General features: G+C 71.4%; 57 protein-coding genes (1 of these 57 cut by a window edge). 25 read left to right on the top strand and 32 right to left on the bottom strand.

Features of this window, described 5'->3' with window-relative positions; genetic code table 11:
• Positions 1-135: the start of a 23S rRNA (adenine(2030)-N(6))-methyltransferase RlmJ gene (locus BHU06_RS16900; RefSeq protein ID WP_070400386.1), read on the bottom strand. It extends 780 nt beyond the left edge of the window; only the first 135 of its 915 coding nucleotides appear in the window; it begins with the start codon at positions 133-135; its stop codon lies off the left edge, out of view.
• 176 nt (positions 136-311) lie between these two features.
• Between BHU06_RS16900 and rplM the strand changes: the two genes are divergently transcribed.
• The 5 genes from rplM to erpA all read left to right on the top strand — a co-directional run bounded on the left by rplM (position 312) and on the right by erpA (position 2,828).
• Positions 312-743, top strand: coding sequence for a 50S ribosomal protein L13 (rplM, locus tag BHU06_RS16895; protein WP_070400385.1), 432 nt, complete (start codon positions 312-314; stop codon positions 741-743).
• A 10-nt stretch (positions 744-753) separates the two neighbouring features.
• Positions 754-1,146, top strand: coding sequence for a 30S ribosomal protein S9 (rpsI, locus tag BHU06_RS16890; RefSeq protein WP_070400384.1), 393 nt, complete (start codon positions 754-756; stop codon positions 1,144-1,146).
• A gap of 101 nt (positions 1,147-1,247) precedes the next feature.
• On the top strand, positions 1,248-1,952 hold the full coding sequence (locus BHU06_RS16885; RefSeq protein WP_070400383.1) for a DUF6776 family protein: 705 nt from the start codon (positions 1,248-1,250) through the stop codon (positions 1,950-1,952).
• 27 nt (positions 1,953-1,979) lie between these two features.
• The gene (locus tag BHU06_RS16880) at positions 1,980-2,381 is read left to right on the top strand and encodes a polymer-forming cytoskeletal protein (protein ID WP_070400382.1); all 402 of its coding nucleotides are present in this window, start codon (positions 1,980-1,982) and stop codon (positions 2,379-2,381) included.
• An 81-nt stretch (positions 2,382-2,462) separates the two neighbouring features.
• A complete protein-coding gene (gene erpA / locus BHU06_RS16875; protein WP_070400381.1) occupies positions 2,463-2,828 on the top strand; it encodes an iron-sulfur cluster insertion protein ErpA in 366 nt (121 codons plus the stop codon).
• A gap of 83 nt (positions 2,829-2,911) precedes the next feature.
• Here the strand turns inward: erpA and BHU06_RS16870 are convergent, their stop codons facing one another.
• Positions 2,912-4,324 carry a M23 family metallopeptidase gene (locus BHU06_RS16870; protein ID WP_070400380.1) on the bottom strand — a complete coding sequence of 471 codons (1,413 nt, stop codon included), beginning with the start codon at positions 4,322-4,324 and terminating at the stop codon, positions 2,912-2,914.
• 207 nt (positions 4,325-4,531) lie between these two features.
• On the opposite strand from BHU06_RS16870, the gene tyrS reads away from it, so the two are divergent.
• Positions 4,532-5,794, top strand: a complete 1,263-nt coding sequence (gene tyrS / locus BHU06_RS16865; protein WP_070400379.1) for a tyrosine--tRNA ligase — start codon at positions 4,532-4,534, stop codon at positions 5,792-5,794.
• Between the two features lie 59 nt (positions 5,795-5,853).
• On the opposite strand, the gene BHU06_RS16860 is transcribed toward tyrS, so the two are convergent.
• From BHU06_RS16860 to BHU06_RS16845, 4 genes are all read right to left on the bottom strand, one after another.
• Positions 5,854-6,540, bottom strand: coding sequence for an ankyrin repeat domain-containing protein (locus BHU06_RS16860; RefSeq protein WP_070400378.1), 687 nt, complete (start codon positions 6,538-6,540; stop codon positions 5,854-5,856).
• The gene (locus tag BHU06_RS16855) at positions 6,537-7,037 is read right to left on the bottom strand and encodes a heme-binding protein (protein ID WP_070400377.1); all 501 of its coding nucleotides are present in this window, start codon (positions 7,035-7,037) and stop codon (positions 6,537-6,539) included. Before BHU06_RS16855 ends, BHU06_RS16860 begins: the two co-directional genes overlap by 4 nt.
• A 107-nt stretch (positions 7,038-7,144) precedes the next feature.
• Positions 7,145-7,783, bottom strand: coding sequence for a response regulator transcription factor (locus BHU06_RS16850; RefSeq protein WP_070400376.1), 639 nt, complete (start codon positions 7,781-7,783; stop codon positions 7,145-7,147).
• Complete coding sequence (locus BHU06_RS16845; protein ID WP_254668194.1) at positions 7,780-9,225, bottom strand: ATP-binding protein; 1,446 nt, start codon at positions 9,223-9,225, stop codon at positions 7,780-7,782. The genes BHU06_RS16850 and BHU06_RS16845 overlap by 4 nt, the downstream gene beginning before the upstream one ends.
• A 68-nt stretch (positions 9,226-9,293) precedes the next feature.
• Here BHU06_RS16845 and BHU06_RS16840 point away from each other — a divergent pair, with 68 nt between their 5' ends.
• The 3 genes from BHU06_RS16840 to BHU06_RS16830 are packed head-to-tail and all read left to right on the top strand — an operon-like array spanning position 9,294 to position 12,503.
• The gene (locus BHU06_RS16840; protein ID WP_070400374.1) at positions 9,294-10,229 is read left to right on the top strand and encodes a cation diffusion facilitator family transporter; all 936 of its coding nucleotides are present in this window, start codon (positions 9,294-9,296) and stop codon (positions 10,227-10,229) included.
• The gene (gene dtd, locus BHU06_RS16835; RefSeq protein WP_070400373.1) at positions 10,226-10,669 is read left to right on the top strand and encodes a D-aminoacyl-tRNA deacylase; all 444 of its coding nucleotides are present in this window, start codon (positions 10,226-10,228) and stop codon (positions 10,667-10,669) included. Before BHU06_RS16840 ends, dtd begins: the two co-directional genes overlap by 4 nt.
• Before the next feature lie 37 nt (positions 10,670-10,706).
• Positions 10,707-12,503, top strand: a complete 1,797-nt coding sequence (locus tag BHU06_RS16830) for a DUF4153 domain-containing protein (RefSeq protein WP_070400372.1) — start codon at positions 10,707-10,709, stop codon at positions 12,501-12,503.
• A 31-nt stretch (positions 12,504-12,534) separates the two neighbouring features.
• Here the strand turns inward: BHU06_RS16830 and BHU06_RS16825 are convergent, their stop codons facing one another.
• From BHU06_RS16825 to BHU06_RS16810, 4 genes are all read right to left on the bottom strand, one after another.
• Positions 12,535-12,864, bottom strand: coding sequence for a YegP family protein (locus BHU06_RS16825; RefSeq protein ID WP_070400371.1), 330 nt, complete (start codon positions 12,862-12,864; stop codon positions 12,535-12,537).
• A gap of 89 nt (positions 12,865-12,953) precedes the next feature.
• Positions 12,954-13,436, bottom strand: a complete 483-nt coding sequence (gene ybeY, locus BHU06_RS16820; RefSeq protein WP_070400370.1) for an rRNA maturation RNase YbeY — start codon at positions 13,434-13,436, stop codon at positions 12,954-12,956.
• Positions 13,436-13,870 (bottom strand): MliC family protein, encoded by a 435-nt coding sequence (locus BHU06_RS16815; protein ID WP_070400369.1) that lies wholly within the window; start codon positions 13,868-13,870, stop codon positions 13,436-13,438. The genes ybeY and BHU06_RS16815 overlap by 1 nt, the downstream gene beginning before the upstream one ends.
• Before the next feature lie 28 nt (positions 13,871-13,898).
• Positions 13,899-14,873, bottom strand: a complete 975-nt coding sequence (locus tag BHU06_RS16810) for a PhoH family protein (protein ID WP_070400368.1) — start codon at positions 14,871-14,873, stop codon at positions 13,899-13,901.
• Between the two features lie 108 nt (positions 14,874-14,981).
• Here BHU06_RS16810 and ruvA point away from each other — a divergent pair, with 108 nt between their 5' ends.
• Genes ruvA through BHU06_RS16795 form a run of 3 tightly spaced genes read left to right on the top strand, consistent with a single transcriptional unit; the run spans position 14,982 to position 17,736 of the window.
• Positions 14,982-15,557 carry a Holliday junction branch migration protein RuvA gene (ruvA, locus tag BHU06_RS16805; protein ID WP_070400367.1) on the top strand — a complete coding sequence of 192 codons (576 nt, stop codon included), beginning with the start codon at positions 14,982-14,984 and terminating at the stop codon, positions 15,555-15,557.
• On the top strand, positions 15,558-16,616 hold the full coding sequence (gene ruvB / locus BHU06_RS16800) for a Holliday junction branch migration DNA helicase RuvB (RefSeq protein ID WP_070400366.1): 1,059 nt from the start codon (positions 15,558-15,560) through the stop codon (positions 16,614-16,616). It abuts the gene before it with no gap.
• A gap of 19 nt (positions 16,617-16,635) precedes the next feature.
• The gene (locus BHU06_RS16795; RefSeq protein WP_070400365.1) at positions 16,636-17,736 is read left to right on the top strand and encodes an SPOR domain-containing protein; all 1,101 of its coding nucleotides are present in this window, start codon (positions 16,636-16,638) and stop codon (positions 17,734-17,736) included.
• A gap of 15 nt (positions 17,737-17,751) precedes the next feature.
• Here the strand turns inward: BHU06_RS16795 and BHU06_RS16790 are convergent, their stop codons facing one another.
• Both BHU06_RS16790 and BHU06_RS16785 read right to left on the bottom strand, forming a co-directional pair.
• A complete protein-coding gene (locus tag BHU06_RS16790; RefSeq protein WP_070400364.1) occupies positions 17,752-18,897 on the bottom strand; it encodes a DSD1 family PLP-dependent enzyme in 1,146 nt (381 codons plus the stop codon).
• On the bottom strand, positions 18,881-19,531 hold the full coding sequence (locus BHU06_RS16785) for a histidine phosphatase family protein (protein WP_070400363.1): 651 nt from the start codon (positions 19,529-19,531) through the stop codon (positions 18,881-18,883). The genes BHU06_RS16790 and BHU06_RS16785 overlap by 17 nt, the downstream gene beginning before the upstream one ends.
• Positions 19,532-19,596: 65 nt before the next feature.
• Here BHU06_RS16785 and BHU06_RS16780 point away from each other — a divergent pair, with 65 nt between their 5' ends.
• Positions 19,597-21,954, top strand: coding sequence for a PAS domain-containing sensor histidine kinase (locus BHU06_RS16780; protein ID WP_175442876.1), 2,358 nt, complete (start codon positions 19,597-19,599; stop codon positions 21,952-21,954).
• A 6-nt stretch (positions 21,955-21,960) separates the two neighbouring features.
• Here BHU06_RS16780 and BHU06_RS16775 read toward each other — a convergent pair whose 3' ends face one another.
• The 4 genes from BHU06_RS16775 to BHU06_RS16760 all read right to left on the bottom strand — a co-directional run bounded on the left by BHU06_RS16775 (position 21,961) and on the right by BHU06_RS16760 (position 24,882).
• Complete coding sequence (locus BHU06_RS16775) at positions 21,961-22,623, bottom strand: DUF4136 domain-containing protein (RefSeq protein ID WP_070400361.1); 663 nt, start codon at positions 22,621-22,623, stop codon at positions 21,961-21,963.
• Positions 22,624-22,676: 53 nt separating this feature from the next.
• Positions 22,677-23,600, bottom strand: coding sequence for a tRNA 2-thiocytidine(32) synthetase TtcA (ttcA, locus tag BHU06_RS16770; RefSeq protein WP_070400360.1), 924 nt, complete (start codon positions 23,598-23,600; stop codon positions 22,677-22,679).
• A gap of 123 nt (positions 23,601-23,723) precedes the next feature.
• Positions 23,724-24,098, bottom strand: a complete 375-nt coding sequence (locus BHU06_RS16765) for a dihydroneopterin aldolase (protein ID WP_070400359.1) — start codon at positions 24,096-24,098, stop codon at positions 23,724-23,726.
• Between the two features lie 7 nt (positions 24,099-24,105).
• Entirely contained in the window at positions 24,106-24,882 is a 777-nt protein-coding gene (locus BHU06_RS16760; protein ID WP_070400358.1) for an SDR family oxidoreductase, read from the bottom strand.
• Here BHU06_RS16760 and BHU06_RS16755 point away from each other — a divergent pair.
• Genes BHU06_RS16755 through BHU06_RS16735 form a run of 5 tightly spaced genes read left to right on the top strand, consistent with a single transcriptional unit; the run spans position 24,881 to position 28,032 of the window.
• Complete coding sequence (locus BHU06_RS16755) at positions 24,881-26,023, top strand: class I SAM-dependent methyltransferase (protein ID WP_070400357.1); 1,143 nt, start codon at positions 24,881-24,883, stop codon at positions 26,021-26,023. The two genes, BHU06_RS16760 and BHU06_RS16755, sit on opposite strands and share 2 nt — an antisense overlap.
• Before the next feature lie 2 nt (positions 26,024-26,025).
• On the top strand, positions 26,026-26,220 hold the full coding sequence (locus tag BHU06_RS16750) for a DUF2905 family protein (RefSeq protein ID WP_070400356.1): 195 nt from the start codon (positions 26,026-26,028) through the stop codon (positions 26,218-26,220).
• A 44-nt stretch (positions 26,221-26,264) separates the two neighbouring features.
• Entirely contained in the window at positions 26,265-26,714 is a 450-nt protein-coding gene (trxC, locus tag BHU06_RS16745) for a thioredoxin TrxC (protein WP_070400355.1), read from the top strand.
• Between the two features lie 26 nt (positions 26,715-26,740).
• On the top strand, positions 26,741-27,724 hold the full coding sequence (gene glk, locus BHU06_RS16740; protein WP_070400354.1) for a glucokinase: 984 nt from the start codon (positions 26,741-26,743) through the stop codon (positions 27,722-27,724).
• Between the two features lie 53 nt (positions 27,725-27,777).
• Entirely contained in the window at positions 27,778-28,032 is a 255-nt protein-coding gene (locus tag BHU06_RS16735) for a hypothetical protein (RefSeq protein WP_070400353.1), read from the top strand.
• 31 nt (positions 28,033-28,063) lie between these two features.
• Here the strand turns inward: BHU06_RS16735 and BHU06_RS16730 are convergent, their stop codons facing one another.
• From BHU06_RS16730 to BHU06_RS16685, 10 genes are all read right to left on the bottom strand, one after another.
• Positions 28,064-28,492, bottom strand: a complete 429-nt coding sequence (locus BHU06_RS16730; RefSeq protein WP_070400352.1) for a hypothetical protein — start codon at positions 28,490-28,492, stop codon at positions 28,064-28,066.
• 111 nt (positions 28,493-28,603) lie between these two features.
• Positions 28,604-29,515 carry a mechanosensitive ion channel family protein gene (locus BHU06_RS16725; protein ID WP_070400351.1) on the bottom strand — a complete coding sequence of 304 codons (912 nt, stop codon included), beginning with the start codon at positions 29,513-29,515 and terminating at the stop codon, positions 28,604-28,606.
• On the bottom strand, positions 29,512-30,906 hold the full coding sequence (locus BHU06_RS16720; protein WP_070400350.1) for a trehalose-6-phosphate synthase: 1,395 nt from the start codon (positions 30,904-30,906) through the stop codon (positions 29,512-29,514). Before BHU06_RS16720 ends, BHU06_RS16725 begins: the two co-directional genes overlap by 4 nt.
• A complete protein-coding gene (locus BHU06_RS16715) occupies positions 30,903-32,729 on the bottom strand; it encodes a glycoside hydrolase family 15 protein (RefSeq protein WP_083293284.1) in 1,827 nt (608 codons plus the stop codon). The genes BHU06_RS16720 and BHU06_RS16715 overlap by 4 nt, the downstream gene beginning before the upstream one ends.
• The gene (gene otsB, locus BHU06_RS16710) at positions 32,726-33,460 is read right to left on the bottom strand and encodes a trehalose-phosphatase (RefSeq protein ID WP_070400349.1); all 735 of its coding nucleotides are present in this window, start codon (positions 33,458-33,460) and stop codon (positions 32,726-32,728) included. Before otsB ends, BHU06_RS16715 begins: the two co-directional genes overlap by 4 nt.
• A gap of 101 nt (positions 33,461-33,561) precedes the next feature.
• A complete protein-coding gene (locus BHU06_RS16705; protein WP_070400348.1) occupies positions 33,562-34,752 on the bottom strand; it encodes a hypothetical protein in 1,191 nt (396 codons plus the stop codon).
• Between the two features lie 58 nt (positions 34,753-34,810).
• Positions 34,811-35,509, bottom strand: coding sequence for a glutathione S-transferase family protein (locus BHU06_RS16700; protein ID WP_070400347.1), 699 nt, complete (start codon positions 35,507-35,509; stop codon positions 34,811-34,813).
• 110 nt (positions 35,510-35,619) lie between these two features.
• Entirely contained in the window at positions 35,620-35,931 is a 312-nt protein-coding gene (locus BHU06_RS16695) for a metal-sensitive transcriptional regulator (RefSeq protein WP_070400346.1), read from the bottom strand.
• Positions 35,932-36,033: 102 nt separating this feature from the next.
• Positions 36,034-36,987: a complex I NDUFA9 subunit family protein gene (locus tag BHU06_RS16690; protein WP_070400345.1), complete on the bottom strand. Its 954-nt coding sequence runs from the start codon at positions 36,985-36,987 to the stop codon at positions 36,034-36,036.
• 26 nt (positions 36,988-37,013) lie between these two features.
• The gene (locus BHU06_RS16685; RefSeq protein ID WP_175442875.1) at positions 37,014-39,038 is read right to left on the bottom strand and encodes a lytic transglycosylase domain-containing protein; all 2,025 of its coding nucleotides are present in this window, start codon (positions 39,036-39,038) and stop codon (positions 37,014-37,016) included.
• Between the two features lie 27 nt (positions 39,039-39,065).
• Between BHU06_RS16685 and BHU06_RS16680 the strand changes: the two genes are divergently transcribed.
• Complete coding sequence (locus BHU06_RS16680; protein ID WP_239478251.1) at positions 39,066-39,716, top strand: 5-formyltetrahydrofolate cyclo-ligase; 651 nt, start codon at positions 39,066-39,068, stop codon at positions 39,714-39,716.
• 6 nt (positions 39,717-39,722) lie between these two features.
• Here the strand turns inward: BHU06_RS16680 and BHU06_RS16675 are convergent, their stop codons facing one another.
• Both BHU06_RS16675 and BHU06_RS16670 read right to left on the bottom strand, forming a co-directional pair.
• Entirely contained in the window at positions 39,723-40,631 is a 909-nt protein-coding gene (locus BHU06_RS16675; RefSeq protein ID WP_070400344.1) for a DMT family transporter, read from the bottom strand.
• A 73-nt stretch (positions 40,632-40,704) separates the two neighbouring features.
• Positions 40,705-41,730 (bottom strand): LysR substrate-binding domain-containing protein, encoded by a 1,026-nt coding sequence (locus BHU06_RS16670; protein ID WP_070400343.1) that lies wholly within the window; start codon positions 41,728-41,730, stop codon positions 40,705-40,707.
• A gap of 115 nt (positions 41,731-41,845) precedes the next feature.
• Between BHU06_RS16670 and BHU06_RS16665 the strand changes: the two genes are divergently transcribed.
• Positions 41,846-42,307, top strand: a complete 462-nt coding sequence (locus BHU06_RS16665) for a DUF2917 domain-containing protein (protein WP_070400342.1) — start codon at positions 41,846-41,848, stop codon at positions 42,305-42,307.
• Here BHU06_RS16665 and BHU06_RS16660 read toward each other — a convergent pair.
• Positions 42,293-42,664 (bottom strand): TfoX/Sxy family protein, encoded by a 372-nt coding sequence (locus BHU06_RS16660; RefSeq protein ID WP_070400341.1) that lies wholly within the window; start codon positions 42,662-42,664, stop codon positions 42,293-42,295. The two genes, BHU06_RS16665 and BHU06_RS16660, sit on opposite strands and share 15 nt — an antisense overlap.
• A 34-nt stretch (positions 42,665-42,698) precedes the next feature.
• Between BHU06_RS16660 and BHU06_RS16655 the strand changes: the two genes are divergently transcribed.
• The 3 genes from BHU06_RS16655 to BHU06_RS16645 all read left to right on the top strand — a co-directional run bounded on the left by BHU06_RS16655 (position 42,699) and on the right by BHU06_RS16645 (position 45,882).
• Complete coding sequence (locus BHU06_RS16655) at positions 42,699-43,310, top strand: TetR/AcrR family transcriptional regulator (protein ID WP_070400340.1); 612 nt, start codon at positions 42,699-42,701, stop codon at positions 43,308-43,310.
• A gap of 85 nt (positions 43,311-43,395) precedes the next feature.
• Positions 43,396-44,376 carry an MBL fold metallo-hydrolase gene (locus BHU06_RS16650; protein ID WP_070400339.1) on the top strand — a complete coding sequence of 327 codons (981 nt, stop codon included), beginning with the start codon at positions 43,396-43,398 and terminating at the stop codon, positions 44,374-44,376.
• A gap of 255 nt (positions 44,377-44,631) precedes the next feature.
• Complete coding sequence (locus BHU06_RS16645) at positions 44,632-45,882, top strand: SLC13 family permease (protein ID WP_070400338.1); 1,251 nt, start codon at positions 44,632-44,634, stop codon at positions 45,880-45,882.
• A gap of 18 nt (positions 45,883-45,900) precedes the next feature.
• On the opposite strand, the gene BHU06_RS16640 is transcribed toward BHU06_RS16645, so the two are convergent.
• The gene (locus BHU06_RS16640) at positions 45,901-46,809 is read right to left on the bottom strand and encodes a DUF6279 family lipoprotein (protein ID WP_083293283.1); all 909 of its coding nucleotides are present in this window, start codon (positions 46,807-46,809) and stop codon (positions 45,901-45,903) included.
• Here BHU06_RS16640 and glmU point away from each other — a divergent pair.
• Complete coding sequence (gene glmU, locus BHU06_RS16635; protein WP_070400337.1) at positions 46,808-48,217, top strand: bifunctional UDP-N-acetylglucosamine diphosphorylase/glucosamine-1-phosphate N-acetyltransferase GlmU; 1,410 nt, start codon at positions 46,808-46,810, stop codon at positions 48,215-48,217. The genes BHU06_RS16640 and glmU overlap by 2 nt on opposite strands.
• Before the next feature lies 1 nt (position 48,218).
• Here the strand turns inward: glmU and BHU06_RS16630 are convergent, their stop codons facing one another.
• Together BHU06_RS16630 and BHU06_RS16625 are read right to left on the bottom strand one after the other, a co-directional pair.
• The gene (locus BHU06_RS16630; RefSeq protein ID WP_070400336.1) at positions 48,219-48,965 is read right to left on the bottom strand and encodes a DUF2726 domain-containing protein; all 747 of its coding nucleotides are present in this window, start codon (positions 48,963-48,965) and stop codon (positions 48,219-48,221) included.
• Positions 48,966-49,115: 150 nt separating this feature from the next.
• Positions 49,116-49,607, bottom strand: coding sequence for an Lrp/AsnC family transcriptional regulator (locus BHU06_RS16625; RefSeq protein WP_070400335.1), 492 nt, complete (start codon positions 49,605-49,607; stop codon positions 49,116-49,118).
• 136 nt (positions 49,608-49,743) lie between these two features.
• Here BHU06_RS16625 and glmS point away from each other — a divergent pair, with 136 nt between their 5' ends.
• Positions 49,744-51,612 (top strand): glutamine--fructose-6-phosphate transaminase (isomerizing), encoded by a 1,869-nt coding sequence (gene glmS / locus BHU06_RS16620; RefSeq protein ID WP_070400334.1) that lies wholly within the window; start codon positions 49,744-49,746, stop codon positions 51,610-51,612.
• Positions 51,613-52,192: the final 580 nt, after the last annotated feature.

Raw genomic sequence — 52,192 nt, 5'->3', positions numbered from 1 at the left:
CGCGCCTGCGTGGGTGTCGACCAGGGTGATGGCCGGCTCCTTGAGCTGCAGGTGGCGCAGGGTGGCGATCAGCACCATGTGCTTGAGCACATCGGCGTGGTTGCCGGCGTGGAAGGCGTGGCGGTAGGAGAACATGGGCCGGCGATGGTAGCGCCGGATTTGCCGCCCCGGCGCCGATTTCGTACAATGGCGGGCTTCGCAGCGTTTTCCTGTGGCCCCGCGGCGAAGTTCAAACCTCCACCTAAGAGGGTTCCACCAGAGAACCGCCGACCGTGGAAAAGGGCCGCCAAACCCTCGCTATCAGGTTCAACATGACCAAAACGTTCAGCGCCAAGCCCGCTGACGTGAAGCACGAGTGGTTTGTGATTGACGCGACCGACAAGGTCCTCGGACGAGTTGCCAGTGAAGTGGCTCTCCGACTGCGCGGCAAGCACAAGGCCATCTACACGCCTCACGTCGACACGGGTGACTACATCGTCATCATCAACGCAGCCAAGCTGCGCGTGACCGGCACCAAGTCCACCGACAAGATGTACTACCGCCACTCGGGCTTCCCGGGCGGTATCTACGCGACCAACTTCCGCGACATGCAGGCCAAGCACCCCGGCCGCGCGCTCGAGAAGGCCGTCAAGGGCATGCTGCCCAAGGGTCCTCTGGGCTACGCCATGATCAAGAAGCTCAAGGTCTACGGCGGCGCGGAGCACCCGCACACCGCTCAGCAGCCGCAAACGCTGGACATCTAAGGAGCCCTGAATGATTGGTGAATGGAACAATGGCACCGGCCGTCGCAAATCCAGCGTCGCCCGCGTGTTCCTCAAGAAGGGCAGCGGCAAGATCACGGTCAACGGCAAGGAGATCCAGCAGTTCTTCGGCCGCGAGACCTCGATCATGATCGCCAAGCAGCCGCTCGTGCTGACCGACAACGTCGAGACCTTCGACATCCAGGTCAACGTGCACGGTGGCGGTGAGTCGGGCCAGGCCGGCGCGGTGCGCCACGGCATCACCCGCGCACTGATCGACTACGACGCGAGCCTCAAGCCCGCGCTGTCGCAAGCCGGCTTCGTGACCCGCGACGCCCGCGAGGTGGAACGCAAGAAGGTCGGCCTGCGCTCCGCGCGGCGCCGCAAGCAGTTCAGCAAGCGCTGATCGCCTTCGCGAAACGCCCCCAGAAACCGCCTGCAAGTCCGCTTGGGGCGGTTTCTGCTTTCTGGGGCCCGCTTTCTTTTGCTTGCAGTTGAGAGGTTTGCATGCGATTGCGCTTCGGACGTAGACGCTGGTCGGCAGGCGCCCCGCGCATGTCGATCCGCAGCGCCTTGCCCTGGCCGCTGCGCTGGCTCGGGGCCGCCGTCATGCTGGGCCTGTGCGCGGCGCTGGCGCTGTGGGCCTTCGAATTCGGCAAGGACATCGCCGGCCTGGACCGCAACGCGCGCGATGAGCTGGAGCGCCTGCGCACCGAGGTGGTGGGCCTGCGCGAGGAACTGGCTTCGCGCAGCGCGGTGGACCACACCGCCGAGAGCCGCCTGACCATCGAGCGCGCCCTGCAAGACCAGCTGCGCGTACAGATCCGCCAGCTGGAGGCGGACAACCAGAGCCTGCGCAACGACCTCGGGTTCTTCGAGCGCCTCATCCCGGCGGGTGGTGACGCGCTCGCCATCCGTGGCCTGCAGGCCGAACGCCTGTCGGCCACACAGTGGCGTTGGCAGGTTCTGATGATCCAGGCCGCGCGCAACGCGCCAGACTTCAAGGGTGCGCTCGAGATCGTCTTCACCGGCACGCTGGCCGGCAAGCCCTGGTCCGCGAAGCACGCCCCCGCACCGCAACCGGTGCTCGTCAAAGGCTATCTGCGGCAGGAAGGCGTTGTTGATCTGCCCGCGCAGGCCGTTGTAAAAACCGTGACCGCCAAGCTCCTCCAGGGCAGCGCGGTGCGGTCGGTTCAGACCTTCGATCCCTGATCGAGGGTTGTCGACAGGAGATCACGCATGTTCGCCAAACCCAAGCAGCCCCCGATCAAGAGCCTGATCGCTCAGGGCACCCGCATCCAGGGCGACCTGCTGTTCGCCGAAGGGCTTCGCATCGACGGCGAGGTCGTGGGCAATGTGCGGGCGGCGGCGGACGGCGCCAGCCTGCTGATCGTGAGCGAGGTGGCCTCGGTGCAAGGCTCGATCGAGGCCGACCACGTCATCATCAATGGCCATGTCAAAGGCCCGGTGCTGGCCCGCCAGCTGCTGGAGCTGCAGCCCAAGGCGCGCATCGAGGGCGATGTGTCCTACCGAGCGATCGAGATGCACCAGGGCGCCACCATCGAAGGCCAGCTGCGCCCCATGGCCAGCGACGGCGCCGAGGAAAAGCCCACACTGAAACTGGCGGCAAACCACCGCTGAATGGGCATACCCGAGCGGCGTACCGTACCATTCGCGGTATCGCTGGCCTTTCCAGGCCTGCTCCCTACGAGAGGAATCCCCATGAGTGCCGTGGCCGAGAACATCCAGACCGACATGCCCGCGCCGCTGGTCTTCACCGACAGCGCCGCCGCCAAGGTGGCCGAACTGGTGGCCGAAGAGGGCAATCCCGACCTGAAGCTGCGCGTCTTCGTGCAAGGCGGCGGCTGCTCGGGCTTCCAGTACGGCTTCACCTTCGACGAGGTCGTCAACGAAGACGACACCTCCATGAGCAAGAACGGCGTGACCCTGCTGATCGACGCCATGAGCTACCAGTACCTGGTGGGCGCCGAGATCGACTACAAGGAAGACCTGCAAGGCGCCCAGTTCGTGATCAAGAACCCCAACGCCAGCACCACCTGCGGCTGCGGTTCGAGCTTCAGCGTCTGAAGCGAGCCGGTTCGCCGGCCATGAAAAAAGGGAGCCATCGGCTCCCTTTTTTTCTGGGCGGGACCTTGCGGGTCCCTCCGGGCTCAGCGGCCTTCGTCGGTGCTGGCCAGGGCCTGCTGCAGGCGGCCGGCGGCGGCGAGTTCCTGCCGCTGGGCCTGGGCGACCTGGTTGAAGGCGCCGCGCAGGTTCTCGGGCAGCTTGATGGCCTCGCTCTGGCGGGCGATCACCAGCGGGTCGCGGTGCTCGCCGTTGTCGCGGAACTCGAAGTGCAGGTGCGGGCCTGTGGACATGCCGGTGGTGCCGACGTTGCCGATGAACTCGCCCTGGCTCACGCGCTGGCCGGTGCGCACGCCGATGCGGCTCAGGTGCGCGAAGACCGTCACCTGGTTGTTGCGGTGGCGCACGTAGATGACGTTGCCATAGCCGCGCTGCACCCCGGCGAACTCGATCACGCCGTCGGCCACCGTGCGCACCGGCGTGCCGGTGGGGGCGGCGTAGTCCACGCCCAGGTGGGCGCGCTGGCGGCCGAGCACCGGGTGGAAGCGCATGCCATAGCCGCTGCTGACGCGCGAGAACTCCAGTGGCGAGGACAGGAAGTAGCGGCGCTTGCTGTCGCCGTTGAAGCCGTAGTAGCCGCCTTTGACGCCGGGCGCCTCGAACCACACCGCCTCGTGCGGGCGGCCGTCGTTGACGAACACCGCCGACAGGATGCGGCCGGTCTTCATCGGCTCGCCTTCGGCGCTCAGGGTTTCATAGACGACCTGGAAGCGGTCGCCCTTGCGCAGGTCGCGGCGGAAATCGATGTCGCTGGCGAACATCTCGGCGAGCTGCACGGCCACCGCGTCGGGGATGCCCGCGGCGTCGGTGGAGGCGAACAGGGAGCTGCGGATTTCGCCACTGGCCAGGCGCGACGCGGCCTCCAGGGTGCCGGGTTCGAGTCGGGCGCTCAGGCCGTCGCTGCCCCGCTCGACCACCAGGCGCAGAAAGCCACGATCGTTCTTCGGATCGGGCCAACGGGCGGTGAGGCGCTGCAGCACCTGCTGCGGGGTGGCCTCGGCGTGCACCAGGCGGCTCTGGCGCGAGGCCAGCAGCTGGCGCGCCAGGGGGTTGCGGGCCAGAAAGGCCTGGGCCTCGCCGTCGTTCACGCCCAGGCGCAGCAGCAGCGACTGGGGGGTGTCGTCGTTGCGCGTGGTGTCGCTGCGGTACAGGGTCCAGGGCTGGGGGCTGGCGAGCACCGGACGGGCCTCGGGGGGCAGGTCGGCGCTGGCGGGAATGGCGGTGTACAGGGGGGTGGCGGTCACCGGCAGGGCTTCCACCACCTGGCGCACCGGCAGGTCGGCGGCGTCGGGCGCCAGCGGCGCGATGCCGAAGGCGGTGACCCCGGTGCCGAGGAGGAGGACGCCGATGCCCCCCATGACGCGACGGGGGTGCTGGGCAATCGATTCAGCGATCTGTTGGCCCCATTGGGCCGCGGCGTTCAGGGTCTGGCGTATCAAGGTCGGTCATCCATGAAAGGGCCGGTGGGGGCGCAGGGCCTCACACCGGCATCCAGGGAGTGAGCGGGCAGCGACGCGAGAAGTTCACGCCACAGGCCGGGCTTTACGTTGGTGCGGGAGCTCGTGCAAAAAGCACGCCAACTAAAATCCGACGATAGCCGGCAAGTGTAGCGGGCTGGCGATCCGTCCCTATCGGAAGAAACACGTATGAATAACGGCTTATCTATTCCCACCTTGCCGGACAGCCCCACCAGCGGCGGCGAGGCCCTGACGGACGGCGTACGACACGCCCTGGCGGTCACCCGCCGGGGCTGCGAAGAATTGATCCCCGAGGCGGATTGGGCGCAAAAATTGTCACGTTCCGAGCGCACCGGCACGCCGCTGCGCATCAAGCTCGGCTTGGACCCGACGGCGCCCGACATCCACATCGGCCACACCGTGGTGCTCAACAAGATGCGCCAGCTCCAGGACCTGGGGCATACAGTCATTTTTCTTATCGGCGACTTCACCAGCCTGATCGGCGACCCCTCGGGGCGCAACAGCACGCGCCCGCCGCTCACGCCCGAGCAGATCAAGGCCAACGCCGAGACCTACTACAAGCAGGCCAGCCTGGTGCTGGACCCGGCGAAGACGGAGATCCGCTACAACAGCGAATGGAGCCTGCCGCTGGGCTCCATGGGCATGATCCAGCTCGCGGCCAAGTACACCGTGGCGCGCATGATGGAGCGCAACGACTTCCACCAGCGCTTCACCGCCGGCACGCCGATCAGCGTGCACGAGTTCCTCTACCCGCTGATGCAGGGCTACGACTCGGTGGCGCTCAAGAGCGACCTCGAGCTCGGTGGCACCGACCAGAAGTTCAACCTGCTCATGGGCCGCCACCTGCAGGCCGAGTACGGTCAGGAGCCGCAGTGCATCCTGACCATGCCGCTGCTGGAGGGGCTGGACGGCGTGGACAAGATGTCCAAGAGCAAGAACAACTACATCGGCATCACCGAGGACGCCAACACCATGTTCGCCAAGGTGCTGAGCATCTCCGATGAGCTGATGTGGCGCTGGTACACCCTGCTGTCCTTCCAGTCGATGGAGGCGATCGAGGCGCTCAAGCGCGAGGTGGCGGGCGGCCGCAACCCCAAGGACGCGAAGGTGATGCTGGCCAAGGAGATCACGGCGCGTTTCCACAGCGCGGCGGCGGCCGAGGCGGCCGAGCAGGACTTCATCAACCGCTCCAAGGGCGGCGTGCCGGACGAGATTCCCGAGGTGTCGCTGACGGGCGCGCCGCTGGGCATCGCGGCCCTGCTCAAGTCGGCCGGCCTGGCGCCGTCGAGCAGCGAGGCCAACCGCCTCATCGACGGTGGTGGCGTGCGCGTGGACGGCTCGGTGCTGAGCGACAAGGGCCTGAAGCTCGCCGCCGGGACCTACGTGGTGCAGGTCGGCAAGCGCAAGTTCGCGCGCGTGACGCTGGGCTGATCCGATCCGGCGCCGGGCCGCGCCCTGCAAGGGGCGGCCGGCGCAGCCTGGGGGCGCGCTCAGCGCGCCCCGGCCTTTTCCAGCATCGCCACCATGGCCGCGTGGCCGCGCGAGCGGGCCAGCGCCAGCGGCGTGTGGCCGCTGCGGTCGGTCAGTTGCAGGTTGGCGCCGGCGTCGATCAGCGCCTGCAGCGTGGCCTGGTGGCGCGGGCCGCCGTCGCCCAGCACGACGGACTCGATGGCGGCCGTCCAGTGCAGGTTGTTCACGTGGTCCAGCGGCGCACCAGCGGCGATGAGCTGGCGCACCACGCCTTCATGGCCCAGGTGGGCCGCCGCGATCAGCGCGGTGCCGTCGTAGCGGCTGGTCACCAGCTTCGCGCTCGCGCCGCCGGCCAGCAGCAGGCGCAGGGTATCTTCGTCGTCGGCCACGGCGGCGATGGTGACGGCGTCGTAGCGCCCGTGTTCCAGGGCCGCATGGTTGGCGCCGGCCTGCAGCAGCGCCCGCACCGCCTCGCGCTGGCGCGCGAAGGTGGCCACGTGCAGTGGCGTGCGGCCGGCGCCGTCGGTGGCCTCGATGGCCGCGCCCGACTTCAGCAGCCGCGCGATGGCGGCCACATCGCCGCGCTGCGCCGCGGCGTGCAGGCCCTGGTAGGCCGCGACCTCGCCGGGCGAGGGCGGCACCTGGGCCCGCGCGGCGCCCGCGAACGCGGTGGCCAGCGCCAGCGACAGCAGCGCGCGCCGCTTCATTGCAGGGCCGCTTTCACCTGCTCCAGCGCGGCCATGGCGCACTGCTCGTCCAGGTGGCCGCCGGGCGCGCCGCCCACACCGACGGCGCCGATCACGTCGTTGCCCGCGCGCACCGGCACGCCGCCGCCGAGCAGCAGGTAGCCGGGGATGTCCTTCAGGTTGGCCGCGGCCGGGTTCTTCTGCGAGGCCTCCATCATGGCCAGCGTGGTGTTGCGCGCGGAGGCCGAGGTGTAGGCCTTCAGGCGGCTGGCTTCCAGGGTGTGCGGGCCGGCGTTGTCGGCGCGCTGCATGGCGCGCACATTGCCGGCGCGGTCCACCACGGTGGCGGTGACGGCATAGCCGCTGGCGCTGCAGGCGGCCACGGTGGCGGCGGCGATCTGGTTGGCCAGCGCCAGCGAGACGTTGCGCTCGCTGAGGACGGCGCCGCTCTGGGCTTGGGCGAGGGCGCTGGCGCCGATCAGGGCGAGGGCCAGGGCGGTGCGGATGGGGGTGTTCATGAAGCGGGTCTCCGTGACGGCGTTGCGGTTCGATCAACCGTGCCCGCACTGTAGGAAGCGCCCGCCGCGCGCACCATTCGCGCGGCTACGGGCGCGGCTGCGTAGAACTACGCGGTGCCCGTCTCGTTCACCAGGGCCGCGTAGCCCCGCACCAGCTGGGCGAGCGAGTCCACGCCCAGCTTCTCGAACACGTGGGCGCGGTGCGTTTCCACCGTGCGCGGCGACAGCTCGAGCGCGCGCGCGATGGCCTTGTTGCTCAGGCCCTCGACGATGAGCGCGAGCACCTCGCGTTCGCGCGGCGAGAGCTGCTGCCAGCGCTCGCGCGCGGCGCGGTCGGTTTGCGCGCGCTGGCGCAGCTGAACGTGCTGGCGCACGGCCTGCTGCAGGGCCTCGATCAGGGCCTCGTCGTCCACCGGCTTTTCCAGGAACTCGGCCGCGCCGGCCTTGAAGGCGCGCCGGCACATGTCCACCGTGCCGTGGCCGGTGAGCATGATCACGGGCTGGTCCACGCCCTGCGCCACCAGCGTGTCGAGCACGCCCAGGCCGCTGATGCCGGGCATGCGCACGTCGAGCACGATGGCGCCGATGCCGTCGCGCTCGAAGCCGGCGAGGAAGGCGCGCGGATCGGCCCAGGCCACCACGCGCAGGCCCACGGTGCCGATCAGCAGCGCGAGGCTGTCGCGCACCGCGTCGTCGTCGTCGATCAGGTGCACGGTGGGGGAGAGCGCGTCGCTGGCGGTGTTCATGGCGGGGTCCCGGTGTCGAGCGGCAGGTGCAGCGAGAACAGCGCGCCACCGCCGGGCGCGGCGCCCGCGCCCAGGCGGCCGCCCTGCGCCTGCGCCAGCGATTCGCTCAGCGTCAGGCCCAGGCCCAGGCCGCCCTCGCGGGTGCTGAAGAAGGGTTCGAACAGGCGCGACAGCACCTCGGGCGGCAGGCCCGGGCCGGTGTCGGCCACGTCGAGCACGGCCTGCCCGCCCTCGCGCCGCACGGCCAGGCGCAACTCGCGCGGGCCGCCGGCCTGGCGGTCCATGGCCTGCAGGGCGTTGGCGATCAGGTTGTGCACGATCTGATCGATGGCGATCGGATCGGCCCGCACCACCGCCGGGTCGCTGACCAGCCAGCGCACGGCCACGCCGCGCCGGTCGATCTCGGGCTGCAGCAGGTGCAGGGCTTCGCGCACGCAGGCGCCGAGGTCCAGCGCGCGCTGTTCGGCCGCGCCGGCCGGCGGCTCCAGGCCGCGCCGCAGCCGGGCCAGCACCTCGGCCGCGCGGCGCGCCTGCGCGCCGGCGCGGCCCATGGCCTCGCGCGCGGTGTCCAGCGCGGGCGGCTCGTCGGCCAGCAGGCGCTGCGCGGCCTGGGTGCTGGCCAGCACGGCGGTCAGGGGCTGGTTCAGTTCGTGCGCCAGGCCGGCCGCGAATTCGCCCATGGCGTTGAGCCGGCCGAGTTGGCCCAGGCGCAGCAGGGCCTCGGCGCGCTGGCGGGCCTCGCGCAGGCGCAGCGCGTGCGCCAGGGCGGCCAGCCCCGCCAGCACGGCGAGCGCCCAGGCGCCCATGCCGAGCCAGGGCAGTTCGCCCCAGCCGACCCAGCGCGTGGCCACGGCGTGGAAGGGTTGGCTCTCGGCCGCCACCACCTTGTCGAAGTCAAAGCGCCAGCCCTGGGTGAGCGGCTGGCCGGCCTGCAGGGTGTGCGACTGGCCGTTCCAGCGCAGCGCCACCCGCACCGGGCTGCGCGCGCGGTCCATGGGCCAGTCGGCCTCGGGTACCAGGCCGTCGAGCGCGATGACCAGCGAATAGGCGCCGCCGCCCGCGGCGCCCAGCACCAGCGTGTAGCGGCCCGCGCCCAGGTCGCCGTCGGCCATGGCCCCGCGGCCGCTGGTGCGCGAGGCCGCCTCGGCGTGCGCCAGCGCCGGCTGCAGCCAGGCCTCGTCCGGCGCGCGCGCGATCACGCTCAGCAGGCGGGGGTAGATCGCGCTCAGGCGCGGCAGGGCCTCGGCCCGTTCGGGCTCCAGCAGGGCCAGGGTGGCGAGCACCGCGTCGTGCTGCACCACCTGCTGGCTCAGCAGCCGGTGCACGATGCGCGCGTCGGTCTCGAAGGCCGCGCGCTGCGCCTCCAGGCCGCGCTGGGCGATGAACCACGCCCCCAGCAGCGACAGGGCCAGGCCTGCCGCGATCCAATTCAGCCGGGACATCCACGCGCTTCGCATGGCGGCGATTCTGCAACGTCCGCCGAACCAGGGTTCAGCGGGCCTGGGCCACAATGCCGCGCGTGATCACCCCGCTGCTCGACCGACTCACGCCGCGCCGCCTGCTGCAGGCCTCGATCGCCGTGGCCCTGCTCACCATCGCACTGAAGACGGCCGCCTGGTGGCTCACCGGCTCGGTCGGCCTGCTGTCCGACGCGCTCGAGTCCCTGGTCAACCTGGCGGGCGCGAGCTTCGGCCTGCTCATGGTCACCATCGCCGCGCGCCCGGCCGACGCCGAGCACCCCTACGGCCACCACAAGGCCGAGTACTTTTCTTCCGGCTTCGAGGGGGTGCTCATCATCGCGGCCGCGGCCGGCATCGTCTGGGCCGCGGTGGGGCGCCTGCTGCAGCCCCAGCCGCTGGAGCAACTGGGCCTGGGCCTGTGGCTGTCGGTCATCAGTTCGGTGTTCAACGGGGTGCTGGCCTGGGTGATGCTGCGCGCCTCGCGCGTGCACCGCTCGGTCGCGCTCGAAGGCGACGCGCGCCACCTGTTCACGGACGTCTGGACCTCGGTCGGCGTGGTGCTGGGCATCGGCCTGGTGGCCATCACCGGCTGGCTCTGGCTCGACCCCGTGCTGGCCATCCTGGTGGCACTCAACATCCTGCGCGAGGGCCTGCACCTCATCAAGGACGCCGCGCAGGGCCTGATGGACGAAGCGCTCGACCCCGAGCTGCAGTCCAGCATCGAGCGCGTGCTGGCGGGCTTTGCCCAGGGGCAGCCGCTGGTGCGCTTCGACCACGTCACCACGCGCAAGGCCGGCCAGCGCCGCTTCGCCGACCTGCACATGCACCTGCCCGCTGCCTGGCCGCTGGGCCGCGCGGCGGCGCTGCGCGGCGAGGTGGAGCAGGCGCTGATGCAGGCCGTGCCCGGCCTGCGCGCCAGCATCCAGCTGCTGCCCACCGGCGTGGAAGCGCTGGCTGTCAAAGAATCCGAGGAGACCCGCCAGTGATCGCCCTGCTGCAACGCGTGAGCCAGGCCCGTGTCGACATCGCCGGCGAGACCGTGGGCGCCATCGGCCCCGGCCTGCTGGCGCTGGTCTGCGCCGAGCCCACCGACACACCGGCCGTGGGCCTGAAGCTGCTCAGCAAGGTCCTCAAGCTGCGCGTCTTCGCCGACGGCGCCGGCAAGATGAACCTCAGCCTGCAGGACGTGGGCGGCGGCCTGCTCATCGTCAGCCAGTTCACCCTGGCGGCCGACACCTCGGGCGGCAACCGCCCGGGCTTCACCAACGCCGCGCCGCCCGCGCTCGGCGAATCGCTCTACGATGCCTTCGTGGCCGCCGCGCGCGCCGCGCATCCCCAGGTGGCCACCGGCCGCTTCGGCGCCGACATGCAGGTGCACCTGGTGAACGATGGTCCGGTGACGATCCCGATGCGCCTGACGGCCTGAGCGTGCGCCGGTGCCCGGGCGCTTTCAGGAGAACCGCTTGAACACCCCCGCCGCCCCCGAATCCGAGGCCCGCGCCCACCTGCTGGTGGGCGCCCTGCAGGCCGCACTGGCCTACACCCTGTACGAGACCGCGCGCCGCGGCGCCTGGCCAGCCACCGAGGCCGCGGCCTTCATGCCGCTGTTCCTGCTGATGGCGCTGGCGCCGCTGGGCTTCTACCTCGCCAGCGCGGCCCCGCTGCAGCGCCGCGTGGCGATCGCGCTCGGCGTGGGCGCGCTGGCCCTGGCCATCGGCGCCTACCACGGGCTCACCGTGGGCGGGCTGGCCGAGCGCGCGCGCGAGCAGGGGCCTTTGCGCGAGGAAGACTACCTGCGCCCCACCTTCGTGCTGGGTCTGGCGCTCATGGTCGCGGTGCCCGCCGCCGCCGTGGCGCGCGAGGGCCGCGTGCGCTACGAGCCCTGGTTCGACGCCTTGCTGCACAACACCCTGCTGCTGGCGCAGGGCGGGCTGGTCACCGGCCTGTTCTGGCTGGTGATGTTCAGCGCGGCAGCGCTGTTCCGGCTGGTGCGCCTGCCCTTCCTGGGCGAACTCATCGAACGCGGCGCGTTCTGGATTCCCGCCACCGCGCTGGTGTTCTCCTACGGCGTGTCGCTGGCGGTCACGCAGCGCACCGTGGCGCGCTTCCTGTTCGAGCGGCTCACGCAGCTGTGCGGATGGATCTACCCGTTGGCGGGCGCGCTGGGCGTGGCCTTCGTGGCGAGCTGGCTGGTGCAGGGCGTCGAGCCCCTGTTGCAGACGCGGCGCGCGGCCTTCCTGCTGCTGTGGTTCGCGGTGCTGTGCGTTCTGCTGGTCAACGCCAGCTCGCGCGGCGGGCTGGATGCGCCGCGCTACCCGCGCTGGCTGCGCCGCGCCCTGTCGACCGGCCTGTTGGTGCTGCTGCCCATGGTGGCGGTGGCGCTGTACGCGCTGGGCCTGCGCATCGGCCAGTACGGCTGGACGGTGGACCGGCTCTGGGGGTTGTTCGTGGCGATCGTGGTGGCGGTTTTCGCGCTGGGCTACGCGCTCAACGCCGTGGCCGAGTGGCTGGGCCGTGCCGAGCGCTGCCTGGTGCCCGCCACCAACGCCGTGGCCGCGGCGGTGGTGGTGCTGGGCATCCTGGCGCTGCTGGGCGGCGCCATCGACCCGCGCCGCGTGAGCGTGAACGACCAGCTGCAGCGCCTGGCGCGGGGCACCAGCGACGAGCAGGACCCGATCCGCTACCTCGCGCGCGAGGGCGGTGTGTTCGGCCGGCGCGCCCTGCAGGCCCTGGCCGCCGACGACCCGGTGTTCGGCGGCGTGCCCGCCGCGCGCCAGGCGCTGGCGCGCGACGCCCTGAGCGACCCGAAGACGCGGCGCGAGCGCCTGGCCGAGCGGCTGCGCGCCCTGCCGGTGTTCCCGCCGGGCGCCACGGCGCCGCCGGCGCTGCTGGAGGCCCTGGCGCGCGACGGCGGCTTGCCGGGTGCCTGCGAGGCCCAGACCTGCCTCATCTGGCGCCTGCCGCCCGAGGTGTTGGGCGATGGGGCCTATGCGCTGCTCGCGCGCCAGGCGCCGGGCGCGCGTGACGCGGGCGGCGCGCGCATCTGGCGGGTCGACGAGCACGGGCGGTGGGCCGTGCGCGGCCACCTGCCCGGCCAGGGCCTGGACACGAACTGCGCGCCGCAGGCCGGCCACCAGGCCCTGTTCGACGCCGTGCGCGAGGGCCGGGTGGAGCTGCTGGTGCCGCCCGGGCGCGACCTGGGCGTCGGCGACCTGCGCTTTCCGGTGCAGCGCTGGAACGGCGCGCGCGACTGCGGCTGAGCCACCGTTCGCGCGCGCCCGTCGCGCGGGATCAGGGCTCGCGCACGTCCTTGCTGGGGCCGTTGGCCTTCACCGAGTCGATGCCGTTCTGGCGCGCGGCCTCGGAGGAGTACATCTGGCTGGTGCCGATGACCTGGCCGTTCGAGGCCTTCAGGTTGAAGTAGGGGCTGCCGTCGCTGGCCGTCTTGAGCTCGTAGCGCTCGCTCAGCGGCGAGTTCTTCTGCACCGACTCGATGCCGCCCTGGGCCGAGGGCTTGGCCTCGTACTGTTCGCTGCGCAGGATCACCTGCGCGTTGCCCGCCTTGAGCACGAAGGAATACTGACCTTTGCCGTTCTTCGTGAGTTCGTACCAGCCTGCCATGGACGCTCCTCGGTTGGGGTGGATGACCAGCCCATGCTAGCGAGCGGGCGAGGCGGCCGGGCGCCTCGCCCCGGCGTTTTGCTGGGGATTTACCCGGGCTTGCGGGGGCGGCGCGATCGGGCGTAGGGATCGGGTTGGCCCAGCGCGGCCAGCACCTCGGTCTCGCGCGCCTCCATGGCCTCGGCGTCGGCCTCGCTGGTTTCGTGGTCCCAGCCCTGGGCGTGCAGGGCGCCGTGCACCAGCAGGTGCGCGTAGTGCTCGGCCAGGGGCTTCTTCATCTGTTTCGCTTCGGCCGCCACCACCGGCGCGCACAGCACCAGGTCGGCCATCACCAGGGGCTCCTGGGCGTAGTCGAAGGTGAGCACGTTGGTGGCGTAGTCGCGGCCGCGGTAGTCGCGGTTGAGGGCCTGGCCCTCCTCGGCGTCGACGATGCGCACGGTGAGTTCGGCGTCGCCATCGAGCGCGCGGCGCAGGCAGCGCGCCACGAAGGCGCGCGGCAGCGCGGCGCGGTGCTCGGCCACGCCGTCGAAGCGCGCGAACTGCAGCGACAGGGTGAGCGCGGGCAGGGCCATCAGCTGGCCACCTTGCCGGCCTTGAGGGAGGGGAGCGAGCGGCAGTTGGCCAGCAGCGTGCGCTCCTGCGCCGTGTGGTCGGCCGCCAGGAAGCTCAGGAAACCTTCCTCGCCCTTGGTGTTCCAGCGCAGGCTGTGCTGTTCGTCCAGCGCGATGTAGCGCACACCCGAAGCGCTGGGCCGGCTCTTGAGCAGCGCCGTGCGGCCCTGGTGGTGCAGCGCCGCGAAGCTGTCGCCATGGCCGAATTCCAGATAGGCCACCTCGATCTCGGCGCCGCCCTCGCAGCGGTAGCGCACGGTCTCGCTGCTGTAGCCTGGGCCCTGGATGCTGCCCTGGGTGGCGGGCGCCGAGGGGTGCTGGTGCAGCGCGCAGCCGCCGGCCAGCAGGGCGGCGGCGAGCGGGGCGGCGAGGGTGAGCGGTCTGGTCGGTGGCATGCGGGTCCTCCCTGAGGGTTGGCGCGGGTCAGCCGGCGCGGCGCCGGCGGGCCGGTTCGGCCTCTTCGCGCGACGGGCTGCGGGCCTCGTAAGCGTCGACGATGCGCGCCACCAGGGGATGGCGCACCACGTCGGCGCTGGTCAGGCGCGTGAAGCCGATGCCTGGCACGCGCTTGAGCACGCGCTCGGCGTCGATCAGGCCGCTGAGCTGGGTGCGCGGCAGGTCGATCTGGCTCACGTCGCCGGTGACCACGGCCTTGCTGCCGAAGCCGATGCGGGTGAGGAACATCTTCATCTGCTCGGGCGTGGTGTTCTGCGCCTCGTCCAGGATGACGAAGGCGTGGTTGAGCGTGCGCCCGCGCATGAAGGCCAGCGGCGCGATTTCGATCTGCTGGCGCTCGAAGGCTTTCTGCACGCGGTCGAAGCCCATCAGGTCGTACAGGGCGTCGTACAGCGGGCGCAGGTAGGGGTCCACCTTCTGGCCCAGGTCGCCGGGCAGGAAGCCCAGCTTCTCGCCCGCTTCCACGGCCGGGCGGGTGAGCACGATGCGCTGCACCGCGCTGCGTTCCAGCGCGTCCACCGCGCAGGCCACCGCCAGGTAGGTCTTGCCGGTGCCCGCGGGGCCGATGCCGAAGGTGATGTCGTGCGCGGCCATGTTCTCCAGGTAGCCCGCCTGGTTGGGCGTGCGCCCGCGCACCTCGCCGCGGCGCGTCTGCAGGCTCAGCGCGCCCTCGCCGGGGTCTTCCAGCGCGGTGTTGCCGTTGAGCATGAGCTGCACCTGCTCGGCCGGGATCGGGCCGCGTGCCATCTCGTACAGGGCCTGCAGCACTTCCATGGCGCGCTGCGCCTTGGCCTTGGGGCCTTCGACGCGGAACTGCTCGAAGCGGTGCGCCACCTTGACCTGCAGCGCGGACTCGATGGCGCGGATGTGGGCGTCAAGCGGCCCGCACAGGTGGGCCATGCGGGTGTTGTCCGGTGGGCTGAAGGTATGTCTGAGAATCAAGCCGATAATCCTGAGGAAAAAGATGGCCCCCAACCCTGGCTTCGCCAGGCCCCTCTGAGGGGCGCGGTCGTTCCCGGGGCGACCCGGCGAACGACCAAAAGGACACCGATGATAGGCAAGTTGAGCGGCACGCTGCTGGAGAAGAACCCGCCCCAGATCCTGCTGGACTGCCATGGCGTGGGCTACGAGGTGGACGTGCCCATGAGCACCTTCTACCACCTGCCCGCCAGCGGCGAGCGGGTCTCGCTGCTGACGCACTTCGTGGTGCGCGAGGACGCGCAAATCCTCTACGGCTTCGCCACCGCGCCCGAGCGCGACGCCTTTCGCCAACTCATCAAGATCAGCGGCGTGGGCCCGCGCACCGCGCTGGCGGTGCTTTCGGGCCTGTCGGTGAACGACCTGGCCCAGGCCGTGAGCACGCAGGAGACCGGGCGCATCGTCAAGGTGCCCGGCATCGGCAAGAAGACGGCCGAGCGGCTGCTGCTGGAGCTCAAGGGCAAGCTCGGCGTGGACCTGGGCCTGCCCGCGGGCGCCACGCGCAGCGACGCCCAGGCCGACATCCAGCAGGCCCTCATGGCCCTGGGCTACAACGAAAAGGACGCCGCCGCCGCGCTCAAGGCCCTGCCGGCCGAGGTGGGCGTGGCCGAGGGCATCAAGCTGGCGCTGAAGGCGCTGGCCAAATAAATGAGCATCCAGACCGACGACTTCGCCCCCGCGCCGCGCGTGATCTCGCCGCTGGCGGGTTCGCCCAAGGAAGAGGCGATCGAGCGCGCGCTGCGGCCCAAGCTGCTCGACGAGTACGTGGGCCAGATGAAGGTGCGCGAGCAGCTGGAGATCTTCATCGGCGCCGCCAAGAAACGCGCCGAGGCGCTGGACCACGTGCTGCTGTTCGGCCCGCCCGGCCTGGGCAAGACCACGCTGTCGCACATCATCGCGCAGGAGCTCGGCGTGAATCTGCGCCAGACCAGCGGGCCGGTGCTCGAAAAGCCCAAGGACCTGGCGGCGCTGCTGACCAACCTCGAGCCCAACGACGTGCTCTTCATCGACGAGATCCACCGCCTCTCGCCGGTGGTGGAGGAGATCCTCTACCCCGCGCTGGAGGACTACCAGATCGACATCATGATCGGCGAGGGCCCGGCGGCGCGCAGCATCAAGCTCGACCTGCAGCCCTTCACGCTGGTGGGCGCCACCACGCGCGCGGGCATGCTCACCAACCCGCTGCGCGACCGCTTCGGCATCGTCGCGCGGCTGGAGTTCTACTCGGCCGAGGAGCTGGCGCGCATCGTGCGGCGCAGCGCCGGGCTGCTCAGCGCGCCCATCGACGAGGACGGCGCCTTCGAGATCGCGCGCCGCTCGCGCGGCACGCCGCGCATCGCCAACCGCCTGCTGCGCCGCGTGCGCGACTACGCCGATGTGAAGGGCAGCGGCCGCATCAGCCAGGACATCGCCGAGCGCGCCCTGGCCATGCTCGACGTCGACCCGCAGGGCTTCGACCTGATGGACCGCAAGCTGCTGGAGGCCGTGATCCACCGCTTCGACGGCGGGCCCGTGGGCCTGGACAACATCGCCGCCAGCATCGGCGAGGAGCGCGACACCATCGAGGACGTGATCGAGCCCTACCTGATCCAGCAGGGCTACCTGCAGCGCACGCCGCGCGGACGCACGGCCACGCTGGCGGCCTACCGCCACCTGGGCGTGAACCCGCCGCGCACCGAGGGCGGCCTGTTCGGCGCCGCCGACTGAGCCGCCCGCCCACCCCGCCATGTCCAGCGCGCCGACCCCCGCTCCCCCGGACACCGCGGCGCTGGCCAGCGCCACCGAGGCGCTGTACCGCGCGGCGCTGGGCCCGGGCCGCACGGCCGACTACCTGCCGGTGTTCGCGCGCTTCGACGAGCGCGGTCTGGCGGGCACGCACTGGAACCACGCGGCGGCCTGGCTGAACCTGAACTGGCTGCTGTACCGGCGGCTGTGGCGCCAGGCCCTGCTGTACGCCCTGGCCCTGGCCGTTGCGCTGGGCCTGTGGTGGTGGGCGCGGGGTTTCATGGCGGTCTGGCCGGCGGGCGTGCGCTGGGGCCTGCTGGCCTCGATCGGCGTGCTGGCGGTGGTGGTGCCTGGCTGGTGGGGCACGGCCTGGCTGCACGCCGACGTGCGCCGGCGCATGACCGAGGCCGTGCGCCGCGCGCGCACGGTGCAGGAGGCCTGCGGCCTGTTGCAGCGCGGTGGGCCGGGGCGCTGGGCCTGGGTGCTGGCGCTGCTGGCCCAGGTGGCGTTGCTGGGCACGCTGGGGCTGCGCACGGGCGGTGGCCCCGTGGCGGCCGCGCCCGAGCCGGTGCTGGCGCCGCGGGCGGTGGCCGAGGCCCCGGCTCCCCCGCCCGCCCCCGTGGCGGCGCCCGCGCCGCCGCCGTCCACCGAGGGCGTGGTCGAGCCCGTGTCGCCGGTGTCCCCCGCCGTCTCCCCCGGCGGGGCGGTGGTGGTGGGCGCGGTGACCTCGGAGGCGCCCACACCGGCCCCGGCCCTGGCGAAGCCCGCCGTGGCCGAGTCGACGCCCGCACCGGCGGCGCGCGCTGCCGCGCCGCCGGCCCCCGGCGCGAGCGGCGACAGCGCCGGCACCACCGACGCGCCGCGCCCTCGCTGGCACGGCCACGGCGTGAACGTGGGCATCTTTGGCGACCCGGCCAACGCCGAGCGCGCGGCCACGCGGCTGCGCCAGGCCGGCCTGCCGGTGCGCAGCGACCCGGTGGAGTCGGCGCGCGGCCCGCTCACGCGCGTGCGCGTCGGCCCGTTCCAGACGCGCGAGCAGGCCGAGGCCGCGGCCGAGACCGTGCGCAACCTGGGCCTGGAGGCCCGCGTGTTCGGCCCCTGAGGGCGCGCCGGTCGCTCAGTCCAGCGCGCCGCGCGCGTCCACCCGCAGCACGCGCTCCACGCGGCCCGTGAGCAGGCCGCCGCGCACGCCGATCAGGTGGTCGTGCAGGTTCACGGTGGGGTCGCAGTGGCCCGGCACCAGCCAGACCGTTTCGCCCAGCGCGGGCAGGGCCGGGCCACGCAGCACGCCGTGCTCGTCGCCGCCGTTGGCGAACGCCAGTCCCTCGGGCAGCCAGACGCGCGGCAGGCCGCTGTCGATGGCATGGCTCTTGTGGCCGGCGTCGACCACGGCGCGCCCCCCGGGCCGGCTCATCACCTGCGCCTTGACGAACAGCGCGTGCTCGAAGGCCGGCGCGCTCTCGTCGGCGGTGTTGGCGGCGTAGTCGGCGTCCATGAAGAGGTAGGAGCCGGCCTGCAGCTCGCCCCACTGGCCGCTGGCCGCCTCGTGCACGAAGGTGCCGGTGCCCGCGCCCGTGACCAGCGGCACCGCCAGGCCCGCGCCCTCGATGAGCGCGCGCGTGTGCGCCACGGCCTCGGCGGCGTGGGCCACGGTGGCGCGGCGCTGCTCGGGCGTGCGCTGGTGCTGCGCCGCGCCGTGGTAGGCCTGCAGGCCGGCGAAGCGCAGCACGGCGTGCGAGGCGACGGCCCGCGCCAGTGCCACGGCCGGCTCGCCCGGCGCCGCGCCGCAGCGGCCATGGCCCACGTCGATTTCCACCAGCACATCGATCGAGCCCGGTGCCTGCACGCCGGCCTCGGCCAGGGCGCGCGCCAGGCGCTCGATGCCGAGGGCGCTGTCGACCGCCAGGGCGAAGCGCGTGCCGCCCGCGCGCACGGCGCGCGCCAGCCGCGCCAGCTTGGCCGGGTCCACCACCTCGTTGGTGATGGTGATGTCGGTGACGCCGGCGGCGGCCAGCGCGAGCGCCTCGCCGGTTTTCTGCACGCACACGCCCACGGCGCCGTGCGCCATCTGCAACTTCGCCAGCTCGGCGCACTTGTGCATCTTGGCGTGCGGGCGCAGCCGCAGGCCGCGCGCCCGGCACCAGTCGGCCAGCCGATGCAGGTTGCGCTCCATGGCGTCCAGGTCGATCACCAGCGCGGGCGTGTCGATGGCGGCCACGCCCTGGCCGACCAGGCCGTGGAAACGCTCAGGCGCTGCGCTCATCCAGCACCCCTTCGTCGTCGTTCACCTGCAGGTGGCCCACATCGCCCCAGCCCACCAGGGCCAGGCCTTCGGGCGACCACAGCAGGCGGTTGATGGCGCAGTTGGCGAGTTGCCAGCTGCGCGGGGCCTGCAGCTCCAGGCGGGTGGCGGCGCGGTAGAGCACGTCCAGCACGCCGCCGTGCGCGACCAGCAGGATCTGCTCGCCCGGATGGCGCGCGGCCAGTTCCAGGGCCGCGCCCACCACGCGCTCGCGCAGCGCCAGCAGGGTTTCGCCACCGGGCGGCGCGAAGTCGGGCATGCGCTTGCGCCAGGCCAGGGTTTCGGTGGGGTAGCGCAGCTCCAGTTCGTCCCAGGTGTGGCCTTCGAAGCGCCCGAAGCCACGCTCGCGCAGGCCGATGTGCGCGTGCACCGGCAGGGTGCGCGTCTCGGCCACCGCCTGGGCGGTGTCGCGCGCGCGCTTGAGGTCGCTGCTGTAGATGGCGGCGATGGGCTCGTCGCGCAGGGCCTCGGCCAGGCGGCGGGCCTGCCAGCGGCCGTGGTCGTTGAGGTCGATGTCGGTGTGGCCCTGAATGCGCGTGTCGCGGTTCCAGGCGGTCTCACCGTGGCGCACGGCCAGGAGGCGGGTGACTTGCAAGGGACGTCCGTGGGGGTGGGTCGATCTGGATGAAATGTACCGGGCCTTGCGAGACAATGCCGCGCATGGCCACGCCCGATGGCGACTTCTCATCGCTGTTCAACTTCCTGCCGATCGGCGCCTACCGCAGCGCCCCCGACGGCCGGATGATCCGGGCCAACGAGGCCCTGGTGCGCTTCAACGGCCACGACAGCGAAGCCTCGCTGATCGCTGGCGTCGGCGACATCGCCGCCGAGTGGTACGTGGACCCGCGCCGGCGCGACGACTTCCGTCGCCTGCTGGAGCGCGACGGCTTCGTGCGCGGCTTTGTGTCGGAGGTGTTTCGCCACAAGACACGCGAACGGGCCTGGGTCAGCGAGAACGCGCACGCCGTGCGCGACGCGGCCGGCCAGGTGCTGCACTACGAAGGCACGGTGGAAGACATCACCGAACGCGTGCTGCAGCAGCGCTCCATGCGGGAGCAGCAGGAGCGCATGCAGGCGCTGGCCGACCAGATCCCCGGCGTGGTGTTTTCGATCGTCGTGCGCCACGACGGCTCGCGCCGCTACCGCTACGTGAGCTCGGGCGCGCGCGAGTTGCTGGGCGTCGAGCCCGAGGCCCTGGTGAACGACCCCACGCTGATCTCGCGCCTGCTGCACCCCGACGAAGCCCCGCGCCTGGTGTCCGAGACGCAGGCACTGCTGGATGGCAAGGCGGTGCTCTCGGGCGAATTTCGCGTCGTCACACCCGAGGGGGTCCTCAAGTGGGTTCACAACCGCTCCTGTGAGGTCTACCGCGACGAGGAAGGCGTGCACCGCGTGGGCGTTCTGCTCGACATCACCGAGCCCAAGCGCATGGAGGAGGCGCTTCACCGCAGCGAGGCGCTCTGGAAGATGGCGCTGGAGAGCGCGGGCGACGGCGTGTGGGACTGGAACCTGGCAACGGGCGAGGAATACCTGTCCGACAGCCTGCTGTCGATGTACGGCTATTCGCGCGAAGACGTTCATGGCTTCGCCTCCGACCTGGACGAGCGCACGCACCCGGACGATCTGGCCGCCATGCTCGTCGCGCGCCAGGCGCATTTCGAGGGGCGCATACCCGTCTACCGCAACGAGCACCGGGTTCGCACGCGCGATGGCCGCTGGATATGGGTGCTCACGCGCGGCGCCGCGGTGGAGCGCGACGCCCAGGGCCGCCCGACGCGCCTGGTCGGCACGCACACCGACATCACGGAGATCAAGCAGGCGGAGGAGCAGCAGCGCCAGTTCGAGGCGCAGTTGCGCGAGCGCCAGAAGATGGAGGCCATCGGCACCCTGGCCGGCGGCGTGGCGCACGACTTCAACAACCTGCTGGCGGCCATCCTGGGCAACCTGGTGCTGGCCCGCGAGGACGTCGGACCCGAGCATCCCGCGCAGGAAAGCCTGGCCGAGATCCATCGCGCGGCCATCCGGGCCCGCCAGCTCGTGCAGCAGATCCTCACCTTCAGCCGCCGCCAGGCCCAGACCATGGAGCGGCAGGCCCTGTTGCCCCTGGTGGAAGAAGCGCTGCGCCTGATGCGCACGCTGCTGCCGGCGGGCGTGCGCCTGGACACGCGCCTGTCGCCGGCGCCGCTGTGCGTCATGGCGGATGGCACCCAGGTGCAGCAGGTGCTGATGAACCTGTGCAGCAACGCCTGGCAGGCTTTTGCGGGCCGTGCTGGCGAGATCACCGTGGCCCTGGGCGCCGAATCCGTCGACGCCGCCCGGGCGCTGCGCCTCGGGGGCATGGGCCCCGGCGACTACGCGTGCCTGAGCGTGGCCGACAACGGCCCCGGCATGGACACCGACACCCAGCGGCGTGTGTTCGAGCCCTTCTTCACCACCAAGCCGCCAGGGGAGGGCACGGGCCTGGGCCTCGCGGTGGTGCACGGCATCGTCAAAGCGCACAAGGGCACCATCACCCTGGACAGCACACCCGGACACGGCACGCGGTTCGATGTCTACCTGCCGCTGGCGCCGGGCGATGGCACCCCTGGCATGCCCTTGACAGAAGCGCGGGACGACCCGGGCGCGCTGCGCGCGCTGAGCGGACGGCATGTGCTGTACGTGGACGACTACGAGGCGCTGGTGGGGCTGGTGCAGCGCCTGCTCAGTCGCCAGGGCGTGCGGGTGACGCCGTTCGTTTCGGGGCAGGCGGCCATCGACTGGCTCGCGGCACACCCCGGAGAACCCGCTGATCTGCTGGTGACGGACCAGAACATGCCGGGTCTGTCGGGCCTGGAGGTGGCGCGCGCCGCGCGGGCGCTGCGCCCCGACTTGCGCGTGGCCATCGTGTCGGGGCAGGTGAACGAGTGGCTGGTGGACGAGGCCGCCGCCGCCGGGGTGCGCGAGGTGCTGTCCAAGCAGGACAGCATGGACGCGTTGGCGCAGGCGATCCGGGAACTGTTGGCCGCTGCCCCCGCCTGAGGCGCCTCAGCGTGGCACTTCGATGTTGACCTGCCGCAGGCCCGCGGGCGGCGCCGGGAAGCCCTGCAGCGCGGCGTCGAGCATGGCCGTCCACAGCGCGGGCGTGCTGTTCCAGCGGCCATCGTGCGCGGCGCGCGTCTCGTACACCACGCGCCCGCTGGCGGCGTCGCGGATCACCAGCGACACCGCGCGCTGGTAGTAGGGCGTCTCGAAGCGCGGGGCCATCATGGGGAAGAAGACCACCTGGCCGGTGCCCGTTACCACGTAGTCGCGTCCGGGCATGGCGAAAGGCGATCCGAAGGGCCCCCAGCCCCAGGTGTCCCAGGGGTCTTCCCAGGGCGCGCGCGGCAGGCGCACGTTGCTGGCGCCCACCTGAACCGCCCAGGGGGCCGACACGTTGGCGGCGGCGCGCGTCCAGCCCAGCTTGGCCAGCGCGGCCTCGGCGTAGCGCTCCAACTCGTCCTGGCCGCGCGCGGCGCGCTGGTCCTGCTGCTGCGAGGGCAGGCGCTCGAAGCGGTAGACCTGCGGCGGCGCGGGCACCGCCGCGTTGGCCGCGCGGTCCTGCCAGCGCGGAAAGCTCTCCACCTGGTTGTCGACCAGGATGACGGACGCGCAGCCCGACAGCAGCAGCGCGGCCAGGGCAAGGGCGAAAAGGCGGATCGAGGGCATGGACGTCTCCTGCATTGAGGGGCCCTTCGTGGCTGGCGTGGTGCGACGGCGCCTCAGCTGGCTTCGGTGGCGATGGGTATGACCGCGCGCGGCGCGGCCGGGTTCCCCTGCGGCGCGGGCGCGGCGCAGGCCTCGGCGGCCGGCGCGGCCACGGGCTCGTCGTCGAAGGCCTTGTCGCCGCTGTCGTCCGGCACGCCGGTGGCGCGCAGCGTTTCAAACGGAAACAGCGCGCGGTCCATCAGGTGGCTGGGCACCACGTTCTGCAGCGCGCTGGCCATGTTCTCCACCCGGCCGGGGTACTTCTTCTCCCACTCGCGCAGCAGGTTGCCCACCTGCTTGCGCTGCAGGTTTTCCTGGCTGCCGCACAGGGTGCAGGGAATGATGGGGAACTGGCGCAGCTCGGCCCAGCGCACCAGGTCTTTCTCGGGCACGTAGGCCAGGGGCCGGATCACCACGTGCTTGCCGTCGTCGCTCACCAGCTTGGCCGGCATGCCCTTGAGCTTGGCGCCGAAGAACAGGTTGAGCAGCAGGGTCTGCAGGATGTCGTCGCGGTGGTGGCCGAGCGCGATCTTGGTGGCGCCGAGTTCGTCGGCCACGCGGTAGAGGATGCCGCGGCGCAGCCGGCTGCACAGGCTGCACAGGGTCTTGCCCTCGGGGATCACGCGCTTGACGATGGAGTAGGTGTCCTGGTTCTCGATGTGGAACTTCACGCCCAGCTTCGTCAGGTACTCGGGCAGCACGTGCTCGGGGAAGCCGGGCTGCTTCTGGTCGAGGTTGACCGCGATCAGCTCGAACTTCACCGGCGCGCGCTGCTGCAGCTTCAGCAGGATGTCGAGCAGGCCGTAGCTGTCTTTGCCGCCCGAGAGGCAGACCATGACGCGGTCGCCTTCCTCGATCATGTTGTAGTCGACGATGGCGCGCCCGACCTCGCGGCACAGCCGCTTCTCGAGCTTGTGGTTTTCCAATTCAATGTTCATGGCCATTCCTTGGCGAGCGCCAGCCCGCATAACCCAGGGATGCCACGGAACCGGCTTCGCCGGGCCGTCGGCATCGCCCCCCTGGAGGGGGCAGGCGCGCAGCGCCGCAGGGGGTGTCTCTGTTCACCACTGCCCGCTTTCCATGCGGATGGCGACCTCGCAGTCCTCGAAGATTTCCAGCTTGGCGATCTTCACGCGCACGCCGATCACGCCGGGCAGCTGCATGAGCCGCCGTGTGAGCTTGCCGATCAGGCTCTCCAGCAGGTTCACGTGCTCGGCGGTGCACTCGTCGATGATGATCTGGCGCACCTTGCGGTAGTCGAGCACGTGGGTGATGTCGTCGTCCTTGGGCAGCAGGGGCTGCGTGCCCTGGTTGAGCTCGGCGTCCACCTGGATGGGCTGCGGCGCGTGTTTTTCGCGGTCGAGGATGCCCAGGTTGGCGTCGAAGCGCAGGCCGGTGAGGGTGAGGATCTGGGTGGCGGCGGTCGTGGGGATCATGCGGTCCTCACATGAGGGAGAAGTCGCGCTCGAAGCGCATCAGGTGCTGGCCGCCGTCCACCAGCAGCGTGGTGCCGGTGATGGAGCCGTTGTCCAGCGCGAAGGCCACGGCGGCGGCCACGTCGGCCGCGGTGGACGAGCGGCCCAGCGGCGACTGGCGGTGCAGTTGCTCGAACCGGTCGTCGCTGAGCAGGTGGCTGGTGAGCGTGAGCCCGGGCGCCACGCCCACCACCCGCACGCGCGGGGCCAGGGCCAGCGCCAGCATGGTGTTGGCCGCTTCCAGCGCCGCCTTGGACAGGGTGTAGCTGAAGAAGTCGGGGTTCATGTTCCACAGCTTCTGGTCCAGCAGGTTCACCACCGCGCCGCGCGCGTCGCGCTCGGCCAGGTGGGCGTGCAGGGCCTGGGCCAGCAGCACGGGCGCGCCGGTGTTGGCGCGCAGGTGGGCTTCCATGGTGGCGAAGTCGAAGCTGCCGGCGCTGTCGTGTTCGAAGGTGGAGGCGCTGTTGACCACCGCGTCCACGGCGCCGAAGCGCGCGGCCACGGCGGGCAGCAGGGCGCGCGCGCCGGCCTCGTCCGACAGGTCGGCGAAGAAGGTGTGGGCGCTGCCGGCGCGGCCGCTCGCGGCCTCGCAGTCGGTCGCCGTCTGGCGGGCCTCGTCGAGCGAGTGGCGGTGGTGCACGGCCACGTTCCAGCCGGCGCGCGCCAGGGTGAGGGCGATCTCCCGGCCCAGGCGCCGGCCGGCGCCGGTAACCAGCGCGGTGCGGGGCGGATGAGGGGAGGGCATGGGTGACAATCGGCGCGTGAACGCCCCATTCGTGAACCAGCCCGGGAGTGTAGCCAGCGCCCTGTCGGCGCGCATCGGCACGGCCATCGACGCGGCCGGCGGCCACATCCCCTTCGAGCGCTTCATGAGCATGGCGCTGTACGAGCCGGGCTTGGGCTACTACGCCACGGCCACGCCCAAATTCGGCCATTTCCCGGCCCAGGGCAGCGATTTCGTCACCGCGCCCGAGCTCACGCCGCTGTTCGCCCGCGCGCTGGCGCGCCAGGTGGCGCAGGCCCTGCAGGCCACGGGCACGCGCGAGGTGTGGGAATTCGGCGCCGGCAGCGGTGCGCTGGCGGCCGGGCTGATCGCGGCGCTGGACGCGGCGGGCGAGCGCCTGGAGCGCTACACCATCGTCGACCTGCCGGGCGAGCTGCGCCAGCGCCAGCGCGAGCGCCTCGCGGCCTTCGGCGATCGCGTGCGCTGGGTCGAGGTGCTGCCCGAGCGCTTCGAGGGCGTGCTGGTGGGCAACGAAATCCTCGACGCCATTCCCGTGACGCCGCTGGCGCGCCTCGGCGGGGTCTGGCACGAGCGGGTGGTCGTGCGCGCCGGCGAGGGCTTTGCCTGGGCGGAGCGGCCTACCGCCCTGCGCCCGCCGCTGGCGGTGCCCGGCGAGCACGACTACACCACCGAGGTGCACCCGCAGGTCGAGGCCTTCGTGCGCACCATCGCCGATCGGCTGGCGCGCGGCGCGGCCCTGTTCATCGACTACGGTTTCCCCGAGGCCGAGTACTACCACCCGCAGCGCCACATGGGCACGCTGGTGGCGCACCGCGCCCACCGCAGCGACGACGCCGTGCTCGATCACCCGGGCGAGAAGGACATCACCGCGCACGTGAACTTCACCGGCGTGGCAGTGGCGGCGCAGGACGCGGGGCTGGACGTCATCGGCTACACCAGCCAGGGGCGTTTCCTCATCAACCTGGGCCTGGTCGAGCTCGCGCAGGGCGCCGACCCGCGCGAGCGCTCGCGCATGCAGATGCTGGTGCTCGAGCACGAGATGGGCGAGCTGTTCAAGGTCATCGCGCTGGCGCCGCCCGCCAGCGCCGGGGGCTGGACGCCGATCGGCTTCGCGCAGGGCGACCGCACCCACCGGCTCTGAGCATGATCCGCTGGATGATCGTCATCTTCCTGGCCCTGCTGCTCATCAGCTGGGCCACGCCGCTGCTGCGCCGCCTGGGCCTGGGGCGGCTGCCGGGCGACCTGCGGTTCCGCGCCTTCGGCCGCGACTGGTTCCTGCCCTTCGCCAGCACCGTGCTGCTGAGCTTCATCGCCAGCCTCATCGGCTACCTGGTCTGAGCCGACGGGCTTGCAATCGGCGCGCCGGCCTTCATCTGAAGACCATGAACGCCACCGCCGCCCCCCTGCACCTCGTCTGCCCGCACTGCGGCACCACCAACCGGCTCGCGCCCGACGCGCTGGACCGCGCGCCGGATTGCGGCCGCTGCCACGCCCCGCTGTTCACGGGCGCGCCGGTGGCGCTGGACGAGGCCGGCCTGCGCAAGACCATCGAACGCTCCGATCTGCCGGTGCTGGTGGACTTCTGGGCGCCCTGGTGCGGCCCCTGCCGTGCGATGGCTCCGCAGTTCGAGGCGGCGGCGCGCGAACTCGAGCCGCGCGTGCGGCTGGTGAAGCTCAACACCGAAGAGACACCCGCGCTGTCGGCGGCGATGAACATCCGCAGCATTCCCACGCTGGCGCTGTTCTCGGGCGGCCGCGAGATCGCGCGCCAGCCCGGTGCCATGGGCGCGGCCGACATCGTGCGCTGGGCGCGCGCCCACCTGCCCCGCTGAGGCGGCGCGGCCTATCATCGGCCGCCATGAGCCAGCGCATCCCCAGCCCCGGTGGCCGGCTGCTCGCCGACATCGGCGGCACGAACGCCCGTTTCGCTTTCCAGTCCGCGCCCGGTGAGCCCTTGAGCGAGGTGCGCGTGCTGCCCGTGGCCCGCTACCCGGCGGTGCAGGACGCCTTGCGCGAGTACCTGGGGGGCCTGGGCCCGCGCCGCGTGCGCGCCGCGGCCATCGCCATCGCCAACCCGGTCACGGGCGACGCGGTGCGCATGACCAACCACGACTGGGCTTTTTCGCAGCGCGCGCTGCAGGCCGAGATGGGCTGGGAGCGCCTGCGCGTGCTCAACGACTTCACCGCGCTGGCCCTGGCGCTGCCGGTGCTGCCGGCGAGCGATCTGCGCCAGCTGGGCGGCGGCGACGCCGTGCCGCGCGCCGCGCGCGCGCTGCTGGGGCCCGGCACGGGGTTGGGCGTCTCGGGCTTGCTGCCCTGCGGCGGGGACGGCTGGGTGCCGCTGGAGGGCGAGGGCGGCCACGTCACGCTGCCGGCCGCCACACCGCGCGAGCGACTGCTGATGGACGCGCTGGCGGCGCGCCACGGCCGGGCCTCGGCCGAGCGCGTGTGCTCGGGCGCGGGCCTGCTCGAGAGTTTTCGCGTGCTCTGCGAGGCCGACGGCGTGGCCGTGCGGGGTGTGGAGCGGGCGGCCGACGTGACCGAGGCCGCGCTCCAGCACGGCCAGCCGCAGGCGCTGGAGGCGCTGAACCTCTTCTGCGCGCTGCTGGGCTCGGTGGCCGGCAACCTCGCGCTCACGCTGGGCGCGCGCGGTGGGGTGTACCTGGGCGGCGGCATCGTGCCGCGCCTGGGCGCCTGGTTCGACACCTCGCCCTTTCGCGCGCGCTTCGAGGACAAGGGCCGCTTCAACGGCTACCTGCGCGCCATTCCGGTGTGGGTGATCACCGCGCGCGAATCGCCCGCGCTGCTGGGCGCGGCGCGCGGCCTGGACGGCTTGGACTGAGCCCCGCCTTGCGCTAACCTGGGCCCTCGCCCGCTGCGTCACCAGGAGACCCCATGACCACCCCGCTCAGAACCGTGCTCGTCTTCACCCCCGAGGACCAGGCCTGGCTGCGGCGCATGCAGCTGGTGGTGCCCGACTACTGGCGAGGCCACGGCGCCGCGCCCATGCCGGGCGACGTGTTCCGCGTCGGCGGGCGCCAGTTCACCATCCAGGGCCGCCTGTGGGAGCACGACCTGCAGGGCCCGATGCTGCGCGTCTTCGTGGGTTCGGCCCACGCGGAGAGCGATTCGGTGTTCGCGGGCATGTGAGGGCGGCGGCCGAGGCGCGCGCCGGCGCGCCTCAGCTGTCGTCCACGTCCCACTCGAACGCGCAGCGCTTGCAGCACACCGGTACCAGGCGCGCCGCGCCGTCCTCGCCGCCGCGGCGGCGCACCGGCCGCTCCGACAGGCTCAGCTGCCCATAGGCGTGGCAGCGCGGGCAGTTGGCCTGGTTGGCCACTTCCTCAGCGTGCATCAGCAGGTAGGCGTAACGCTGCAGCGCCCACAGCGTGATGCCGCCGGTGAGCACCACAAAGGCGGTGTCCATCAGCTTATCGCCCACGCTGGCGCCGTCGAAGGCCTCGAAGCTCGCCAGCATGGCCACGGCGGCCAGCACCGCCAGGGCCATGTGCGCGTGGCTGGAGAGCAGCTCGCGCTCGTACCACTTGCGAAACCCCAGGCGCCGGATGCCTTCGGCGAGCGGCGGGTTCAACGGGTTGGATGCGGGCATGGCGGCCTCCGGTGGTCGAAGGCGCATGGTGGCACTGCGCCCGGCGCCGGACCAAGGCCGTCTGGCAATCCTGCGCGCCGCGCTCGGGCAATTGGCCGGGCAGGCGGCCGTTCAGCGCGTCGCCGCGGCGGCGGCGGCCTCGCGCAGGCTGGCGGCGTTGGCGGCCTCGGCGTCGGCGTGCACCGTGAGGTTGGGGTAGGGCAGGCGGATGCCGCGCGCGACGAACGCGCCCTTGAGCCGGCGCAGGAACTCGCGGCGGACGCCCCACTGCTCGATGGGCAGGGTGCGGAAGCGGCAGCGGATCACCACCGAGGCGTTGTCCCAGCGCTCCACGCCGGCCACCTCCAGGTCGGCCAGGATGCGGTCGCCGAAGGCCTCGTCGGCCCGCAGCCCGGCGGCGACCTCGCGGATGACCCGGACCACGGCGTCCACGTCCTCGTGCACCGAGACGGCGATGTCGCAGACCGCCTGGCTGAAACCGCGCGTCATGTTGATCACCGTGGTGATGGTGCCGTTGGGCACGTAGTGCACGTTGCCGTCGTAGTCGCGCAGCTGCACGTAGCGCAGCGTGACTTCCTCGACCACGCCGGAGTGGCTGCCGAGCTGCACCACGTCGCCCTGGCGGATCTGGTTCTCCAGCAGCAGGAAGAAGCCGGTGAAGTAATCCTTCACCAGGCTCTGCGCGCCAAAGCCCACGGCCAGGCCGACCACGCCGGCGGCGCCGAGGATGGGCGCCACCGATACGCCCAGTTCGCCCAGCACCAGCATGCCCGCGATCAGGCTGACCACCACCACGACCAGGTAGCGGAACACGCGGCTGAGCGTCTCGGCGCGCTTGATCGCCTCGCGGTCGTCGTCGAGCCGGCCGGCCACGCGGTTGCGCAGCAGGCGGATGGCGCGCTGGGCGACGCGGACCACGACCCAGGCCAGGATCAGGATGAGCACGATGCGCAGCCCGCTGGTGGCCAGGCTGCCGAGGCCCTGCCACCAGCCGGTGGCGATGTCGATGAGGTTGTCGTTCATGCTTCTTTCTCCGGTTCTTGTGTGTCGCGCAAGGCGCGCAGGAAGCTCTCGCGCCACCAGTGCACGTCCTGCGCGCGGATGCGTTGCAGCAACGCCGCGTGGCGCTGCTGGCGCTCGGCCAGCGGCATCTGCAGCGCGCGTTGAATGGTTTCGGCGGTGCGCGCCGTGTCGTAGGGGTTGACCAGCAAGGCCTCGCTCATCTGCTCGGCCGCGCCCGCGAAGCGCGAGAGCACGAGCACGCCGGGGTCGGCCGGGTCCTGCGCGGCCACGAATTCCTTGGCCACCAGGTTCATGCCGTCGCGCAGCGGCGTGACCAGCGCCACCGCGGCCGCGCGGTACAGGCCGGGCAGGCGCTTGCGCGCCACGTTGCGGTGGATGTAGCGCAGCGGCATCCAGTCGAGTTCGCCGTGCTCGCCGTTGATGGCGCCCGACAGGCTCTCCAGTTCGGCGCGCAGCGCGGCGTAGGCGTCCACCGATTCGCGGCTGGGCGAGGCGATCTGGATCAGCGTGGCGCTGCCCTGGTTCTCGGGGTAGTTCTGCAGCAGGGTGCGAAAGGCCTTGAGGCGCTGCGGCAGGCCCTTGGAGTAGTCCATGCGCTCCACGCCCACCAGCAGGCGGCGGCGCGCGTAGTCGCTGCGCAGCTGCTCGAACATCTCGCGCGCGTCCTTGCCTTCGCCCAGGGCCTGGAACTCGTCCACGTCGATGCCGATGGGGAAGGCGCGCACCTGCAGGGTCTTGCCGAAGGCGTGCCAGCCGTGCTGGCCCACCCATTGCGCGCGCAGTTCGTCGCTGGCGTAACGCTCGAAGTGCGTGACGTCGGTCTGGCTCTGGAAACCCACGAGGTCGTACGCGAAGAGCGAGCGCATCAGCCAGTCGTGCTCGGGCAGCGCGGCCAGCATCAGCGGCGGCGGCAAGGGCACGTGCAGGAAGAAGCCGATGCGTTGCTCGCAGCCCATGGCGCGCAGCTCGGCCGCCAGCGGGATCAGGTGGTAGTCGTGCACCCAGATGGTGTCGTCGGGCCGCAGCAGGGCCTTGAGTTTCTGCGCGAAGAGCTGGTTCACGCGCCGGTAGCCCGCGATGCCGCCGCTGTCGAAGTCGGCCAGGTCGAGCCGGTAGTGCAGCACCGGCCACAGCACGCCACTGCTGTAGTTCAGGTAGTAGCTGTCGTGGTCCTCGCGGCTGAGGTCCAGGGTGGCGAGCTGCACCGCGCCGGCCTGCTGGCGGTTGACCTCGCCCTGGCCCGGCGCGCCGTTCTCGGCGATGCGCCCGCTCCAGCCGAACCACAGGCCACCGCTGGCCTCCAGCGCCTGGCCCAGCGCCACGGCCAGGCCACCGGCCGCGGTCTTGCGCGGATCGGCGATGCGGTTGGAGACGACGACGAGGCGGCTCATACCACCGAATCCCAGTGCGCGGACAGGCGAACGGCGGCGTTGATCAGGCCCACCATCGAATAGGTCTGCGGGAAGTTGCCCCACATCTCGCCGGTGGTGGCGTGCGTGTCCTCGGACAGCAGGCCCAGCGGGTTGCGCACCGCGAGCATGGCCTCGAAGACCTCGCGCGCCTCGCGCACGCGCCCGGTGCGCGCCAGCGCGTCGATGCGCCAGAAGGTGCAGATGTTGAAGGCCACCTCGGGCTTGCCGAAGTCGTCGGCGGCCTCGTAGCGGCGCATGTAGGGCCCGTCGCACAGGTGGGCCTCCAGCGCGTGCAGCGTGGAGAGGAAGCGCGGGTCCTTGGGGTCGATGAAGCCGACCTCGGCCATCAGCAGCACGCTGGCGTCCAGGTCGTGGTCGCCGAAGGCCGCGGCGAAGGCCTGGCGTTGCTCGCTCCAGGACTCGGCCAGGATGCGCTCGCGCATGGCCTGCGCGTGGCCCGCCCAATAGGCGGCGCGATCGGGCAGGTGCAGGGTGCGCGCGATCTTGGCCAGCCGGTCGCAGGCGGCCCAGTTCATCAGCGCCGAGGAGGTGTGCACGCGCGCGCGGGTGCGCAGCTCCCACATGCCGGCGTCGGGCTGGTCGAAGACGCGCCGCGCGTGCTCGCCCACGGCCTCCAGCCGCTCGAACTCGGCGCGCCCCGGTGGGTGCAGCAGCCGGCGGTCGTGGAAGGCCTGAGAGGACGCGAGAACGATGTTGCCGTACACGTCGTGCTGGAAGTGTTCGTGCGCCTGGTTGCCCGCGCGCACCGGGCCCATGCCGCGGTAGCCCGGCAGGGTGTCGACGATCCGCTCCGGCAAATGGCGTTCCAGCCCCACGCCGAAGAGCGGCTGCACGTGGCCGCCGCTGTCCAGGCGCGCGCTGCCCACCACCACGTCGGACAGCCAGCGCAGGTAGTCCTCCATGGTGCCGATCTCGGACAGGCTGTTGAGCGCGCGCACCACGAAGAAGGCGTCGCGCAGCCAGCAGTAGCGGTAGTCCCAGTTGCGCTGGCTGTTCGGCGCCTCGGGGATGCTGGTGGTCATGGCGGCGACGATGGCGCCGGTGTCCTCGAACAGGGAGAGCTTGAGCGTGATGGCCGCGCGGATCACCGCCTCCTGCCACTCCAGCGGCAGCGCCAGGCGCTGGCTCCAGGTGCGCCAGTAGGCGCGTGTTTCCTGTTCGAAGTGGCGCGCCACGTCGCCCACGCTGCCGGCGACGGTTTCGTCGGGGCCGAGCAGGAAGTTGTGCTCGTGCACCAGCAGGAAGGGCTCGCTGGAGAGCACGTGGCTGATGGGCGCGTCGGTGTAGAGGCGCAGGGTGAGGTCCTCGCCCACGTAGCGCACGTGGTTGCTGCCCGAGGTGATGCGCGGCGCCTGCGAGCCCCAATGGAAGCGCGGCGCCAGGCGCACGCGGATGCGCGGCGTGCCCTTGAGCGCGCGCACGCGCCGCACGATCTGCATGGGCCGGAAGAAGCGCCCGCGCGCGGCGAAGCGCGGCGCGAAGTCGACCACCTGCAGGCCCTGGCCGTGCCGGTCCCACAGCTCGGTCACGAGCACGGCGGTGTTGGGTTCGTAGCGCTGGCGCGTCTCGGCCAGGTCCTCGATTTCGATGGCCCAGGAGCCGGACTCGCCGTCGGCGCCGCCCAGCAGCGAACAGAACACGGGGTCGCCGTCGAAGCGCGGCAGGCAGCTCCAGACGATGCGCGCGCGCGCATCGACCAGCGCGCCGATGGTGCAGTTGCCGATCACGCCCAGGTGCAGCGACGCGGCTGCTGGCGAGGCGAATCCACTGGCGGGGGTCATGGCGAAACCTCGTTGGTTTGTTGTCGCAACCAGTCGCGCAGGGCCTGGGGGCTGTCGCAGCGCAGGCGCGCCGCGCTCGGCCCCTGGCCTACTTTGATGCCGTCGCCACCGTGCGACTGGACCACCGCGAAGCCGTCCTCGTCCGTCACGTCGTCGCCCGCGAACACCGGCCGGCGGCCGGCGAAGGGCGGCTCGCGCAGGAAGCCGGCGATGGCGGCGCCCTTGCTGGTGTGCGCGGCCTTCACTTCCACCACGGCTTTGCCCTGCAGCAGGCGCAGGTCGGGGTGGTTGGCGATGGCCTGGAACATCGCCTCCACGCAAGCCGGTCCCAGTTCGGGCGCGGCGCGGTAGTGCAGGGCCAAGGCGGTCTGCTTCACCTCCAGCAGCAGCGCCGGGTGGCGGGCCGCGAAGGCCTGCGCCGCCATGACCACGGGGCCCAGCTCGGGCGTCACGGCCAGTCGGTCGACGCCATCGGCGCCCACGCGCAGCGCGCCGTGTTCGAAGGCGCCGGGCCAGCGCTGCACCGGCAGCCAGCGCTGCAGGTCGATGCGGGCGCGGCCGGTGACCAGCGCGAGCGCGCCCCCCAGCCGCTCGTGCAGGGCATCGAGCAGGCTCGGCAAATCGGGAGGGATCCGCACCGCATCGGGTCGGCTGGCCAGTTCGGCCAGGGTGCCGTCGAAGTCCAGAAACAGTGCCGACCCATGGGTCGACAGCGTGGGCAGCGTCGTCATCAGCCCGCCACCGTACCTTGGCCCCGCCCCTGGGGCAAGTTGCGGCGGCTTTGTCCGAGCCCTCGGGTGAGAGACTGCGCCAGCGCTTGACGCGCGCGGCTTCAGTCGTTCCAGATGTCGCGTTGCAGCAAATAGTGGAGGCGAGCTGTGTGTAGGCGCTCACCTACCTGCTCGCCCATGGCGCCATCGGCCTGGGCCTGGCGCACGGCGGCGGCGCTGTCGAAGCCCAACAGGGCCTGCAGCGCCCGATCGAGGCGGCGGATGCTGCGCCGCACCGCGGCGGCGCCGTCGGGATCCGCCAGGGCCAGGCCTTCGATCACCCGCAGCAGTTCGCGGCAGCGCTCGGGTTTGCGCAGGGCGTCGCAGCGCTGCAGGCGCCGCAGTGCCTCGGCGGCGTCCAGGGCCTGGGGTGCGGGCCAGTCGGCGCGCTCGCGCTGAGCCATCTGCGCCAGCGCCTGCAGGGCATTGGGCACGCGCCAGTGCGCGCCCAGGGCCTGCTGGGCGGCCGCGTCGAGCGGTGCCACCAGCCAGGCCCAGCGCACGGCCAGCGGCGCGCCGGTGAACAGCGGGTGGTTGTCGGCCTCGCCGGGCAGCGCCGTGGGCAGCCGATCGGCCTGCGGGCGCGCGGCCGGCGGCAGCAGCCGGGGCAGGGCGCCGCAGTCGCGCAGGGTGTCGAGCAGCCGGCCGGGCCGGGCCTCCATCAGGCCGCGCGACACCTCCTGCCACACGCGCTCGGCCACCAGGTGGTCGGCCTCGCCGCGCTCGACCATGGCGCGCATCAGCGCGGCGGTTTCGGGCGCGGCGTCGAAGCCGGGCCAGCGCGCCCGAAACCGCGCCAGCCGCAGGATGCGCACCGGGTCCTCGGCGAAGGCCTCGGTGACGTGGCGCAGCGTGCGCGCGCGCAGGTCGGCCAGGCCGCCCCAGGGGTCGATCAGCGGGGCGCTGTCGGGGTGCTCGGCGTCCTGCGCCGCGACGGCCATGGCGTTGATGGTGAGGTCACGGCGTGCCAGGTCTTGTTCGAGCGTGACGTCGGGCGCGGCGTGGAAGGCGAAGCCGTGGTAGCCGGGCGCGGTTTTGCGCTCGGTGCGCGCGAGCGCGTATTCCTCGCGGGTGCGGGGGTGCAGGAAGACGGGAAAGTCGCGCCCCACGGGCTCGTAGCCCTCGGCCACCATGGCCTCGGGCGTGGCGCCGACGACGACCCAGTCGCGGTCGGCCTGCGCGGGCGCCGGCAGCCCGAGTTCGCGCGCCATGAGCGCGTCGCGCACCGCGCCGCCCACCAGATAGATCTGCATGGGCGCGAGTGTAGGTGGCCGGTTCGGGCCGGTCTCGCGCGGGGCCCGGCCGTGGGCGTCAGCGTGCGGCCGGGCGCAGGCGGTAGGGCTCGTCGAAATCGATGAAGTCGCGCTCTTTCAGGGCGCCGTCCACCCAGGCCGTCACGCCGGGCAGGGCGAGCACGCGGTCGACGTAGGCGCGCACCACGTCCGACACCGGCAGGGCGTAGGTGCGGATGCGCGTGCACACGGGCGCGAAGAAGGCGTCGGCGATGCTGAAGGCGCCGAACAGCAGGCCGTCGCCGGGCTGGGCGGCGAGCAGCTCGCCCCACATGGCCTCCAGGCGCGCGACGTCGGCGCGCAGGCCGGCCTGGTCGCGCCAGAGCAGGGCGCCGGTCTCGGGCAGCGAGGCCTCGATGTTCATGGGGCAGTGGTTGCGCAGGGCCGAGAAGCCGCTGTGCATTTCCGCGCAGACGCTGCGCGCGCGGGCGCGCTGGCGGGCGTCGGTGGGCCAGAGCGACTGGTCGGGGAAGCGCTCGGCCAGGTACTCGGCGATCGCCAGCGAGTCCCAGATGGCGAAGCCGTCGTCGACCAGCGCGGGCACCTTGCCGAGCGGGTTGACGGCCTTCACGCGCTGTTTGAAGACGGAGTCGGCTTCGAAGGAGTCGAAGCGGATGAGGACTTCCTCGAACGGGATGCCGGCCTGGCGCATGAGCACCCAGGGACGCATGGACCAGGACGAGTAATTTTTGTTGCCGATGAACAGTTGCAGGGGCATGGACGGGCTCCGTGAGAAGCCCGCATGCTAGGCGCCCCCGGCGGCCGAATCGATGCGAAAAACGGGCCCGATGGATGCGGGCCCGTCATGAATGCCTGGGTGCGCCGCGGTCAGGCGTATTTTTCGAGGATGCGCGTGGAGCGCTCCACGTCGCGCATGGCCGAACCTTCACCCGCGGACTCGGAAACGGCGGTCATCAGGGAGCAGGCCATCATGCGGTAGAAGGCCTTGTCCATCGCCTTGCGCGCGGCCGACATCTGCTGGGCCACCTCTTCGCAGGAGCGCTCGGTCTGCACCATGTCGATGAGACCGCGGATCTGCCCCTCGATGCGCTTGAGCCGATTGACCACATCGCGCTGGTTTTCGCTGCGCGGTTGGCTGGCGTGGCGGGAGGGGGGCGAAAAACCGTCGTACTGGGTCATGGTCCACCTATCAGTGAAAGGTACTCATTTGCGGAGGCGCGAGTGTGCCCCGAAACACCACCCCCGTACCGTTCGATGGACGCGATTGCGATGATGAAGCGATCAACGTCGCGCCTGCTGCCGCAAATGCAGTAGCTGGCTGCGCGGGTTGCGCTCGCCCAGGTAGGTGGGCGCGATGGCGTGCACGCTGGCGGGCGCGATGCCCAGGCTGTCCAGGCCCGGCAGCGCGCCGCTGGCCACGTTGGGCACCGACAGCGAGGCCACGTTGTCGCGGCTCATGAGCGGCTCGCCGGGCAACAGCTCCAGCAGGGCGGCTTGCCAGCGGCCGACGGCCAGCGGCAGCGGAACCACGGGACGCTGGGTGCTGCCCAGCCGGCCGGCGAGCCGCACCAGTTCGCCCAGCTCCAGCACCTCCGGTCCGGCGCACTCGATGGTGCGGCCGATGCTGGCGCGCCCCCGGGCGTCGTCGCCCAGGCAGGCCGCGACCGCCTCGGCCACGTCTTCCACCCACACCGGCTGCAGGCGCGCGTCGGCGCCGGCCAGCGGCACCACGGGGGAGAAGCGCTGCAGCCGCGCGAACAGGTTGAGGAAGCGGTCGCCGCGCCCGAAGATGACGCTGGGGCGCAGCAGGGTGAGGGCCAGGCCCGAGGCGCGCAGCACCTCTTCGCCGCGCGCCTTGCTGCGCTGGTACATGGAGGGGCCATCGACCGAAGCGCCGAGCGCGCTGATGTGCACCAGGCGGCAGGCCGCGTCGGCCAGGCAGGCCTCGGCGATGGCCAGTGGCAATTCCACGTGCACGCGTTCGAAGGCGGCCTCGTCGCCGTGCAGGATGCCCACCAGATTGACCACCGCATGCTGCCCCTCCATGAGGCGCAGCAGCTGGCGCGTGTCGTGCACGTCGGCCTCGACCACCGTCACGCGCGGCAGGGGCAGCACGGCGGCGGCCTTGGCCGGCTGGCGCGTGGGCACCGTGATGTGCCAGCCGCGCCGCTGCAGCTTCTCGCAGACGTGGCGGCCGACAAAGCCGGTGCCGCCGAGCACGAGGACCTTCTTCATGACGCACCTCCTGGGGCGATGGCTCCTTATGGCAACTCGGTGTTCTCCGCCGGTGCCGCCACGCTGCGCGGCCCGACGGTGCCCAGCCGCTGACGCAGCGACTGCGGCGCGCCGCTCATGAGCGCGGCGTAGTTGACGGTGTTGGTGAGCACGCGCTGCACGTAGTCGCGCGTTTCCTCGAAGGGGATGTTCTCGGCCCAGATCTCGCCGGGCAGCACGGGGCCGTTGCGCCAGGCGCGCGCACGGCCGGGGCCGGCGTTGTAGGCGGCCGCGGCCAGCGGCATCGAGCCCTCGAAGTCGTCGAGCGCGAACTTGAGGTAGGCGGTGCCGATCTGGATGTTGGTGTCGCGCTCGCCGATCTGCTGCGGCTGGAAGTTGGACAGGCCGATCTTGCGGGCCGTCCAGCGCGCGGTGGCCGGCATCACCTGCATCAGGCCCGAGGCGCCCACCTGCGAGCGTGCCTCCACCACGAAGCGGCTTTCCTGGCGGATCAGCCCATACACGTAGGCCGGGTCCAGGCCGATGTCGCGCGTGCGGGCCACCACCTGCTCGCGGTGCGGCGTGGGAAAGCGCTGCTGCATGTCGATGGCCTCGCGGGTGCGCTGGCTGGTGTTGATGCAGCGGTCCCACAGCTGTTCGCGGCAGGCCAGGTCGGCGGCGGCGAGCAGCTCGCGGTCGCCCATGCCGCCGGGCGCGTGCAGCGCGATCTGGTAGTTCCACTCGCGCACCCCTTCGCCGCGCAGGCCCAGGCGGATGGCGGCGAGCGCGCGGCGCAGGCCGGGGTTCTGTTCGGCGGCGCGGCGCTCCTCTGCCGTCAGGGGCTCGGGCGGCGCGGGCGCCACGATGGGCAGGCCCAGCGACTCCATGGCCAGCATGCCGTGGAAGTCGCGCGGCGAGGCGATGGTCTCGTAGATCTCGCGCGCCTGGGCGCGCGCCACGCCGGCGTCGGGGTCCTGCAGGGCCTCGATGGTGCGCGCGCGCCAATAGGTCCAGCCGGTTTCGCCGCGCTGCGCGGGGCTCATGGCGTAGATGGCGTCGCGCACCGCGTCCCAGCGGCCCAGGCGCAGGCCGGCGCGCGCCATCCAGGCCAGGTGGTCGTCGGTCATGAAGCGCAGCTCGCCGCGCGCGAAGTAGCCCAGCGCCTCGGCCTGCAGGCGCTGCGCGCTGCGCTTGCCGATCACGCCCCAGAGCCAGCCGCGCTCCTCGGCCGTGAGCTGGGCGCGCCACTTCAGGCTGTCGAGTTCGCTGGCCGCGGCCGCCGGGTCCTGCGAGGCCAGGCGGATGATGGCCAGCGTGACCAGCTCCTTGGTGCGCGGGCGGATCGCGGTGATCTTGTCGTCGAGGTATTTCGCCGGGTTGGCCGCGACGGCGTCCACCGTGGGCACCGCCTCGGGCCGCACCAGGCCCACGGCCTGGCTGGCCGCGCGGCCGCGGCCGACTTCCATCATGAGCCGCGCGCGCTGCCAGGCCACGGCGGGCCGCAGGTGGCCGCTGGCCAGCAGGGCCTGCGCGGCGGTGGCGCAGCCGTCCTCGGCGTCGCGCTGCGCCAGCCAGAGCTCGCGCACGCGCTCGGCCGCCACCTCGGGCGGCAGCCGGCCGCCGGCGGCGTCCAGCATGACCGTGTAGCAGGTGACCTGGCGGTCGTCGTTCATGCGGAACAGTGGGCGCTCGGTCTCGAAGCGCGCCCAGTCGCGCGCCTTGCCGAGCTGCAGCAGCCAGTCGTTGCGCAGCCGGTCCTCCCAGTAGGTGCCGGCCATGGCGTCGAGCGCGGCGCGGATCTCGGGGGCGGGCGCGCTGTCCAGCCGCACGCGCATTTCCCAGTAGCGCGCCAGCGGCTCCAGCACATGGCCGCGCGCGCTGGGCAGCAGGCGCGTGAGTTCGCCGGACTGGCCGCGGCGGTAGGCCTCGCTCATGGCGAGCAGGGTCTGGTCGGACGCGGCGTTCTGCGCCCAGGCCATGGAAGGCAGCAGCAGCGCCGCCATAATGAGCCGCGCCCCCTGAATGGGGCGGGCCGCGAAACGCGCCATCCAGCGCTTGCGAAATCCCTGCATATCGACCTTCGTGACCACCAGCCGATTATGGACAGCAACGACGGCCAGAGTTCCCCCCCGCCCGTGGACAAGACGGCCGGCGGCACGCCCGGCGAGCAGAAGGCGCAGTGGCGCAAGGCGCTGGTGGACAAGCGCCAGCGCCTCGGCGACCGCCTGTGGCGAAACGACCAGTTGCAGCGGGTGATGCGCGTGTGGCTGGTGAACCGGCCCGACAGCGTCATCGGCGCCTACTGGCCCATCAAGGGCGAGTTCGATCCGCTGCCCGCGCTGTTTCGCTGGCAGGAAGCGGGGCTCGAAGAAGACGCGCAGGGCCAGCAGCGGCACCGCCGCATCGCCCTGCCGGTGGTGAACAAGATCGACAAGACGCTGACCTTCTACACCTGGTACCCCGGCTGCCCCATGGAAGAGGACGCCTACGGCATCCCCAAGCCCAAGGACACCGAAATCGTCCATCCCACGCTGATCTTCGTGCCCTGCGTGGGGTACGGCCCGGGCGGCTACCGCCTGGGCTACGGCGGCGGTTTCTACGACCGCACGCTGGCCACCTTGCGGCCCCGGCCGTTCACGGTGGGGTTGGGCTATGACTTCGCCTTCCTGCCCATGCTGCGGCCCGAGCCGCACGACGTGCCGCTGGACGCCGTGCTGTGCGACACCGGCGTGGCCTGGCCGGTGAACTGAGTGGTCTCAGGGGTGCTCGGCCGTGGCGTGCGCCTCGGTGATGCGGCGCTCGTGGCGGACCAGGTAGATGCCGCTGCCCACCACGATGGCCGCGCCCAGCCAGGTGTGCGCGCCCGGTAGCGTCTGCCAGATCAGCCAGTCCAGTCCCAGCCCCCAGGCGAGCGCGCTGTACTCGAAGGGCGCCACGATGGAGGCCTGGCCGTGGCGGAAGGCCTCGGTGATGGCTAGCTGGCCGCAAAACCCCGTGATGGCCAGCGCCAGCAGCAGCGGCAGGTCGGCGCGCGCGATCGGCAGCCAGTTCGGCAGCGCGAGCAGGCCCGCGCCCACCGCCATGGACAGCATCATGGTGAGGATCAGCGATTCGCTGCTGTCGCTGCGGCTGGCCAGGCGGCCCGCCACCGCGGCCACGGCGTAGCACAACGCCGCGCCCAGGATGGCCAGCCCACCCGCGGTGGCCAGGCCAGCTTGCAGTTCGCTGCCGCTGGGCCGCAGGGCGATGAGCACGCCACCGAAGCCCACCGCGATGGCCCACCAGTGCGCGGGCGGCACGCGCTCCTTGAGGACCGGCACCGATAGCGCGGTGATCAGCAGCGGGGCGATGAAGAACAGGGTGTACGCGGCCGACAGTGGCAGCGTGCGCACGCCCAGCGTGAACAGCGTGAGCATGACGATGCCCAGCACGCCGCGCAGCGCGTGCAGCGGCCAGCGCGCGCGCAGCACCGTGTGCCAGGTGCCGCGCCAGGCGATATAGGCCAGCACCAGCGGCAGCGCGGTCAGGCCGCGCAGCGCGGCGATCTGCAGCGCCGGGTAGCGCGCCGACAGGGTCTTGAGCACCGCGTCCATGAGCGCGAAGAAGCCCACGGCGATGAGCATGGCGACGATGCTGCGGAGGTTGCCGTTACTGGGTGGGGACATGTGTTGGCGCGAAGAAGCGTTGAGTCCGAGGGGGCGCGGAACCGGTTTTGCCGGGCCGCAGGCGGCGCGGGGGTTAGTCAATCTGATCGACGGTGTCGGGGTCCGGCACGTCGCCGATGGCGTTGCGCGTGGCGGCGGCCTGGCCCAGCAGCCAGTCGGCGAAGGCCTTCACCTCGGGTCGTTGCTCGCTGCGCGGCGCCAGCACCAGCCAGTACACCAGCGGTGAGTCGATGCGCGTGTGCGGCAGCGGCTCCACCAGTGCGCCGCTGGCCAGGCTTTCGGCCACCAGCGGCAGGCGCGCCAAGGCCACGCCCTGGCCGATGATGGCCGCCTGCACGATCTGCTGCGCGTAGTTGAAGTACAGCCAGCGCTGCGGGTTCAGGCGCGGCTTGCTGCTGGCCCCCTTGCGCCCGCGCGGCGCGGGCTCGGGGCCGGCGAAGTGGTCCAGCCAGCGCTGCCAGGTGAGCCATTCCAGGTGGCGCGTGCGGTGCGCGTCGCCAGCCTCGATGAGCGAACAGCCGGCCAGGTCCTCGATGCGCTGGATGGGGTGGCTCTGCAGCAGCCAGGGGCTGGCCACGGGCGTGAGTTTTTCGCCGAACAGGCGCACCGCGCCCGGCGGCACGGCCTGCGGCACGGCGTAGCGCAGCGCCATGTCGACGTCCGCGGTGGCCAGGTCCACTGCGGCATCGGTGGCGTCGATGCGGATGTCGATGTCGGGGTGGTCGCGCTGGAAGGCCTCCAGGCGCGGGATCAGCCACATCGAGGCGAATGAGGCCCAGGTGGTGATGGCCACGCTCTTGCGACCGGCGTTCTGGCGGATGTGGCGCACCGTGTGGTCCACGCGCTCCAGCGCGCTGGAGGCGGCGCGCAGCAGCATGCCGCCCGCGCTGGTGAGTTCCACCGCGCGCGTGTGGCGCAGGAACAGCGAGGTGCCCACCTCGTCCTCCAGCGACTGGATCTGCCGGCTCACCGCGCTTTGCGTGAGCGACAGCTCCTCCGCCGCGGCGCGGAAGTTCAGGTGCCGCGCGACCGCCTCGAAGGCGCGCAGGTGCCCCATGCCGATGGGGCGGGTTCGGGGGTGGCGGGGCGTCAGGCTCATGACCGATTGATGCGGTGGACGAATCAATAGCTTAGCCGGCTTTCATTGGACGTGTTGCGCTCCAGGCCCGAGGATCACATCCGCGCCAATACCCCCTGGCGCATGGAGAAACCCCATGGAAACCCGTTCCGAATCGGCATCAACCTCGCAGCGTCCCGGCTTCGCTGTGGGCGCCCACCGGGCCATCAGCCTGCGCCCCGCCGAAGACAGCCGCCTGCTCATCACCGCCGGGCGCGCCTGGGTCACGCTGAACCTGCCGCACCAGCCCGACGGCCTCGGTGACCACCGCGTCTGCGCCGGCGAATCGCTGCTCGTGCCGGCCGGCGCCCACCTGGTGATGGAGCCCTGGACCCGCGGCGACGCTCTGCGCTTCGACTGGAGCGTGCTGCCGCAGGCCGAGGCCCGCCCGCAGCGCTTCTCGCGCGACGTGGTCAAGCCCTCGCGCGAACTCGCGCTCGCGCTGGGCCAGGCCGCGCTGGCCTTCGGCCGGCTGCTGCGCGGCGTGCTGGGCTACACCGAGTTCCTCGTCGCCGGCCGCGGCCGTGTGCTCTCGCGTTTCGAGTCAAACCCGCCTTGATCGCGCGGCGGCCTTCTTGCGCGGCGCGCGCGCGGCCACCGCGGCCTGCAGCGCCAGTCGCGCCCAGGGCTGCATGAGGGCGGGCGATTCCATCGCCTCCTCGGGCGCCGTGAAGTAGTTCAGCCGCATGGGCTTGCCTTTGGCCTCGTAGACGAAGGGCTGGCAGCCCGCCGCCAGCCAGCGCGGCTCGGTCTCGGCATTGCCTTTCAGGTACAGCGTGTTCCAGGCCACCAGGCCCACGTTCATGCCGTCCACCGACAGGCCCCAGCCCCCGAACATGCGCCGGGCCACCACGGGGCCCAGCGGCGACAGCAGTTCGCAGACGTGTTCGACGAAGGGATCGGAGGCGGCGGGCATGGGCGGATGAAAAGGCGGAAGGCAGAATCCTGACATGGCTCGCCCCAAGTCCGCTACCCATGACCTCAAACGCGACGAAATCCTCGACGTCGCCGCCCAGTGCTTCGCGCGCCAGAGCTTCCCGGCCGCCAGCATGAACGACATCGCCAAGGCCTGCGGCACCAGCAAGGCGCGGCTGTACCACTACTACGAGAGCAAAGAAGCGATCCTGTTCGACCTGCTGGACCGCTACACCCAGCGCCTGCTGGCCCTCATCGGCGAGGCCGAGGGCCGGGCCCAGCGCAAGAACCTGTCCGAGCGCGACGCGCTGAGCGAGCTGGTGCGCGCCTTCCTGGCCGAGTACGAAACCAGCGCCACGCGCCACGCGGCCCTGGTGTCCGACACCAAGTTCCTCGGTCCGGCGCAGCGCGAACTGGTGGTGAACCGCCAGCGCGACGTGGTGGCGGCCTTCACGCGCTTCATCCGCCGCGCCTACCCCGAGCGCGTGACCCCCACCAACCAGACCGCCCTGACCATGATGCTGTTCGGCATGATCAACTGGACCTTCATCTGGCTGCGCCCGGGTGGCCCCATGAGCTACGCCGGCTTCGCCGAAGAGGTGGTGGCGGTGCTGGAAAACGGCCTGGCCGGGCGCCGGCCCGACTGAATCCGAGGGGATTTTGGGCGTTTACTTATATGAAATGAATTTCGTTTAGTTAAAATCGCAGCTTCCCCCACCGGAGACAGACCCCATGAGCAAAGCCTTCGCTTCCCAAGCCGACCTGCAGGACAAGAAGATCACCTTCGAGCAGCTCAGCCCGCACTGCTGGGCCTACACCGCCGAAGGCGACCCGAACTCGGGCGTGATCATTGGCGAGAAGTTCATCATGGTCAGCGACGCCACGGCCACGCCCGCCATGGCGCAGGACCTGATCCAGCGCATCCGCCAGGTCAGCGACAAGCCCATCAAGTACGTGCTGCTGACCCACTACCACGCGGTGCGCGTGCTGGGCGCCAGCGCCTACCTGGCCGAAGGCGCCACCGAAATCATCGCCAGCCGCGGCACCTACGAACTCATCGTCGAGCGTGGCGCCGAGGACATGCAGAGCGAGATGGAGCGCTTCCCGCGTCTGTTCCGCGGCGCCGACAGCGTGCCCGGTCTGACCTGGCCCACCATGGTCATCGGCGATGGCCAACCCGGCCGCCAGGGCTCGCTCACCGTGGACCTGGGCGGCGTGAAGGTCGAGATCTGGCACCCCGGCCAGGGCCATACGCGCGGCGACACCATCGCCTGGGTGGAAGACGAAAAGGTGCTGTTCAGCGGCGACCTGGTCGAGTACGAGGCCGGCGTGTACACCGGCGACGCCCAGCTTGAGGAATGGCCCGCCACGCTCGAGGCCCTGCGCGCGCTCAAGGCCGAGGCCATCGTGCCGGGCCGGGGCGAAGCCATGAAGGGCAATGCCGACGTGAACAAGGCGCTGGACTACACCAAGCGCTGGGTCACCACCCTGTTCCAGGCCGGCAAGGAAGCCGCGGCCGCGGGCATGGACCTCAAGGCCGCCATGGCCCACACCCGCAAGAGCATGGACCCGGTGTTCGGCCACGTCTTCATCTACGAACACTGCCTGCCCTTCGACGTCAGCCGAGCCTTCGACGAAGCCCAGGGCATCAAGAACCCGCGCATCTGGACGGCCGAGCGTGACAAGGAGATGTGGGCGGCCTTGCAGGCCTGAACGCGCAGCGGGCGGGCCTACAAGCCCCCCGCGGCCTTGCAGGCCTGAACGCGCAGCGGGCGGGCCTACAAGCCCCCCGCGGCCTTGCAGGCCTGAACGCGCAGCGGGCGGGCCTACAAGCCCCCGCGGCCTTGCAGGCCTGAACGCGCAGCGGGCGGGCCTGCAAGCGAACCGAGCCGCCCGTCCTCGGGCCGCGCCCTTCGAGAAGCCGCCTTCGGGCGGCTTTTTGCTGTCCGCCGCTACGATGCGCGCTCCATGCCCTCCAACGATCCCCTGCTGAACGCCGCCACCGACTGGGCCGTCATCGCCATTTTTGGCGTGGTCTACCTGGGCATGTTCCTCGGCGGCCTGCCGCGCCTGCGGCTCGACCGCTCGGGCGTGGCCTTGCTCGGCGCCATCGCCGTGATCGCGGTCTCGGGCATGGGCGTGGCCGAGGCGGCCCAGGCCATCGACCTGCCTACCATCCTGCTGCTGTTCGCCTTCATGGTGATCTCGGCGCAAATGCGCCTGGGCGGCTTCTACGCCGCCCTCACGCAGCGCGTGGGCGCGCTGCCGCTGTCGGACAACGCCCTGCTGGCCGCCCTGATCGCCGTGGCGGCCACGCTGTCGGCCGTGTTCTCCAACGACGTGGTCTGCCTGGCCATGACGCCCATCGTGGCGCGCCTGTGCCTGCGGCGCGGCGCCAACCCGTTGCCCTTCCTCATCGGCCTGGCCTGCGCGGCCAACATCGGCTCGGCCGCCACGCTCATCGGCAACCCGCAGAACATGCTGATCGGCTCGGTGCTGCGGCTCGACTTCGCGGGCTACGCGCGCGCGGCCGTTGTGCCGGTGCTCATCAGCCTGGTGCTGTTGTGGGGCTGGCTGGTGTGTGTGCCGCACGTGCGCGTCGAGCCCCTGCCGGCCACCGACCGGCGCGCCAGCGACCCGCCGCTGGACATGTGGCAAACCACCAAGGGCCTGGTGGTGGCCGGCGCGCTGATGGGCCTGTTCCTGTTCCGCGACGGCCCGCACGAGGTGATGGCCCTGGTGGGCGCGGCCCTCCTGCTGCTCAGCCGCCGGCTGGCCTCGGCCGACTTCCTGAGGCAGGTGGACTGGCCGCTGTTGATCCTGTTCATGGGCCTGTTTGTGGTGAACCACGCCTTCGAGCGCACGGGCCTGTCCGCCGGGGCCGTGGCCTGGCTGGCCGGGCAGGGCGTGCGCCTCACCGATCCCGGCCCGCTGATGGTGGTGGGCGTGGTCCTGTCCAACCTGGTGTCCAACGTGCCGGCGGTGATGCTGCTGTTGCCGCACCTGTCGGGCGAGCCGGGCGCGGGGGTGTTGCTGGCGCTGGTGACCACCTTCGCAGGCAACCTGCTGCTGGTGGGCTCCATCGCCAACCTCATCGTGGCCGACCTCGCGCGCGCCCAGGGCATCGTCATCGACTGGCGGCGCCACGCCGTGGTGGGCGCGCCGGTGACGCTGCTGTCGCTGGGGGTGATCTGGATCTGGCTGCGCTGGGGGGCTTGAGCCCGGCGGCCACGCGGCTCAGCGCTGGGCGCTGAGCACTTCCATGTCGCGTTCGTACGACTGCAGCTCGCGCACGGCCTTGCGCCGCTGCTCGGGCGTGGTGCTGTTGTGCAGCGCGGCGACTTGCGCGCAGCCGTGGCGCACGCCAGCGTCGCTGTGCGCCTGGTAGCCCGGTGTGGGCGAGTCTTGCAGGCGTTGCAGGTAGGCCCGCAGAGCGGGCTGTGCCTGGGCGGGGTCGGCCCGGACCCGGCGAAGCGTCTGCAGCAGATCGGTCTGGCGGCGCTGGCGCTCGGCCTGGGCGCGTTCGGGGTCCCAGGGCGATTCGGCGAGCCAGCGGCGCAGCAGCTCACGCTGGGCCGCGCTGAGCGGGCCGTAGAACGTTTCGCTGCGCGAGACCGCCTGCTCCAGCCGGCGCTGCAGGCGCTGCTCGGGCGAGCCGCGCAGGAAGTCGCGCGCGAACTCCTCGTCCCCGCGCGCCTGGCGGCGCTGCAACTGCTGCAGCTGCGCGGCGCTCAATTGGGGGGCCAGGCGCGCGAAGGGGGGGATCAGCCGCTCGCCCGTGCTGACGAGGCGGGCGCGCACGGTTTCGAACTGCGCGCACACCTCTTGCGCGGTGAGCTCGCGCGCGGCCATGGCCTGCCACTGGCGCAGCAGGCCCGCCACGGCGGGCAGCTCCTCGCGCCGGTGCCAGGCGAAGAAGGCGTCGATGTCGCCGCGCACCTGCTCGGCCTGCGCGTCGTCGAAATCGAAATGGCTGTCCAGCCACCAGTAGCCGAAGTGGGGCGCCTGGTTGTAGGCGAAGCGCGCGGCGGTGCAGGCGGCCAGCAGCGCGGCCAGGGCCAGCACCAGCAGGGCGCGGGCGATAATCCGCCGCGTTCCGGCGCTGCCCTCCTGGCCGCGTCCGGCGGACGCGAAAGAGGTCTTCATGTCGTTACCGGTGGATGTGGTGGTGATGGCCGCGGGCAAGGGCACCCGCATGAAAAGCCAACGGCCCAAAGTGTTGCACCGACTGGGCGGCCGTGCGCTGGCCCAGCATGTGATCGACTGCGCCGCGGGGTTGTCGGCGCGCTCGGTGGTGGTGATCACCGGCCATGGCGCCGAGCGGGTGGAGGCCGGCCTGGCGGCGCCCGCCGCCACGGCCCTGCGCTTCGTGCGCCAGGAGCCGCAACTGGGCACCGGGCATGCGGTGCAGCAGGCGGTGCCCGTGCTGGCCGACGACGGCGTGGTGCTGGTGCTCAATGGCGACGTTCCCCTGATCGAGCCGGACACGCTGCGCGCGCTGATCGCGGCTTGCGCCGGGCAGCACCTGACGCTGCTCAGCGTGGACACCGGCGAAGACGCCAGCGGCTACGGCCGCATCGTGCGCGCCCCGGATGCCGGGCGCTCGGTGCGGGCCATCGTGGAGCACAAGGACGCGAACGCCGAGCAGCGCCGCCTGACCGAGTGGTACAGCGGCGTGATGGCCGCCCCTTCGGCCCTGCTCAAGCCCTTGCTGGCCCGGCTGACGAACGACAACAGCCAGGGCGAGTACTACCTCACCGACGTGGTGAAGCTCGCCGTGGCCGAGGGCCGCGAGGTGCGCGCCATCGTCACCGACGACGCCGTTCAGGTGGCCGGCGTGAACAGCCCGCAGCAACTGGCCGAGCTGGAGCGCGCCTACCAGCGGCGCCTGGCGAACCGCTTCATGGCCGATGGCGTTCGCCTGGCCGACCCGGCGCGCTTCGACGTGCGCGGCGAACTGGTCTGCGGGCAGGACGTGGAGATCGACGTCAACACCGTGTTCGAGGGCCGCGTCGAACTCGGGGACGGCGTGCGCATCGGCGCGAACTGCGTGATCGCCAACGCGCGCATCGGGGCCGGCGCGGTGATCCATCCCTTCACCCACATCGACGGCGAAGCGGCCGGCGTGCGCGTGGGCCCGGGCGCGCTGGTGGGGCCCTTCGCGCGCCTGCGCCCCGGGGCGGACCTGGGCGCCGAGGTGCACATTGGCAACTTCGTCGAGGTGAAGAACAGCACCCTGGCCGCGGGCGCCAAGGCCAACCACCTGGCCTACCTGGGCGACGCCACCGTGGGCGAACGCGTCAACTACGGCGCGGGCAGCATCACCGCCAACTACGACGGCGCCAACAAGCACCGCACCGTGATCGAGGCCGACGTGCACGTGGGCAGCAACTGCGTGCTGGTGGCGCCGGTCACCATCGGCGCGGGCGGCACGGTGGGCGCGGGCTCGACCATCACCAAGAGCACCGAGCCCGGGGCGCTGGCCGTGGCGCGCGGCCGCCAGGCCAGCATCGCGGGCTGGGCGCGGCCGAAGAAGGCCCCGAAGGCCTCTTGACTCAGCGCCCGCCGCGCACGTCGAACGAACTGCCGTCGTAGCGGCTGTCGCCGCCGCCAGCGCCGCCGCGGCGGCGCTGCTCGCGCGGCTTGAGTTCGTCTTCCAGGTCCATCAGGCCGCTCAGGCCCAGCACCTCGGAGTCGCGGTAACCCGAGCGGCCATAGCGGTCGTCGAAGCCGGACATCTGCGTTTCCAGCTGCTGCATCACGCTGTCGCGCTCATCGGCCGGCTTGGGCGCGGGCGCCTTGGGCTTGGGCAGTTCCACCAGGTTGAGCTGCTCGCGGAACTCGGCCGGCGAGGGCATGCGGTGGATGCCGTTCTTGAGGAAGACGAAGCGCACGCCAGCGGTCTTGAGGATGCGGTTCTTCACCTTCGTGCGCTGGCTCTTGGCCTCGGCGTTGCTCAGGTGGTACTGCTCGATGTCGAAGGCGAAGGTGGGGCGGCCGTCGGTGGCGCACACCACGAAGTCCACGCGGTGCTCGCGCAGGCGCTCCTTCGCGGCCTTCTTGCTCGCGGCGCGGCGCACCGACAGCATCTGTCCGAGGTTGATGTTGGGCAGCACCACCTGGCCGGGGAAGGTGTCCTGCAGGTAGTCGAGCATGGCCACCTGCTCGGCCGACAGGATGCGCTCCGGCCCATAGCGGTCGTCGCGGCCGTCGTCCTGGGCCCGCATGAAGCGCAGGTAGAGCCAGACGCACAGCGCCAGCACCACCGCCGCGATCACCGAACCCGTCACCATCATGTCCATGAAACCTCCTGGAGAGATGCCGCTTTTTTGAGCAAGCTTGAGATTGTATGAGGTTGTAACAGCCGATCGGGGCCGTCAATCCCGTCTCTCCCCACGACTGAGGAAGTGTGCGTTTTGCAATGCCCCCAAGGCGCTGTTTAAGCCGTTCGGTCAGAGGGGGCGGCTGAGCGGCAGGCTGGGTTTGAACTTGGCGCAACGCGTGCTGAAGAAGCCTTTGACATTTCGCACGTTCGCGTCGCCCGTGAACAGGCGTTGCGTGAGGGACAGGTAGTCGGGCATGTCGGCGCAGCGCACGATCAGCACGAAGTCGGGTCCGGGGCTCACGCGGTAGCACTGCTGCACGCGCGGCTCGGCCACGGCACGGGCCTCGAAGGCGTCCAGCGCCTCGGCGCTCTGGCGCTCCAGGCTCAGCTCCACCACCACGGTGAGGCCGTGGCCCAGCAGCGGGGCGAGGCGGTCGGCGTCGAGCAGGGCCACTTCGCGCGCGATCAACCCGCGCTCGCGCAGGCGCTTGACGCGGCGCAGGCAGGTGGGCGGGCTGAGGTGGGCGCGCTCGGCCAGGGCCTGGTTGCTCAGGGAGGCGTCCTCCTGCAGCAGCTCCAGCAGCCGCAGGTCGATGGCGTCTATATCCAAAGATTCCATTATTCGATTGTCGATGGAATAAATCGTCCTTCAATGACAAGGGAGATAAAAATGGTCATCTTTGTGTGAATTTTGACCATTCATTTCACGCAAGGCTCACTAGCATTCGCCCACTTTCTTGTTCAGGAGCGATCACATGTGCGGCATCGTGGCGGGGGTTTCGGGGCGCGACATCGTGCCGGTGCTGGTTCAGGGCCTGCAGCGGCTGGAATACCGGGGTTATGACTCCTGCGGCGTGGCCGTGCACAACGACGGCCTCAGGCGCGCGCGCAGCACGGCACGCGTGGCCGAACTTGCCCAGCAGGTGCAGAGCGAGCGCATCGCCAGCGGCACCGGCATCGCCCACACGCGCTGGGCCACGCACGGCGCGCCGGCGGTGCACAACGCGCACCCGCACTTCAGCCATGGCCCGGGCGCTCCCAGTGGCACGAACGGCGGCGCGGCCGGGCGCGTGGCGCTGGTGCACAACGGCATCATCGAAAACCACGACGAGCTGCGCGCCGCGCTGCAGGCCAAGGGCTACGTGTTCGAGAGCCAGACCGACACCGAGGTCATCGCCCACCTGATCGACTCGCTCTACGACGGCGACGTGTTCGCCGCGCTGGCCGCGGCCGTGGCGCAGCTGCACGGCGCCTACGCGCTGGCCGTGTTCCACAAGGACGAGCCGCACCGCGTGGTGGGCGCGCGCGCGGGCTCTCCGCTGGTGCTGGGCGTGGGCGCGAGCGGCGGCGAACACTTCCTGGCCAGCGACGCCATGGCGCTCGCCGGCGTGACGGACCAGATCGTTTACCTGGAAGAGGGCGACCTGGTGGACCTGCAGATGGGCCGCTACTGGGTCACCGACGCCGGGGGCCGCTCGCTCGACGCCACGCAGCGCCCCGTGCGCACCGTGCAGGCGCACAGCGGCGCGGCCGAGTTGGGTCCCTACCGCCACTACATGCAGAAGGAAATTTTCGAGCAACCGCGCGCCATCGCCGACACGCTGGAAGGCGTGGCCGGCGTCACGCCCGAGCTGTTCGGCGACGGCGCGCACCGCGTCTTCAAGAACGTGGACCGCGTGCTGATCCTGGCCTGCGGCACCAGCTACTACAGCGGCTGCACCGCCAAGTACTGGCTGGAGTCGATCGCCAAGATCCCCACGCAGGTGGAGGTGGCCAGCGAGTACCGCTACCGCACCAGCGTGCCCGATGCGCGCACCCTGGTCGTCACCATCAGCCAGAGCGGCGAGACCGCCGACACCCTGGCCGCGCTGCGCCACGCGCAAAGCCTGGGCATGCAGGAGACGCTGACCATCTGCAACGTGTCCACCAGTGCCATGGTGCGCGAGTGCAAGCTGGCCTACATCACGCGCGCGGGCGTCGAGATCGGCGTGGCCTCGACCAAGGCCTTCACCACCCAGCTCGCGGGCCTGTTCCTGCTGACGCTGGCCCTGGCGCAGGTACGTGGCCACCTGAACGAGGCGGACGAGGCCGAGCACCTGAAGCGCATGCGCCACCTGCCGGTGGCCCTGCAGGCCGTGCTGGCGCTGGAGCCGCAGGTCATCAGCTGGGCCGAGGACTTCGCGCGCATGGACAACGCGCTGTTCCTGGGCCGCGGCCTGCACTACCCCATCGCGCTGGAGGGGGCACTCAAGCTGAAGGAGATCAGCTACATCCACGCCGAGGCCTACCCGGCCGGCGAACTCAAGCACGGCCCGCTGGCCCTGGTGACCGCGGCCATGCCGGTGGTGACCGTGGCGCCCAACGACACCTTGCTGGAGAAGCTCAAGAGCAACATGCAGGAGGTGCGCGCGCGTGGCGGCGTGCTCTACGTGCTGGCCGACGCCGACACGCGCATCGCCAGCAGCGAAGGTATTCACGTCATCCGCATGCCCGAGCACTATGGCGCGCTCTCGCCCATCCTGCACGTGGTGCCGCTGCAGCTGCTGGCGTACCACACGGCGCTGGCCAAGGGCACGGACGTCGACAAGCCGAGGAACCTGGCGAAGAGCGTGACGGTGGAGTGAGGCGCTGCGGATCGCGCATCGCCTGTGTTTCTGACAAATAAAGTCGAAAACAGCGAAATAGAGTCGAAAACAAAACAATAAAGTCGAAAACTACGGCAGCGACGCTGACATGGCCATCAACCTGAGTTCAGTCATTGACAGTTCTTCAGTTGGGGAGCTGTGCAGCGACTGCCGCTAGGCGCGTCTACACGTTGAACTCACGGTCTTGGCGTAAGAGCTGTCGTCCAAATGCTAGCCAATGGCAGCATACTGCTGAGAGCTTGCGCTATAGGGGTCGGGCATGCATTTAGGAATTGAGCAACACACAGGACTGGTCTTTGAAGGCACGGGGAACCCCGACATTCCCGCCATGCCGATGCCAACGGTGACGCATGCGAAGTTCATCGATACTGCAGACGATTGGAAGGCGCTCCCGAGTCCTTCGGAGGCTTTTGGTCTCGTGTTCCGAGAGGATGTCACCGCCGGATGAATACTCCCCGTATTGGCCGGTTGAATTTTCCCCAGTTTGAAGCTTGAACAGGCAGCGGGCCGAGGCCCGCTGCCTGTTCGTCCACCTGACCGACCATTGGCTCCCGACCGT

This window comes from Hydrogenophaga sp. PML113 (genome assembly GCF_001777155.1).
GTDB classification, from domain to species: domain Bacteria; phylum Pseudomonadota; class Gammaproteobacteria; order Burkholderiales; family Burkholderiaceae_C; genus Hydrogenophaga; species Hydrogenophaga borbori.
This window is presented reverse-complemented; position numbering and strand designations above follow the sequence as displayed.

Excerpts from the sequence above, each read along its gene's own strand:
- rplM (WP_070400385.1), top strand. The coding sequence starts at position 312 with ATGACCAAAACGTTCAGCGCCAAGCCCGCTGACGTGAAGCACGAGTGG.
- rpsI (WP_070400384.1), top strand. The coding sequence starts at position 754 with ATGATTGGTGAATGGAACAATGGCACCGGCCGTCGCAAATCCAGCGTC.
- BHU06_RS16885 (WP_070400383.1), top strand. The coding sequence starts at position 1,248 with ATGCGATTGCGCTTCGGACGTAGACGCTGGTCGGCAGGCGCCCCGCGC.
- BHU06_RS16880 (WP_070400382.1), top strand. The coding sequence starts at position 1,980 with ATGTTCGCCAAACCCAAGCAGCCCCCGATCAAGAGCCTGATCGCTCAG.
- erpA (WP_070400381.1), top strand. The coding sequence starts at position 2,463 with ATGAGTGCCGTGGCCGAGAACATCCAGACCGACATGCCCGCGCCGCTG.
- tyrS (WP_070400379.1), top strand. The coding sequence starts at position 4,532 with ATGAATAACGGCTTATCTATTCCCACCTTGCCGGACAGCCCCACCAGC.
- BHU06_RS16860 (WP_070400378.1), bottom strand. The coding sequence starts at position 6,540 with ATGAAGCGGCGCGCGCTGCTGTCGCTGGCGCTGGCCACCGCGTTCGCG.
- BHU06_RS16855 (WP_070400377.1), bottom strand. The coding sequence starts at position 7,037 with ATGAACACCCCCATCCGCACCGCCCTGGCCCTCGCCCTGATCGGCGCC.
- BHU06_RS16850 (WP_070400376.1), bottom strand. The coding sequence starts at position 7,783 with ATGAACACCGCCAGCGACGCGCTCTCCCCCACCGTGCACCTGATCGAC.
- BHU06_RS16845 (WP_254668194.1), bottom strand. The coding sequence starts at position 9,225 with ATGTCCCGGCTGAATTGGATCGCGGCAGGCCTGGCCCTGTCGCTGCTG.
- BHU06_RS16840 (WP_070400374.1), top strand. The coding sequence starts at position 9,294 with ATGCCGCGCGTGATCACCCCGCTGCTCGACCGACTCACGCCGCGCCGC.
- BHU06_RS16825 (WP_070400371.1), bottom strand. The coding sequence starts at position 12,864 with ATGGCAGGCTGGTACGAACTCACGAAGAACGGCAAAGGTCAGTATTCC.
- ybeY (WP_070400370.1), bottom strand. The coding sequence starts at position 13,436 with ATGGCCCTGCCCGCGCTCACCCTGTCGCTGCAGTTCGCGCGCTTCGAC.
- BHU06_RS16815 (WP_070400369.1), bottom strand. The coding sequence starts at position 13,870 with ATGCCACCGACCAGACCGCTCACCCTCGCCGCCCCGCTCGCCGCCGCC.
- ruvA (WP_070400367.1), top strand. The coding sequence starts at position 14,982 with ATGATAGGCAAGTTGAGCGGCACGCTGCTGGAGAAGAACCCGCCCCAG.
- ruvB (WP_070400366.1), top strand. The coding sequence starts at position 15,558 with ATGAGCATCCAGACCGACGACTTCGCCCCCGCGCCGCGCGTGATCTCG.
- BHU06_RS16795 (WP_070400365.1), top strand. The coding sequence starts at position 16,636 with ATGTCCAGCGCGCCGACCCCCGCTCCCCCGGACACCGCGGCGCTGGCC.
- BHU06_RS16790 (WP_070400364.1), bottom strand. The coding sequence starts at position 18,897 with ATGAGCGCAGCGCCTGAGCGTTTCCACGGCCTGGTCGGCCAGGGCGTG.
- BHU06_RS16780 (WP_175442876.1), top strand. The coding sequence starts at position 19,597 with ATGGCCACGCCCGATGGCGACTTCTCATCGCTGTTCAACTTCCTGCCG.
- BHU06_RS16775 (WP_070400361.1), bottom strand. The coding sequence starts at position 22,623 with ATGCCCTCGATCCGCCTTTTCGCCCTTGCCCTGGCCGCGCTGCTGCTG.
- ttcA (WP_070400360.1), bottom strand. The coding sequence starts at position 23,600 with ATGAACATTGAATTGGAAAACCACAAGCTCGAGAAGCGGCTGTGCCGC.
- BHU06_RS16765 (WP_070400359.1), bottom strand. The coding sequence starts at position 24,098 with ATGATCCCCACGACCGCCGCCACCCAGATCCTCACCCTCACCGGCCTG.
- BHU06_RS16755 (WP_070400357.1), top strand. The coding sequence starts at position 24,881 with ATGGGTGACAATCGGCGCGTGAACGCCCCATTCGTGAACCAGCCCGGG.
- BHU06_RS16760 (WP_070400358.1), bottom strand. The coding sequence starts at position 24,882 with ATGCCCTCCCCTCATCCGCCCCGCACCGCGCTGGTTACCGGCGCCGGC.
- BHU06_RS16750 (WP_070400356.1), top strand. The coding sequence starts at position 26,026 with ATGATCCGCTGGATGATCGTCATCTTCCTGGCCCTGCTGCTCATCAGC.
- trxC (WP_070400355.1), top strand. The coding sequence starts at position 26,265 with ATGAACGCCACCGCCGCCCCCCTGCACCTCGTCTGCCCGCACTGCGGC.
- glk (WP_070400354.1), top strand. The coding sequence starts at position 26,741 with ATGAGCCAGCGCATCCCCAGCCCCGGTGGCCGGCTGCTCGCCGACATC.
- BHU06_RS16735 (WP_070400353.1), top strand. The coding sequence starts at position 27,778 with ATGACCACCCCGCTCAGAACCGTGCTCGTCTTCACCCCCGAGGACCAG.
- BHU06_RS16730 (WP_070400352.1), bottom strand. The coding sequence starts at position 28,492 with ATGCCCGCATCCAACCCGTTGAACCCGCCGCTCGCCGAAGGCATCCGG.
- BHU06_RS16725 (WP_070400351.1), bottom strand. The coding sequence starts at position 29,515 with ATGAACGACAACCTCATCGACATCGCCACCGGCTGGTGGCAGGGCCTC.
- BHU06_RS16720 (WP_070400350.1), bottom strand. The coding sequence starts at position 30,906 with ATGAGCCGCCTCGTCGTCGTCTCCAACCGCATCGCCGATCCGCGCAAG.
- BHU06_RS16715 (WP_083293284.1), bottom strand. The coding sequence starts at position 32,729 with ATGACCCCCGCCAGTGGATTCGCCTCGCCAGCAGCCGCGTCGCTGCAC.
- otsB (WP_070400349.1), bottom strand. The coding sequence starts at position 33,460 with ATGACGACGCTGCCCACGCTGTCGACCCATGGGTCGGCACTGTTTCTG.
- BHU06_RS16705 (WP_070400348.1), bottom strand. The coding sequence starts at position 34,752 with ATGCAGATCTATCTGGTGGGCGGCGCGGTGCGCGACGCGCTCATGGCG.
- BHU06_RS16700 (WP_070400347.1), bottom strand. The coding sequence starts at position 35,509 with ATGCCCCTGCAACTGTTCATCGGCAACAAAAATTACTCGTCCTGGTCC.
- BHU06_RS16695 (WP_070400346.1), bottom strand. The coding sequence starts at position 35,931 with ATGACCCAGTACGACGGTTTTTCGCCCCCCTCCCGCCACGCCAGCCAA.
- BHU06_RS16690 (WP_070400345.1), bottom strand. The coding sequence starts at position 36,987 with ATGAAGAAGGTCCTCGTGCTCGGCGGCACCGGCTTTGTCGGCCGCCAC.
- BHU06_RS16685 (WP_175442875.1), bottom strand. The coding sequence starts at position 39,038 with ATGCAGGGATTTCGCAAGCGCTGGATGGCGCGTTTCGCGGCCCGCCCC.
- BHU06_RS16680 (WP_239478251.1), top strand. The coding sequence starts at position 39,066 with ATGGACAGCAACGACGGCCAGAGTTCCCCCCCGCCCGTGGACAAGACG.
- BHU06_RS16675 (WP_070400344.1), bottom strand. The coding sequence starts at position 40,631 with ATGTCCCCACCCAGTAACGGCAACCTCCGCAGCATCGTCGCCATGCTC.
- BHU06_RS16670 (WP_070400343.1), bottom strand. The coding sequence starts at position 41,730 with ATGAGCCTGACGCCCCGCCACCCCCGAACCCGCCCCATCGGCATGGGG.
- BHU06_RS16665 (WP_070400342.1), top strand. The coding sequence starts at position 41,846 with ATGGAAACCCGTTCCGAATCGGCATCAACCTCGCAGCGTCCCGGCTTC.
- BHU06_RS16660 (WP_070400341.1), bottom strand. The coding sequence starts at position 42,664 with ATGCCCGCCGCCTCCGATCCCTTCGTCGAACACGTCTGCGAACTGCTG.
- BHU06_RS16655 (WP_070400340.1), top strand. The coding sequence starts at position 42,699 with ATGGCTCGCCCCAAGTCCGCTACCCATGACCTCAAACGCGACGAAATC.
- BHU06_RS16650 (WP_070400339.1), top strand. The coding sequence starts at position 43,396 with ATGAGCAAAGCCTTCGCTTCCCAAGCCGACCTGCAGGACAAGAAGATC.
- BHU06_RS16645 (WP_070400338.1), top strand. The coding sequence starts at position 44,632 with ATGCCCTCCAACGATCCCCTGCTGAACGCCGCCACCGACTGGGCCGTC.
- glmU (WP_070400337.1), top strand. The coding sequence starts at position 46,808 with ATGTCGTTACCGGTGGATGTGGTGGTGATGGCCGCGGGCAAGGGCACC.
- BHU06_RS16640 (WP_083293283.1), bottom strand. The coding sequence starts at position 46,809 with ATGAAGACCTCTTTCGCGTCCGCCGGACGCGGCCAGGAGGGCAGCGCC.
- BHU06_RS16630 (WP_070400336.1), bottom strand. The coding sequence starts at position 48,965 with ATGGACATGATGGTGACGGGTTCGGTGATCGCGGCGGTGGTGCTGGCG.
- BHU06_RS16625 (WP_070400335.1), bottom strand. The coding sequence starts at position 49,607 with ATGGAATCTTTGGATATAGACGCCATCGACCTGCGGCTGCTGGAGCTG.
- glmS (WP_070400334.1), top strand. The coding sequence starts at position 49,744 with ATGTGCGGCATCGTGGCGGGGGTTTCGGGGCGCGACATCGTGCCGGTG.